This window comes from sulfur-oxidizing endosymbiont of Gigantopelta aegis, assembly GCF_016097415.1.
In the GTDB taxonomy this organism is placed as follows: domain Bacteria; phylum Pseudomonadota; class Gammaproteobacteria; order GRL18; family GRL18; genus GRL18.
Genome location: NZ_JAEHGE010000001.1, coordinates 889,201 through 946,871 on the forward strand (window position 1 = coordinate 889,201; position 57,671 = coordinate 946,871).

Here is a 57,671-nt window from a genome sequence, read left to right on the forward strand (position 1 = left end):
TGACCAGATCACAATCATGGCCAAATAAGCCATAGTAACCAGCAGTGAATGATTTGTTTTAGTGGATAGTTTCATCGTTTTGGAGCCAAAAAAAAGCCATAGAATAATAATCTATGGCTTTTTGAAAACGGGATATAAGTTATTCTTATATTGTTTCGTTTATCATGTTACTTTTTGTTAAAACAAGGTGTTATAAACAAGTAGAGTAAACAAGCGCACAGATTCATTGAGGTGCTATTAAAGATGCGAATAGCCGCGCTCATTCGTCGTAAAATATGTGCATGTAAAATATTCATGGCATTAGATTGCGTGAATAAGCTATTATTGTCAAGCAGAGTTTGATGAACAGATGCTGAAACTAAGCAACTTTGACATTTTATGAAAATTACCTATAGTTAAAGTGGCGTGTTATCAATGAAAAAAATAAAAATGATAAGGTATTACTGAAACGAGTGGCAAAGCAAATTGGTCGATTTAATCAGGTTAGGGAATTAGGCAAAGGGACGCAGGGTGTGGTTCATTTGGCAGTTGACCCTGTTCTGCAACGTAATGTGGCGATAAAATCTTTGCATTTCTCTGATATGAGAAAGGCTGAAGAAACCAAGGCCATGCTCCTCAAAGAAGCTCGAACTATCAGTAAAATGGTTCACCCCAATATTGTGTCAATTTATGAAGCGGGTGAAGATCAACAACAAAATCCCTATTTGGTTTTTGAATATGTCAGTGGCCAATTGCTCACGGATGTCATGAAAAAAAAGGGCATGATGACCATTAAAAATGCCCTAGCTTTACTCAAGCCAGTGATTGAAGCAATCAGCCATGCTGACCAATTAAACATTATCCATTGTGATCTTAAGCCTGCCAATATTTTAATTAATGATGATAATATACCCAAGGTAATGGACTTTGGTATTGCCCATGTTTTGTCCAAGCAGCAATCAAAAACCGATGGCTTTTTTGGTACACCGCGTTATATGCCACCCGAGTACATTCGTAAACAAACCATTTCTGCCAGCAATGATTCTTATGCTCTGGGTATTATTCTCTATGAAATGCTCACAGGCAAGTCTGCTTTTATAGGCAGTAATATCAAGCAAATTATCGTTAAAGTATTAAATGACTCTCTTCCTCCTCCTTCAAAATTTAATACTGATGTTGATGCACAATTTGAAAGTATTGTGTTCAAAGCTATCGATAAAAAATTAGCCAATCGTTATCACAGTACGACCGAATTTAATGCGGCTATTGATGAATATTTGGCAAAGCAAAATTCAACAGTCAACCAGTCCAGTAAAAAGCAGGATGCAACCATAGAATTTTTGTTGCGTCGTATGAAACGTAAAAAAGATTTTCCAGCCTTATCGGAATCATTGTTTAAGATCAATAAAATTGTTGAAGAAGATAATACCGGATTTGATGTATTAGCAGGGGCAATTGTCGAAGACTTTGCCTTGACCAATAAAATATTAAAAATTGTCAATTCTGCTTATTATCGTCGTAGCGGTGGTGAGGTAAAAACCATTTCTCATGCGGTAATGATGTTGGGCTTTGATGCTATTCGTTCAATTGCAGTCAGTTTAATTTTAATTGATCACCTGCATGATAAGTCACAGGCAAAGCAACTAAAAGACAGTGTCGTTTCATCTCTCTATAGTGGAGTGTTTGCTAAAAACTTGGCAGAAAAATCACAATTGGTCAATAAAGAACAGGTATTCTTGAGTGGGATTTTTCATAATTTGGGTAAGTTATTAACAATTTTTTATTTTAATGAAGAATCATTGGAAATAGAAAAACTCATTGCAGAAGAAAAATTAGATGAGGAAAATGCCTCGACCCAAGTACTGGGTGTTCCCTATAGTCGCTTGGGGATGGCAATAGCAAAAGAGTGGGAACTTCCTCATTACATCGTGAATACTATTAGCCCCTATAATACCAAAGTGAATAGTAAGCGTATGCAGTTAAACGATGAAGAAAAAATGCATGCGATTTGTAGTTTGTCTAATGAGTTGACCCATCTGATAGAAAATAGTGATGCTGCAGAAGACTGGCGTGAGAAAGCAGTTAAAATCTGGCGTCAATACACCCCACAATTACAACTAAAGGATAAGGATCTGGTTACTCTGGCTGATCAGGCTAAAGAAGATTTAATTGACTTAAACTCCATCTTGAACATCAGCATGTCAAAGTCCTCTATTATACAAGGCCTGGATAATGACAATGCAAGCGTAACAACTGCCGACAATGTAGAAAAAACCTTGGTGATTACGCCCACAAAAGGCTCAGAAAAACAGCATGAGCTAGAAAGTAAACCGCGTGCTATAGAAGAAATTCTAAAGGCTGGTATTGATAATATTGGCACGATGATAAAAGGTGACTATAGTTACAGTGGACCCCATTGTCAAGACAGCTTTCTCAAATATTAAGATATAATTCTGTTGGTTATTTATAGTATTAGTCTTATCCACATATCCACAGGTCTGCCAGTAGTCCAGAGACGCTTGCGATATATCTCAGGGCTACTGGCTTGGCCTGTGGATATGTGGACAAGGCGGTTGCCAGTAAAGTTGATTATCCTCTCATCATGCTGCCCGTTTTAAGTCTGGAACAACTTCTTTCATCACGCCATAGATCTCTGCAGGCGTTTTTCCACCGTGTGTACTGTGTGGTCGTTCATGGTTGTAAAACTCAAAATATTCCTTTAATGAGCTCTTTAGCTCATCAATACTTTGGTAATCCTTGAGGTAAATTTCCTCATATTTTACACTTCGCCAGAGTCGTTCAATCATAATGTTATCCATTGCTCTGCCTTTGCCGTCCATGCTGATTTTTATATCATTGGCCTTTAGAACACCTGTAAATGCTCTGCTAGTATATTGAGCACCTTGATCCGTATTGAAGATTTCTGGCTTTCCATATCGTCGCAGTGCTGTTTCCAGACTACTGATACAAAAGCTTTCTTCCATGCTGGTTGACACTTCCCAGGACAGCACAAAACGGCTACTCCAGTCCATAACAGCACTTAGGTAGACAAATCCATGTGGCATCCGTAAATACGTGATATCTGTGCACCAAACCTGGTTATTCCTATTAATATCAATTCCTTTGAGCAAATATGGATAGAGGTTATTTACTTTGCAAGGCTTGCTGGTATTGGGTTTTGGTGCCACTGAAACCAATCCCATGATCCGCATAAGCCGTTGAACTTTTTACGATTAATTTTATAACATTTCAATCTTAATGCATTACGAATTTGACGACTGCCATAGAATGGATGTTTTATGTACAACTCATCAATCAAATTCATTAATGTTAAATCTTTATTTTGCAGAGGCTTTTTAGGTTGATAGTAATAGCTTGAACGGTTCAGGCCGATAAGCTCACATTGTTTTTTGATGCTCAACTGAGGGTGCTCTTTTTCTATGCAACACCGCTTTTCTGCTCTACTCAGTTGAACATCTTCAACTTTTTTGACAGCCAGTCAGCCTCTACTTTTAGTTGACCTATTTGGCTGTACAGGTGTTCTTTTTCCTTTTCATGTTCAGCATCTTTATTCTCTAATTTTTTTGAAAAAGTATCGGCTGCACCATCAAGCATCTGCTTTTTCCAGCTATTGACCTGGGTGGTGTGCACTTCAAATTCTGACGCAATTTCTGCGACTGTTTTTTGACCTTTCAAAGCCTCAATGGCTACTTTTGCTTTAAATTTGTTGTTGAATGTTTTTCTTTTTGTGCTCATTTTTTGTTCCCCGTTAGGTTAGCTCTTATATCTTAACCTATTGTCCAGTTTTCGGGGTCCACTATAATTTGTTATCACGCAAACTCATTTTCAATCACCATCTTCAGCAGGTTTTCGATCATTTTATATCGGAAATAATCAGATCATTCAACCTGTAGGGATTGATGATCTAAAAGCTTTAAAGCCATTTCCTGATGCAGCCAATAAAACAGCTATTTTTATTGCTAAAAAATGCAAAGGTAACACAATAAAATATCCTATACCCTATGCTATATGGGAAGCGGCTAAAGGAAATAAAAAAAGCAATCCCTGCTCACCTCACAAAACAAGAAGCTCTTGATTCAGTTGACATTGATAAGTGTGAGGCAACCCCTGTTACGGGAGGTGATTCACCATGGGCTATTACACCGAAGGTGGTTTTAAAGCATTTAAAAGATCACTGGTGCAAGCACTTGGGTTAACGGCAGAAAAGGAGTAACCACAGAATTAAATGGTATTTATTTTGTAAAAATTATTGATACAAATAAAAATAATAATTTGGTGCAAATTAAAACCTGCCCTGACTTTGGAAGAAATGAAAAAGTAAAACCAGCAAGAAAGTTTTGGATAGAACCTGATTTTCTATATCCTTTAGTTAAGGGGGCTGGAGATATACAGGAATGTTATGTCTCAATCAAAAAAGATTTATATGTACTGGTGCCTAATAAGGGGATCACAAAACAGTTATTAGAAGATTGTGAAAATGACATGGAAGACAAACCAAAGTGTGAAGGATTTTTTAGCACCTATCAAGACCAGCTTATTTTAAGATCAACATATAGCAAACGAATGACAGAACACGCACCTTATTTCTGTATTTCAAATGTTGGCAGTTATACTTTCGCACCATTTAAAGTGGTATGGCCTGAACAGCCTGGCAATAAATCATTTAGAGCGGCAGTCATTACAAAAGGTAACGATCCTATCAGTGGTCAAAAAGTTTTTGTTCCCGACCACAAATTGTTTTTTGTTGATTTTTATGATTCAGAGCCAGCCTATTATCTTTGTGGTTTACTAAACAGCTCTACAGTACAAGCTTTTATTGATAGTCATAATATTTCAATTCAAGTGGGTAATGTGTTTAAACACATGAATTTACCAGAATTTGATGCAGATAATAAGAAACATAAAGAGTTATCAGCATTAAGTGAAGTAGCACATAATGAAGATAACAAAATCAAAAGACAAGCATTGTTAAAAACTATTTCTAAACTTGGAAATTCATTACTTTGAGCAAATATGGGTGTTTTTATACAAAAATATCAACACCTTTGTTTATCGGCTTGATACTGGTGAGGGGGTTTCTCACTTCATGAACAATACCTGAAGTAAACTCACCGATAGCAGCCAAACGTCTTTGTTCAGCCATTTTCACCGTTTTACCGAAACTATGAGTCACCAAGTGGGCAATATTACTCAGTAATTCTACATGCTCCTCGTTATAGGCATTGGCTTCTCGGGAAGCAAAAATCAACATACCCGGCACTTGAGTTTCCTGGGTCAGGTGCAAAAAAATGGCACTCTTCATGCCTTCTTTTGCCAGCAAATTAAGAAACACATAATGTTTATTGTTCTCAGCCAGTGTTTGCAAGTCGGATATTAGCAGTGGCTTATCACTATTAATGGCTTTTTCCAGCAGAGTGCCGGCAATGGCAAAGTGTGTGCGTGGCATTAGGTGTGGTTTACCATCAATATAAGCACCCTGCAATTCTAATAGGGTTGCATTGCCATTATGCAATAACACACTGGTCCAGTTTATGGGTAAGATAGAGGAAAATTCTTCAGCAATAAAGCCCAAAGTAGAATCGAGGTCATCTCCCTGTTGTACCCGATGAATGAGTTGAAAAATAGAATGTAAACGCTGCGAAAGATGATTGAAGCTTGTTGCAATTGAAGCAATTTCATTATCACTGCTAACAACGACTTGATGACCAAAATCGCCTTTGGAGACACGCTTGAAACCTTCTACAGCACGATTTAATGGAATAATAACTTTTATATAAAAACCAATTAAAGTAATTAAGGCGACGACAAAAGAAGCGGCTAACACAAACTTATTGACCGAATTAATCCACTCAACGCGTTTTTTTAAATCAGCCTGTAATTGTTTAACCACCACATCTTCGATATTTTTTATATTTCCCTGATTATCAACAATATATTGTGCTGCGGCCGCTAACTTAGGCGAGTCATTACGCTCCCCTAATGTTTTGATTAATTCCTGGTAATAAATATTCCAACTTTGCTGTAATTGATTGAGGACTTTACGTGTATTTTTATCCAGATTTAAATCAATCCCTTTATCCATATCCACTAATTCAGCAGTTAAATGCTCATCAGCAAAACAGGTAATTATATCGTTTTTATTATTCAGTTGCCCTTTGAGATCGTCATAGTACAAATTAATATCACGCTGATACGCACTACTGCTTTGAGGGGCATTTTTTAAATAGTTATAGCTCTGCATATCCATATAATTGGTAATGAGTTGTAAACGGTTAACCAAATGCAAAGCGGCGACTTCTTTTTCTCTGTCATCCATATTGTAGAGCGTAAAGGTGATAGCAAATGAAAATAGCGACAGTAAAACAACCAAAACAGCCGTAATTTGGAATTTAAGTGAATGAATCAGTTTATTCGACATATTTTAATCTTTATTCCTAGCTTCAATCGCATCATTAGACTGTCCTTAATATAAGGAACGGTTTTTTGGCCATAAAATTGCACTTCTTTGACCATTAGATTAAACAAAGGTGCACCAATCTTTCGGTTTCTACATATTGAAAACAGACTTTAGCTCAAGGATAATAAATTATCATTGAATAACATTGAGTGAAAAAACACTATCATGGCCTACTCTAAATTGTCACTAGACCAACACCCAACAATTGACTCTGACTTAGAAAGCCTTATCGATCAATTGCCGGTCATAATGCTCATGGTTGACAGCAAAGGACAGGTATTTTTTTCTAATAACGCTGCTCAAGATTTTTTTGGCAGCCAATTTTTCGCTGCATTAGCTATCACACAGTTATCTGCGCAAATGAATGCAGAGGATTTTCAGCAAGCGCTAAAGCAACTCAATGATAAGCCACAAGCAATTAATTTCAATACCCATTTTTTTCATCAACAAAAACACTATGCGGCAACAATGTCTATCAATCGTTATTTATCCAGTAATAATGTGCAAGATGGCTATCTCATTACACTGTTTAATATTAACCATGCGCATCAAGAGACATTACTCAAAAAGAATTTTAAAGAATTGAAACAGTTTGCCCGCTTGAGTGCTATGAGAGAAATATCAAGTTCACTCGCCGATAAGCTGAACCAGCCTTTAACTGCTATTTTGTCCTACACTCAGGCAATGCAACGCCTATATAAAGCAAAGGCTTCCCCCGATGAAATCAATCAGGCGATGGATCGAGTGGTGGTTAACGCTGAAAATGCTGGACAAATTATAAAAGAGGTTCGGGCTACATTAAATGTAAACACTTTAAATTATCAATCCAGTTGTATTAATACCTTAATCAAAGAAACTATTGACCTCACCGAGTTGGCCAATTCTACTTCAGCCATTCAATTAAGCACTCATTTTGCTAGTCAGCATTCATTGCTCTATTTTGATCAATTGCAAATGCGTCAGGTTATTTTCAGCTTACTCAATAATGCGATTGATGCCGTTATGGAACAGCCTGCACAGATTCCAAAAATTATGATACAAACACAATTACAAAAAACGAATAATGGCGCTCATTTTGAAATCATTATCGCTGATAATGGTGCGGGTTTAGCCAAAGAAGTGCAAGATAAACTCTTTGAACCTTTTATTAGCACCAAACTAGATGGCATTGGCATTGGCTTATCAATGTGCCATCATATCATAGGCCTGCACAAGGGCAGTATTCATATCAGCTCTGAGCCTAGCAATGAAAGCCCATCAACAGAACCATTGACCACGGTAAAAATTTGCCTGCCACTTAAGCCTGATCAGGCCATTAATTGTGAACAAGACTGGAGTAAGATTTGAAGCCAAGCACTAATGAAAATAATGAGCAAACTGTGTTTGTCGTTGATGATGAACCGGATGTGAGAGCAGCCTTACGACTATTAATTAAATCGGTGGGTTATCAGGTTGAATGTTTTGAATCAGCCGATAGTTTCTTTGCGCAATTTGAGACTGAGCGTAAAGGCTGTCTCATTCTTGATGTGCGTATGCCAGGTATGAGTGGTATGGAACTACAAGATAAATTATCTAGCTTAGATACCCTCTTACCAATTATCATGATTTCAGGCCATGGTGAAATTCCTATGGCGGTTAAAGCGGTACAAAATGGTGCTGTTGATTTTCTGCAAAAGCCTTTTAGTGATCAGCAATTATTGGATCGTATTTCACAGGCAATGAGTCTTAATACTGTACGACATGATGAATACAGTATTCGTAAGGATGCTCAGGATAAATATGTCTCACTGACTCCAAGGGAGAGAGAAATTTTTACCGAAGTGGTGTCTGGGAAACTAAATAAGGTCATTGCTTATGAGCTAAATATCAGCACTCGTACCGTTGAAATTCATCGGGCGAAGGCGATGGAAAAAATGGCCGCACGGAACTTGTCGGAGCTTATTAATTTAGCGAATTTGCTTAAAGAATAAGTAACTGAGTTACTATCAACAGCTTTAGTAGGGTGGGCATGGCTTTATCTGCCCACGCTGATTCGTTCCTATATTCACACTTTCAGCGTGGGCAGATAAAGCCATGCCCACCCTACAATTTCATTCTTTTTGAAGTTCTTTTAATGCTTGGTGGATTGATCAACCGTATGACCGTGCTCACTATAAATACTGCCAATATCAACTGCATCAAATTGATAGGTTTTACCGCAAAACTCACAGTCCACAGAAATATTGCCTTGCTCCTTTATAATCGCACTGGCTTCCTGATGACTGATAGAACGCAGCATATTGGTGACTTTTTCTCGTGAACAACTGCATTTAAAATACACACTTTCAGGATCAAATAAACGCACTTCTTCTTCATGATAAAGTCGATGTAAAATTTCTTGTGCGTCTAACTGCAGTAGCTCTTCATTTTTAATGGTACTGGCTAAATGGGTCACTCGTTCCCAACTATCATCGTCTTCATTTTGACCAGGTAATTGTTGCAAGAGCAAGCCACCAAGAGCGAGTTCATCAGCGGCAAGAAAAATACGTGTTTCTAATTGCTCCGAACGCTCCAGATAACCTTCTAAAAAGTCAGCAATGCTATTGCCTTCTAAGGCCACAATGCCTTGATAACGTTCCTGTGTTTTGGCTTGCTCAATAGTAATGATCAGATTGCCATCACCTAATAAAGATTTAATGTCGGTGTCTTCAGGCAAAGGCTCTTGATACTTGGCCACGCCCCGTACCCCAAAGTCATTACGACATTCGATCACCAATAGCGTTAATGCACCATCACCACTGGCCTGAATGGTCATTGAACCTTCAAACTTTAGAGTGGCGGATAATAACACGGAGGCAGCAACCACTTCGCCAAGATAGCGACGAATAGGCTCCGGATAATGATGATTCGTCTGCATTTGTTGCCAAACGTCACTTATTGAGGTGATTTCACCTCGGATATTGGCATTATCAAATAAAAACCGATAAATCTTATCTTTGTCATTCATGTGATATTAACAAGCCTTTTAATGTTTTAATTTGGCTTGTAGCAATTGATTAACTTGCCCGGGGTTTGCCTTGCCCTTGGAAGCTTTCATAACCTGTCCGACAAAGAAACCAATCAGTTTGTCTTTGCCTGATTGAAATTCAGCAACCTGACCTGGGTTATTGGCAATCACTTCATCAATAATGGCTTCAATGGCGCCCGTATCAGTGATTTGTTTTAAGCCTTTTTCTTCAATAATGCTATCCGCTGTACCGCCTTTTTCAGCGAGAACTAAAAACACGTCTTTGGCAATTTTACCAGAGATTGTATTATCTTTGATGCGTGATAATAAGCCCGTCAATTGTTCTGTGCTGACAGGACATTGTTTAAACTCGACTCCTACTTTATTGTTCAGAGCAGCTACATCACCAACAATCCAGTTTGCGACCATTTTTGCATCGTCGATGGTTTGCTGAACCTGTTCATAGTATTCGGCCATATCGCGATCCACGGTGAGTGCCTTGGCATCTTTTTCAGATAGACCTAGCTGCTCCATATAGCGTGCGCATTTAGCATCAGGAAGCTCTGGCAAGGTTTTACGTATGGCTTCGATGTCTTCCTTAGAAATGACAATGGGTAATAAGTCTGGATCAGGGAAGTAGCGATAGTCATTGGCTTCTTCTTTGCTACGCATGGAACGGGTTTCATTTTTATCCGCATCATAAAGACGCGTTTCTTGAGTAACCTTACCACCACTTTCCAAAATATCCATTTGCCTTTCAATTTCAACATTGATGGCTTTTTCGACAAAACGAAAGGAGTTAATATTCTTTAGTTCTGCCCGGGTACCAAACTCTTCCTGTCCCTTGGGACGAAGTGACACATTGGCATCACAACGAAATGAACCTTCCTGCATATTGCCATCAGAAATACCCAGATAGCGTACAATGGAATGAATTTTTCGCATATAGGCAACTGCTTCTTTGGCGCTACGCATATCAGGATCAGACACTATTTCCAATAGCGGTGTGCCAGCACGGTTTAAGTCAATACCGGTCTGATTTTGAAAATTCTCATGCAAGGATTTGCCGGCATCTTCTTCCATGTGCGCACGGGTGACACCTATACGCTTTTGACTACCGTCTTCCATATCGATGTCAATTTCACCTTCGCCCACAATAGGATAGTATAATTGACTGATTTGATAAGCCTTGGGTGAATCCGGATAAAAATAATTCTTGCGGTCAAACACTGAACGCTCATTAATTTTTGCCCCAATTGCCAGACCAAACATCACTGATTTATTCAAGGCTTCACCATTGAACACGGGTAAAACACCCGGCAGACCTAAATCAACAGTACAGGCCTGAGTATTTGGCTCAGCGCCATAGGCGGTTGAAGCACCAGAGAATATTTTTGATTGAGTGGCCAATTGCACATGGATTTCCAAACCAATAACGACTTCCCATTGCATAATATTTGTTAACCTCTTTTTTCGAAGTTTTTGCTTTAATAGTTTAAAAGTAGGTTATTAAAGCGTATTTTTTAAATAAACAGTGTTAAAGCGGGTGGTCACTTATTTTCTTTGCTTAAAAACTCGCTTAGGCTCAGACAGTTCAAGCAAAGAAAATAAGTGACCACCCGCTTTTCGTAAATAACAAGTGTTGAGGTAGCTTCATAGTTAAAAGAAACAATCCCTCTGTTTCCTTTCTTTAGAAAGGGGAAGATAAAAGTCTTACTTAAATGAGTCTGGCGATTGTAGATGCCAGTCGGTTGCTTGTTGAAACTGATGAGCAACATTCAGTAGTTTTGACTCTGCAAAATGCTTTCCGATCAATTGTAGGCCGACGGGCATTCCCTTCACAAAACCTGCTGGAATCGACATGCCGGGTAGACCGGCGAGGTTAACAGCAATGGTATAAATATCTGATAAATACATAGTAATATGATCATCCGTCAACTCGCCAATATTAAAGGCTGTTGATGGCGCTGCAGGCCCCATAATCACATCAACATCGGCAAATGCTTGCTGAAAATCATTGCTGATCAAGCGACGTGTTTTTTGTGCTTTAACATAGTAGGCATCATAAAAACCTTCTGATAGCGCATAAGTACCTACTAGAATTCGACGTTTTACTTCAGCGCCAAAGCCTTCACCTCGAGAACGAATATAAAGGTCGTTCAAATCCTTTGGATCGTCACAGCGATAACCAAAACGAACGCCATCCATACGCGATAGATTTGAAGAGCATTCTGATGGCGCAATAATATAATAGGTCGGTACAGCTAAGTTACTGGTAGGTAAACTGATCTCTTTAACCACAGCACCCATTTTTTCGTATTCTTTAATGGCCACCTCGATAACCTTGGCCACTTCATCATCCAAGCCTTCAGAAAAATACTCTTTGGGTAGACCGATCTTCAAGCCATCCATGCTATCCGTTAAATGACTGGTGTAGTCTGGAACAGCTTCATCTACACTGGTGGAATCTCTTGGATCCATACCCGCCATGACATTTAACATCAGCGCTGCATCTTCCGCAGTACGGGTCATTGGCCCTGCCTGATCCAAACTGGAGGCAAAAGCAATCATGCCATAGCGTGAAACACGACCATAAGTGGGTTTTAAGCCGGTTATGCCGCAAAAAGAAGCGGGCTGGCGAATAGAGCCACCGGTATCAGTACCGGTGGCCGCAGGCGCTAAACGAGCCGCCACTGCCGCTGCCGAACCACCGGATGAACCACCCGGCACTGCCGCCTGATTCCAGGGATTTTTTACCGCACCATACCAGGATGTCTCATTAGAAGAACCCATGGCAAATTCATCCATATTGGTCTTACCCAACATGACTGCGCCTGAGGCATTAAACTGACTGATCGTGGTGGCATCATAGGGAGAAATAAACGGATCTAGCATTTTAGAACCACAAGACGTCTTTACTCCCTTGGTGCAAAAAATATCTTTTTGCACCAGTGGAATACCGTTTAGGATGCCCACATTACCTGCTGCACGTTGTGCATCGGCATTTTTTGCCTGCTCCAATGCCCGCTCTGCTGTCACGGTAATAAAACTGTTCAACTGCGCATCTAGAGAATTAATGCGATCCAGATAGCTTTGCGTTAATTCAACGCTGGAGAATTCCCCAGCCGCCAATCCTGCACTCAGTTCAGCAATGGTTTTGTTATGCATCTTTCATTTCCACAATAGAGTTTTCCACAATCAGAGTTTTCCAAAATAGATTATTCTAGTCAGTCGTTTAAATAATTATTACTCAACTACCTTTATTCAATCATCTTTATTCAATCACTTTAGGTACCAAATACAAGCCATCAGTCGTTTCAGGTGCATGCGCCTGCAAATTTTCCCGATCATTCACTTCTGTCACCACATCAGCTCGGAAGCGTTGTATCGCATCAAGTGGATGCGCCATGGGTTTAACACCATCGGTATCTACAGAATCCAATTGCTCAACCATTTCCAAAATATTGGATAAATTGGTCGCATATTCAGCCATGTCCTGTTCGTCCACGCCGAGCCTTGCTAAAAAGGCAATTTTTTCAACATCACTTTTATCCAATGTGGACATCAGAAACCTCGCTAAGCAGTCTAGAATAAATCATTTGATCGTTTTAAGGGGCATAATTTACCACAAAATGGTAAAATTTAGCAGTCATTCTCAAAGGAAAATTGGACATTTTTTACCAATATTCCTAAAATGCTTAGATCAATGCCTGAAACCCGCCTTCATGGGGACCAATGATACTTCACTGACACTGAGTAACTTCGCTATACAGGCATGATTTTAAACAACTTAAAAATGAAGACTGGGGAGGAATGATCCTGAACTCAGCTTCGAAGTTACCACAAAAATATGGGAAACCCGCCAATTATGTTTGGATTCGGTCGTTTACGCGGTATTTTTTCTAATGATCTCTCAATTGATCTTGGAACAGCTAATACTCTGATTTATATCCCCGGACAGGGAATAGTACTTAATGAACCTTCCGTTGTTGCCATTCGCCAGGAACACGCCACCAATGAAAAAATGGTCGCTGCGGTCGGTGAAGAAGCAAAACTCATGCTCGGTCGAACGCCGGGCAATATGGAAGCCATTCGGCCACTCAAAGATGGCGTCATCGCCAACTTCACCGTGACGGAAAAAATGCTTCAGCACTTTATTCACAAAGTACATGAAAATCGTTTTCTCAAACCCAGCCCCAGAGTCTTAGTCTGTGTGCCCTGTGGTTCAACTCAGGTAGAACGTCGTGCCATTAAAGAATCAGCCCTCGGTGCGGGTGCACGTGAGGTATATCTGATTGAAGAACCCATGGCGGCTGCTATCGGTGCAGGCATGCCCGTCAGCGAAGCCAGTGGCTCAATGGTAGTGGATATCGGTGGTGGTACCACCGAAGTTGGCGTCCTATCGCTGAGTGGTATCGTTTATTCAGAATCCATCCGTATTGGTGGTGACCGCTTTGATGAGGCCATTATTAACTACGTGCGCCGTAACTACGGTAGTCTGATCGGTGAAGCCACTGCGGAACGCATTAAGCAGGAAATCGGTTCTGCTTACCCCGGCAATGAATTATTAGAAATCGAAGTGCGCGGTCGTAATCTGGCTGAAGGCGTACCTCGTAGCTTTACCCTCAATAGCAATGAAATTCTTGAAGCTATTCAAGAACCATTATCCGGTATTGTCGGTGCAGTAAAAATTGCCTTAGAGCAAACCCCACCTGAACTCGGCTCTGATATTGCTGAAAAAGGCATGGTACTCACCGGCGGTGGCGCACTTCTAAGAGATTTGGATAGACTGCTAAGCGAAGAAACCGGCCTCCCGGTGATGATCGCAGAAGATCCGCTCACCTGCGTTGCCCGTGGTGGTGGTCGTGCCTTAGAAATGATGGATGAAGTGACGACTGATTTATTCAGTGTGGAATAAATAATCTATTGTTTGTTCATAAATAGCGCCAGCATTCTTCAGCAATGGCGCTATTGAATTATTCTATGCCGGAGTCCTTCCCATAAAACAGTTATTTGACGAAGATTCTTCCTATATCGCACGTTTGATCTTTGTGATAGTGTTATCTGTCATCATGATGAGTGCCGATCACCGGACGAATATGCTTGATAATGTCAGGAGTCTGTTTGGCCTGCTGATCTATCCTTTGCAAACCATTGCCAGTATCCCGACTGATACTGGACTATGGCTGGAAGGTCAGATGGATACTCGACAGTCACTGATCGCCGAGAATGAAGAACGGCGCACAGAAAATTTATTGCTTAAAGCGCAATTACAGAAATTTACTTCTTTACAGGCGGAAAATATTCGTCTGCGCTCATTGCTTAAGTCTTCACGCAAATTAAGCGATCAAATGCTGATTGCCGAAACCGTCGCAGTAGATTTAGATCCCTATAAACGTCAAATCGTGATCAATAAAGGCTTATTTAACAATGTCTATTCCGGACAGCCCATTCTTGATGCCTATGGTATTATGGGGCAGGTCATTAATCCCGGTATTCCCACGAGTACAGCGATCTTGATCACCGATCCCTCACATGCCATTCCCGTGCAAATTAACCGTAATGGTCTCAGAACCGTACTCTATGGTACGGGCGCAGCCAACTATCTGGAAGTACAGAATTTGCCAAATAATGCCGATATTGAAATTGGTGACCTATTAATTACTTCAGGCTTGGGTGGCCGCTTTCCTGAAGGCTACCCCGTTGCCCGAGTGGTCAATATAAAGCGCGATCCGGGACAGCCCTTTGCCCAAATTATTGCCGAAGCATCTGCTCATCTGGAACAAAGCCGTGAAGTATTATTGGTTATGGCTCAGGAAAATGCCCCGCAATTGATCTCACAACAAGAGCCTCAACAGGTTCCTCAACAAAAAAGCAAACCAGAAAAAGCCCTAGAAGGACAAGCAAACCATGAGTAATAAACCCGCAGCTCATGGTGGCATTATTATCTTGGTCAGCTTTGGAGTGGCCTTTATATTAACCATGCTCCCTATTCCAGAAGCATGGGCTATTTATCGTCCTGAATGGGTGACGTTGGTACTGATTTATTGGTGCTTTGCCTTACCTCATCGAGCCGGTGTTTTTACTGGTTGGGCAGTGGGATTTTTACTGGACATCCATCTGGGTAGCCTATTGGGAATGCACGCATTGACACTGGCCATTGTGGCTTACTTGTCCTATAAGCTGCATATTCGTATTCGCCTCTATCCACTCATTCAACAAGCATTAATCGTACTATTATTAGTGACGCTATCACAAATGCTGGTATTGTGGATCAATGGCATAACCGGACATGCATCGGGTGACTGGTCATACTGGTTGCCCTCATTAACCAGTATGCTCGTCTGGCCCTGGGTATTTTATGTGATGCGCACAGTTCGCCGCCTCTATGGTGTTAACTGATGATGGGTGTTAATTAAGATGAGAGTCAACGAGTCTAATGGCTGAACGACAGCATTTAAAAGATCATTTTATCGAGCAACGGATCTTCCAAAATCGCAGTGTTGCGGCATTACTGTTCACCCTGATTTTATTTGGTACTCTAATTGTTCGCCTGTTTGTATTGCAAATCAATAATCATGAACACTTCTCCACGCTATCTCAAAACAACCGCGTTTCGGTGCAGGCAATTCCGCCCACCCGGGGGCTAATTTATGATCGTAATGGCATCATTCTGGCAGAAAATTTACCATCCTATACCTTACAAATTATTCCCGAGCAAACCTCAGATATCGAAAACTTACTGGAAGAGTTATCACTACTAATCAATATTCGTGACATTGATGTAAAAAAATTCAAAAAAGAAGTACGTCGCAAGCGTCGCTTTGAAGGAATTCCCTTACGCTTTCGTCTAAACGATGAAGAAGTAGCCATTATCTCGGTGAACCTACACCGCCTTCCTGGTGTAGAAATTAAAGCACAATTAAGCCGTTTTTATCCCTATGGCAGGGAAACTGCACATGTGGTGGGCTATGTAGGACGGATTAATGAGAGAGAACTGAAAAGATTACCCGTCACCAACTATAGTGGCACCAACCACACCGGCAAATTGGGCATTGAAAAATCCTACGAAGCACTGCTACATGGGCAGGTAGGCTACCAAAAGGTAGAAACCAATGTGCGTGGCCGGGTATTACGAGTTCTGGAACGCAGTAATCCCATGCCCGGTGATGATTTGTTTTTAAATTTAGACATTAATCTGCAAAAAGCGGCCATCGAAGCCTTTGCTGATAAGCGTGGGGCTTTGGTGGCAATTGATCCCAATAATGGGCATATCCTAACCATGATCAGCATGCCGGATTATGATGCTAATCTCTTTGTGAATGGCATCGACTCAAAAACCTATAATGCCCTGAATCGATCATGGGAACGACCTTTATTTAATCGTACTATCTTGGGTAGCTATCCCCCTGGTTCAACCACCAAACCTTTTTTTGCTCTGGCAGGCTTGGAACTCAATACTATTCAATTGGATCACCAAATTTTTTGTCCCGGCTATTATCAACTCAATGGCAAGGCGCATAAATACCGTGACTGGAAAAAGTGGGGACATGGTAAAACGAATATTAGTAAGTCCATCATCCAGTCCTGTGATGTTTTTTACTATGATCTCGCCTTTCAACTCGGCATTACAAAAATGCATGACTTCATGACCAACTTTGGTTTTGGTAAACGCTCAGGCATTGATATCCTCGGCGAACGAAGTGGCCTGATGCCTTCTAAAGCATGGAAGAAAAGAGTCCGTAAACAAGTCTGGTTTCCCGGTGAAACGGTCATTGCCGGTATTGGTCAGGGCTATGTTTTGGTCACCCCCTTACAATTAGCACTCGGTACGGCAACCTTGGCCAATGGCGGCAAACTTTTTCAGCCCCAATTGGTGAATGCCATTCAGCGTAAAGTCGATCTCCAACCACGCTACATTTCACCGCAAAAAATACATCAAGTCCCCATCAAACGCAAAGAAAACTGGACAGAAATCTACTCGGCAATGACCGAAGTCATTCATGGTGCTCGCGGGACTGCACGACGTCTCAATAAACCGGGTATGCGCTATAAAATCGCTGGCAAAACAGGTACGGCACAGGTATTTAGTGTTGCCCAGGATGCCACCTATAAAGAAGATGAACTGGAAGAACGGCTCAAGGATCATGCACTTTTTATGGCCTTTGCCCCCGTCGACAATCCCAAAATTGCCATTGCCGTCATAGTAGAAAATGGTGGTCATGGTGGCTCGGTCGCAGCACCCATTGCCGGTAAAGTCATTGAGTCTTACCTCAGTCAATTTAGCGATGAAGATCTGCACAAAGCGGTTGATTCATCATCCCCGGCGACAACACATTCTAAGAGCAGTTCTAAAGACACGCCAAAGAACAGTTCTAAAAATACTAAAACATTAAATAATAGCGCTCCATCGGCTATGCAGTCTCATCACGAGGGTCATGAACATGGCTAGTCGCGCCTCACAACAAGGCTTATTTTTTCGCTTACACATCGATCTTACTTTACTCATGAGTTTAATTGCCCTCATTGTTTTAGGACAAATTATCCTCTATAGCGCCAGCGGAGAAAGCATTGCCACTATGCAACGCCAGGGCATTCGTCTTGGCATCGCTTTTGTTGTTATGCTGGCAATCGCTCAGGTATCGCCTGATACCATGCGCCGTTGGTCGCCGATTTTGTTTATTATCGGTGCCATTATGCTTATTGCCGTATTATTAGTCGGAACCAAGGCGCTCGGGGCACAGCGCTGGCTAAATTTAGGCTTTTTTCGTTTTCAGCCCTCTGAAATGATGAAACTCGCCGTACCGATGATGCTGGCCTGGTACTTATCCAGCGGTCATATCCCGCCACGCAATCGCCACTTGCTTGTGGCACTGGTGTTATTATTATTGCCAGTATTACTCATTGCCAAGCAACCCGACTTAGGCACATCCTTATTGGTCAGTAGTGCCGGTTTATTCGTTATTTTTATGGCCGGAGTCTCCTGGCGTTTAATTGCCGGATTTATCTTTGTTGGCATCGCATTCACTGTACCAATGTGGCTATTTTTGATGCATGATTATCAACGCCAGCGGGTACTCACCATGCTCAATCCAGAATCTGATCCACTCGGTAGTGGCTATCACATTATTCAATCAAAAATAGCCATCGGCTCCGGGGGCAGCTTTGGTAAAGGCTGGCTCAATGGCACACAGTCTCATTTGGAATTCTTACCCGAGCGTCATACCGATTTTATTTTTTCAGTATTTGCAGAAGAATTTGGCTTTAGTGGGGTATTATTATTACTATCTCTTTATCTCTTTATTATTTTTCGCGGTGTTTATATCACCACTCAGGCACATGGCACCTTCGCACGTTTGCTCGGTGCCAGTATTGTACTAACATTTTTAATTTATGTGTTCGTTAATATTGGTATGGTCAGTGGCATCCTACCCGTCGTGGGCGTACCATTGCCCTTGGTCAGTTATGGTGGCACGTCCATTGTGACTCTAATGGCTGGATTTGGTATTTTGATGTCTATTCATACCCATAGGAAATTATTAGCGCACTAGCGTGTCCAATATCTAAGCATGTTGATTAAGTAGCATATTGTATTTAGAAGGGGTGGAATCCGACCCCACCTAATCAGATATCGAGTTCAGAAAACCGTAAAAACAGGAATTTTTATGTTAGCCCAACCCAGTACACGCTTTATCATGTTAAGCATTTTAGGCCTTTTTCTTATTGTCATTAATAGCGCCAATGCCGCTACTCTCAATAAAGATCCCGAAGTACAACAATTTATTAATGAAATGGTACAAACACACCAATTCAGCAAAAGTGAATTAGACAAGGTGTTTGCTCAAGTAAAAATCAAACAAAAAATTCTTGATGCCATTAGCCGTCCGGCTGAAAGAAGTAAGGCATGGCATGAATATAGAAAGATATTTCTAACCAAAAAGCGCATCAAGCAAGGTGTTAAATTTTGGCAGGATAATACTGACATTATCAATTATGCTGAAAAAGTTTATGGTGTTGCCCCGGAAATCATGGTCGCCATTATTGGTGTGGAAACCTATTATGGTCGGCTGCAAGGTAGTTATCGGGTAATGGATGCTTTGTCCACCCTGGCCTTTCGTTATCCTAAACGCAGCAAATTTTTCCGTGGTGAATTAAAGCACTTTCTCATCATGAACCGGGAACAAAAGTTTGACCCATTAAGCCGTAAAGGTTCTTATGCCGGTGCGATGGGTATGGGTCAGTTTATTCCCAGTAGTTTTCAAAGCTATGCCGTGGATTTTGATGGTGATGGCGAAAAAGATATCTGGAAAAATAATGCCGATGCCATTGGCAGTGTGGCAAATTATTTCAAACGTCATGGCTGGAAAAAAGGTCAGCCGGTGGCCGATCAATTGAACCCTATGAAGGACACCCTACTAACAGATAAAGATCGCTGTAAACGTAGCTGTAAGCCTAAACTAACGGTTGCAGCCTTCAAACAAAAGGGACTCACAGGCGACACCGCTGTTACAGATGAGACCAAAGCGATTCTTTTGCTTCTGAAACAAAAAAACAGCAAAGAATATTGGTTGGGCTATAATAACTTTTATGTAATTTCACGTTATAATCATAGCACTCTGTATTCCATGGCCGTTTATCAGCTCAGTCAGGCAATAAAACAGGCTAAATTAAAAGCTCAATAATGATCCCGACAGAAACAACTTTCAGGTTTTCAGCCAAGCATGCGACGAAGCTAATAGCAGTGATAATCATTGCCTGGGTTTTGGTTTCCTGTAGTAGTTCGACAAAAACCAGCAGTTCATCGTCGGGGCGCTATAGCATCAGTCAGGATGGCCCACCCTCTGAATACCTTGATGTTAGCCAAATACCTGATGCCGTCCCCAAACCCACGAAACGCAGCAAGTCTGGCAATCCAAAGTCTTATGTCGTCTTTGGCAAGCGTTATTATGTAATGGACTCCAGTAAGGGCTATAAAGCACGCGGGATTGCCTCATGGTATGGCAAGAAATTTCAAGGTCATCGCACTTCCAGTGGTGAGCCTTATGATATGCACGGCATGACTGCAGCACATAAAACGTTGCCCCTACCCACTTATGTCCGAGTAACCAACTTAAAAAATGGCCGACAAGTTGTCGTCAAGGTCAATGATCGCGGGCCGTTTCATGAAGGTCGTATCATCGACCTGTCACATACTGCTGCGATCAAATTAGGTGTAAAAGGCACTGGCACAGGCTTGGTTGAAGTAGAAGCCATTGATCCTAGTCAGTCTCTTCCTGCTCCACAGGCATCAACTACAGCTACCACTGTCCCCTTATTGCCAACACCGGCAAAACCAATTGGACTGTATCTGCAATTAGGGGCTTTTATTAGCGTTCAAAATGCCATGCGCTTAAAAAACAAAGTCAATGCTGCGCTTAATGCCCGCAATGAAACAACCTTGGCAAGCGTTTCCAATATCGAAAAAAATGGCCAACAATATTACCGCGTCCGTCTTGGTCCCCTGAGTGACACGGATCATGCTGATACATTGATGCAAACACTGACTGAAAATGGCTTTGTTCGACACAGTATTGTTGTGGAATAGTATTGGGGGGTTAAAACGTAGGATGTGGTGAGGCACGAACCGCATCAAATACCTGTTTAAAGTCATGTATGCGCTCGAATCAGCCATTTTTAGCACTCCATTTTGAACGATTTATCTGTTCATTTGCCTAATTTTCAGCAGTTTTATCAATTAGATTTTCTCATTAGCCATAATTTAAGTTAAAATTTAATATTAATACCATCAACTATAAACAACCCAACCATTTGAGCTAAACATTTATGAAACGGACTCTCAGTTATTTCTTTATTGCTATTTTTGCCCTTATCTTTACTCTGAATGCTCAGGCAGCACCCAAAATCATTCCCAAAGCCCCTACGATTGCAGCAAAATCTTATATTTTAATTGATTATAATAGCAGCAAAGTCATTGCTCAAAAGAATGCCGATATGCCGGTAGCACCTGCAAGTATCACCAAAGTCATGACGGCTTATGTCATTTTTGCTGAACTTGAAGAAGGCAATATTCAACTCAGCGATTTGGTCACTGTCAGTAAAAAAGCCTGGAAAACCCCTGGTTCCAGAATGTTCATCAAGGTCAATAGCAAAGTCTCTGTAGAAGATTTATTACAGGGCATGATCATTCAGTCCGGCAATGATGCCAGTGTCGCGCTCGCCGAGCACATTGCCGGTAGCGAAGATACCTTTGCCGCACTCATGAATCAACATGCTCAGGAATTGGGTATGAGCAATACTCACTTTCTCAATAGTACGGGCTTGCCCAATAAAAATCATAAAACCAGTGCTAAAGACCTGGCTATTTTAGCCAACTCTCTGATTAAGCGTTTCCCACAGTATTATAAGTGGTACTCCACTAAAGAATTCACCTATAACAATATAAAACAGTCTAATCGTAATAAATTATTATGGCGTGATAGCTCTGTCGATGGTATGAAAACGGGTTTTACCGATGATGCAGGTTATTGTCTATTGTCTTCAGCCAAGCGCAATAATATGCGTTTAATTTCCGTGGTTTTAGGCACTAATAGTGCCAATGCCCGCGCTCAGGAATCACAAAAATTATTAAATTTTGGCTTTCGTTTTTATGAATCCCATATCGTTTATCCCGCACAAAAAACACTTAAAAGTGTGCGTGTATTCAAGGGGCATACCAAGCAATTGCCGGTCGGTGTCGTTAAGGATCTGGCTGTCACCATTCCTCGTGGCCAATACAAAAACTTAAAACCATCCATTAATATCAACATGCCGCTAGTCGCTCCTATCGCTAAGGGGCAAAAATTGGGCAAGGTTGAGCTGAGATTGGATGGCAAAATATTAAGTATCTCCCCTTTGGTTGCCCTTAAAGCCATCAACGAAGGCAGTCTTTGGCAGCAAGCTAAAGACAGTGCTTTAATGATGCTGGAATAAGTTGAAAAAAGACACTCTGATGCATACACCTGACGCTGAACCGATTGCCTATATCAACGGGCAATTTATTGCCCTTAAAGATGCCCGGGTTTCGGTACTGGATCGAGGCTTTATTTTTGGTGATGGCATTTATGAAGTGATTCCGGTGTATGCACGTCAGCCGTTTCGTTTATCGCACCATTTGCAGCGCCTTGAGAATAATCTCAGGGAAATTCAAATAAAAAACCCTCTGAGTTCGTCACAATGGCAGGCCTTGATTGAGCAATTGATTGAAAAGAACAACTATCACAATCAATCCGTCTATTTACAAATTACCCGTGGTGTTGCTGCCCGTGATCACCGCTTTCCTAAGCAGAACAAGCCCACTGTCTTTTTAATGACTTCAGCGCTGGAAAAACAAGCTCCTGAGATTGCCCAGCAGGGGGTTGCAGCGATTACACTGCCCGATAATCGTTGGCTCAATTGCCATATAAAATCCATTTCCTTACTTCCCAATGTGCTTTTGCGCCAACAAGCACTTGATAATAATGCCCAAGAAGCCATCTTAATCAAAGGCGGTCATGCCACTGAAGGGGCGGCGAGTAATATTTTTATTGTCCAGGATAATTGCCTGATAACGCCCCCTAAAAGTCCTTTGCTCTTACCGGGTGTCACCCGTGATTTAGTCGTAGAATTGGCTCAAGCAAATGATATTTGCTGCCAAGAACAGGCGATTACAGAAGCCGAGTTATTCAATGCTAAGGAAGTCTGGCTCAGCAGTTCAACGAAAAAAATTTTACCTGTCACCAAACTGAATGATAAAATAGTGGGCAATGGCCTGCCCGGGTCTTATTGGCAGCAAATGATTACTATTTATCAAGGCTATATAGCAACACTGAATACCAACACTGAGAACAAGCAATGAGAGAAAGAAAAAATGACTGATGAAGCAGAGCAAAAAGCCCAGGAACGCGCTTCACAGAGTGTGGATGATGAGCAACTCATGCACTTCCCCTGTGACTTTGCGATCAAAGTCATGGGTGAAAACATCGATGATTATCCCGCTTATGTCCTCGCCACTTGCCAAAGACATGTGGACAATGTAACTCAGCAATGCCTTCACACCCGCCCCAGCCGCAATGGAAAATACATTGCCGTCACGGTCAAACTCATTGCCACCAGCCGTCAACAATTAGATGATCTCTATATTGAATTAAATGCTTATCCGCATACCAAAATGGCGCTCTAAGATTTGTCTGGGACTGATACACTACAGGTTAAATTATTAGGGCTTCAGGCCTACGAACCTGTCTGGCAAGCGATGCAGGCATTGACCGAGCAACGTACTGCCGAGACCGCAGATGAAATCTGGTTATTGGAACATGAGCCAGTATTTACCTTAGGGCGCAATGGTAAACAGGAGCACATTTTAACTGACACGGACATTCCCATTATCAATATTGATCGCGGCGGGCAGGTGACTTATCACGGTCCAGGGCAATTGATTGCTTATCTGATGATTGATCTGAAGCGCAAAGCCCTTGGGGTGCGCAAAATGGTCACTTTGATCGAACAAAGTATTATTGATACCTTGCAGGAATACCAGCTTCAAGCTCAAGCAAAATCTGATGCCCCCGGCGTTTATATCGGTGATGCAAAAATCGCGGCCTTAGGTTTACGGATCAAAAAAGGTTGTAGTTTTCATGGCCTCAGCCTAAATCTCAATATGGATTTGATACCTTTTCAACAAATTAACCCCTGTGGCTATAAAGGCCTTGAAGTCGTGCAACTTTCTGACTATATTGAAGATGTAGATAGTGTTCAGGTTCAACAACAACTTATTTTCCATTTAGCCAAAAATCTCGCTTATAAGGCTCACTTTATCAGTACCGATAAGCTCGATTTTTTAACCTAAAATAATCAATTGAATCGTAGCGAGAGCGACTTAGACGCTGAAGATTAAGGGTTTTACAGGTTATTTTGGCTTTATTCGTAGTCACCCTACGGGTGAAGTCAAAATGTTCTGGAAAATCCTTAAGATTCAGTGCATAAGGCGGTCACAGTAGGTTCAACTGATTTTTTTAGGTTTAACCCGTTCAAATATTTAGGAACAGGGTTTAGGAAAAGGATTTTTAAATGTCGAGCAAAACTATATTGCTCACAGTACAGGTTAAATTATGTCTGATAATACGATTATAAGAAAGGCCAATGAAAGCGATTTAGATGAGATTTTGGCACTCATTAATTCGCCGAAAGCCGATAATGGCACAGCCATGGAGCACCGTGATGCGAATACGGTTTATCTCTCTATTTTAGACGATTCTAATTATTTTCAGGTCGTTGCTAGTACTGAGGAGGGCATTGCTGGAATGATTAGCCTGGTGATCATTATGCAAATGACCCATGAGGGTTCGACAACCGCTTTTATGACGGATTTGATTATTGCAGAAAATATAGAAAATAAAAACACACTTGCCCAAGACTTAATGCAATATTGCAAAGACTTAGCGCAGGAATATGGCTGTTATAAATTAGTCTGCCATAGTGATTATCAAACCGAGCTACTCACATCATCTTGTCAGGCAATAGGGCTTGAAGCAAGCAGTCCGGCATTTGTTCTAGCTGAATAAGTGGCTTTAACTCAGGGTATATTTCTTCATACGATAAAGTAATGTATCACGACTTAAGCCTAATAGTCTTGCTGCTCGACTACGATTGCCCAAGGTTTTTTCCAGTGCTTGCTGTATCAGCTCGATCTCAACTTTTTCCAAAGACAAGCCCGTTTCCGGTAATGAAATGAGGCTCTTAGCAGTCTCTCTTTTAGGCGCTCTAATTTCTGCGGGTAGATTTTCTGCATCAATTGTCTGCCCCGCTAATAAAATGCTCATTCTTTCACAGAAATTACGCAATTCACGCACGTTGCCAGGCCATGAATAAGCCTTAAGACACTTAATCGCACTTTTGCTGTAAACAGCAGGCTTAACGCCGTATTGCTTCGCTAAAGCCTGATTAAAATGCTTCAGTAATAGGGGCAAATCACCGGTTCGCTCACGCAGTGCTGGAATTTCTAATGGCACGATGTGTAAACGGTAAAATAAATCTTCACGAAAGTTGCCCTTAGCTATTTCGGCCCGTAAATCACGATTAGTGGCGACAATCACTCGTACATCGACTGTCTCTGCACAGGTTGAGCCAACTTGTTGGCATTCGGAAGATTCTAAAAAACGCAGTAGTTTTGCCTGAACAGACAGTGACAACTCACCAATTTCATCTAAAAACAAAGTGCCTTTGTGGGCGGACTGTATATAACCTTGTTGATTAGCACAAGCACCCGTGAATGCACCTTTAAGGTGGCCAAAGAGCATGGACTCGGCAAGATTTTCAGGAATTGCGGCACAATTGACGGTCACTAATTTTTGCTTATTACGCTGACTACCATTGTGGATTAAACGGGCAAAGACTTCCTTGCCACTACCACTTTCACCCTGAATCAATACGGTTACATCAGATGCGGCAGTAATTTTTGCTGCCCATAGCACCGCATTTAACTCCGGTGATTCACCGATTAACTTTTGTTCGACTTGATCGTGTGCAAAATCTTCCACTACATTCCCCAATGCCATTATTTTTTCTCAGCCAATTTATCTTTACAATTAGTAGGATGTGGTGAGGAACGAACCGCATCAAAAAAGGCCATTTAAAGCCATTGATGCGGTTCGTTCCTCACCACATCCTACATCTGAAGTGTAAAGCAGGTTTGAGCTGTCCCTTTAATTCTGACCATAATATCAGAATGTGCCGATATTTAAAAATGATTCAGATCAAGCAAAAAAAATGCATTGAGCTTGTAGTTAATGCAATGAAAACTGTAAACTGAAACCATGAGCAAAACACCCACACATCAATTTATGCAATCGGCTATCAAACTGGCCAGTCAATCCATACAGCAACAGGGTGGCCCGTTTGGCGCGGTCATCGTTAAAGACAACAAAATTATCGGTCGAGGCAGCAATCAAGTGACCAGGCATCATGATCCCACAGCCCATGCTGAAGTTGAGGCCATCCGTGATGCTTGCCACACGTTACAATCCCACTCACTGCAAGGCTGTACGCTCTATGCCAGCAGTGAGCCATGCCCGATGTGCCTCTCGGCCATTTATTGGGCGCATCTTGATGGCGTTTATTATGCCAATGCCTATGCACAGGCCAGTAAAATTGGTTTTGATGATGCTTTTATTTTTCAAGAATTGAGCCTCCCCCATAGCGAAAAAAAACTCCCCATTGAGCAAATTCATGCCCCTGATTTATTAAACGAAGCACAGAATGTTTTTAAACAATGGGAAAATTCACCCGATAAAAAAGCCTATTAATGAACACCGATAATTCAAGTAATTGATAATTCTTGCTACTGCAACCAAAATCCAATCGACAGCCTTTGACTAACAGTGCTAAAATGTCGCTTTTGAACTCATATAATAAAGAAAATGGACATACTGAAAACATCTCACCTTTTTTTCATAGCCACTGCCATCTCCACAACAGGGCTATTGTTATCTTCGACCGCTATTGCGGATGTTTATCAGTCCAATGGCTGGCAATGTCAGCCATTGGCTGACGGCAAGTGGAATTGCGCGGTTGCGGATGGGCCATTGGCTCCCCAGCTAGACTCCATTAGCGGCAAACGCATCATCCCCCAGCCCGTAGCGGCTGTAGTGATCGCCAAGCCGTCTTTTCCCGAGCCTGATTTTTCTGATCCCAATGTTGGCCCTACAGGGGGTGGCACTGTTGTTCAACCACGTCTCAAGGCCATTTCGGGTGCAGCCTCCGGCCTTTGGTCGAGCTGTGCAGTCAAACCTTTAGCAGAATACGACCGTAAGAGCATGGCAGCTCAGGCTGATGAAAGTACCAATGTTGAAGCCGATGACGCACAATCACCTGATAGTGAGCAAATCAATTTCAGCGGCAATGTCGTTATTACCAAAAACATTCAAAAACTGACTTCTGACCAGGCAACCTACAATAAAACCTCTGGAATGTTTAATGCTGAAGGTAATGTCATTATTACCGAGCCCAATATGGTGCTAAGAGGTGATACTGCTCGCTATCAAACTGATGACCGCAAAGGCCGGGTGGATAATGCTATCTACGAATTACCCGCACGCCCTGCACAGGGTATAGCCGATAATATTCGCTTCAAACCTGGGGAAATTGACTTAGAAAACCCCACCTATTCCACTTGTCCTGTCGGTGATCAAGACTGGGTGATTAGTGCCGATGAAATGAAATTGTATACCGAAGAAGGCTATGGTGTGGCTAGGGGTGCAGTTATGCGCTTTAAGGGCTTTCCCATTGCTTATACACCCTATATCAGCTTTCCCCTTAATGACGATAGAAAAAGTGGTTTCTTAATGCCAACGGTTGGTAACTCAGACACCAATGGCGTGGAAATAGCCACACCCTATTACTTTAATATTGCCCCGGATCAAGATGCCACCATCACCCCACGCTTGCTCTCTGATCGTGGCCTGATGCTTGGCGGTGAATATCGCTACCTAAGCGATAATCAATCGGGCGAAGTCTATGCTGAATGGCTGAATGATCGCAGCTATGACGACAAACGTGATGCTGTCGATGTGGCTTTACGCGAAGGTCCCATCAATGCAACTGGCAAGGTCGTGCCTAAGGATATTTCCAAAAACCGTGGTGCATTTAGCTTACAACAACGGGCAAACTGGCAAAATGGCTGGTCTGGTAATGTGGATTACAACTACGTCAGCGATCGTTATTATCTCGATGACTTTGGTAATAACCTAAGAGATAAGAGTCAAACCCATCTCCTACGAGAAGGCTCACTCAACTATAATGGCAGTATTTTTGACTTTACTGCTCGCGCTCAGGGGTACCAGGAACTACAAGCCAATCGACATACCTATAGCCGCTTGCCGCAATTATTGCTCTCAGGTGACGATAGCTTCACGCCCTTTGGCATTGATTTAGACGCTGGCTTTACGTCTGAATTCGTCATGTTTGCGCAAAACTGGGAAGATACTGTTTATGACCAAAATGATGATATTGAACGCGTTGAAGGCAGTCGCTTACATATCAAGCCCAGCTTGAGTGTCCCGTTTAAAAATAGTTACGCTTACCTCACCCCCAAAGTCAGCCTGGACATGGTAACTTATAACCTAGACAACGAAGACCAGGATGTTAGGTACGGCGGTAGCGTGTCCAACCCTAATGGCACCATTTTAACCGATGATAGTCCATCACGCGTTGAACCTATCGTGAGTATTGATAGTGGTTTATTCTTTGACCGCAACCTGACTTTATTTGATACCTCATTGCAACAAACATTAGAGCCTCGATTATTTTATCTCTATGTGCCTGAAGATAATCAAAGTGACATTCCAATCTTCGATACCGGCTTATCCAGTTTCAGCTTTAATCAGCTCTTCCGTGAAAATCGCTTCACAGGTGCCGATCGCTTAGGTGATGCCAACCAAATGACTGCGGCATTGACCACACGCTTTATTGATGATGGTAGTGGCTCTGAACTGTTCACTGCTTCTATTGGCCAGATATATTATTTTAGTGATAGAGAAGTTACCCTAAATTATAATAGGCTAACAGGTGAGCCATCAACCACAGAAAAATATGCCAACCGCTTAAACAATTCCAGTTCCAGTATTGCAGCACAAGTGAGCAGCCGCTTTTCTCGCAATTGGTATACCTCTTATTCACTGCTTTATAATCCCTATGAAAGTGGTACAACCGATGAAGCACGCTATCGTCTGCAATATAAGTCAGATAAAAATCATTTAGCCAATATTGACTACTCCTATCGTGCCAAAGATTATGAGCAAATTGAACTGTCTACCTATTGGAAAATAGCCCCTCAGTGGCAAGCATTGGCCCATTGGTATTATTCGCTCTATGATTTTGATACGACCAGACTCAATTTCGCCACCGGACAAACACCAGCAGATGCCCGTAGCGGCTACCTACTAGACTCCAAACTCGGTATCGAATACGACAGTTGCTGTTATGCGCTACGCCTTGTTGTTGGTCGTGATCAGAAGAACTATTATGCCGATGCCAATAATTACGTCATGCTACAAGTGCAATTTAAAGGACTGGGTTCTTTGACCCAATCATTGGCTGGAAGAGGACATCGCTTAGAACAAGATATTCCCGGCTTTGAGCCCTGGAAAAACTAAGTATTTGAGAAAAACTAGGCTCTTAAAAACAAAGACCCAGCCCCCAGAGATTAGGACATTAGGATTTACAATGCTATTGAATGTAAAACAAGTAATTAACACCCTTTTTAAACGAGCACGCACTATAGGCATCAGCCTAAGCTTACTGACCTTGTCTCTAAGCACGCAGGCTGAAATCGTCTCGCTTGACAGTATTGTCGCAGTGGTTAATGAAGATGTGATTACTCAGGTAGAACTTAAAGACGAGTTTCGTAAAGTTGTTCGAACACTGAAAAAGAAACAGGCCAAATTACCCCCTGCCAATGTGTTAGGCAAACAGGTGTTGGAGCGCATGATTTTAGAGCGCATTCAACTCGATATGGCCAAGCGTACCGGCATTAAAGTCGATGACACCACCCTAAGCCGTGCAATTAATCGTATTGCCGCACAAAATGGCATGTCTTTGAGTGAATTTCGAGAAAACTTAGCCCTGCAAGGTGTCGATATTCGCCAGTTTCGTGATGACATCAAAACTCAAATTGTACTAAAACGTCTGCTACAACGTAATGTCATCAACAAAGTCACCGTATCCGATCAAGAAATTGAAAATTTTCTTTTTAACATTGATAAGCAAGGTGGCTTGGAACAGGCTTACCATATCCAACATATTTTAATTGCCACGCCTGAAGCGGCCTCCACTGAAGTCATCAAAAAGGCCAATGCCAAGGCCCTCGAAATCGTGAAAAAAATACGCGCCGGTAGTGATTTTTCCACTACTGCACTGGCTGTTTCTGATGGTCAAAATGCCCTTGAAGGCGGTGATTTAGGCTGGCGTAAGGCCGGTGAATTGCCCAGTCTTTTTTCTGATAGCGTTTTAAAAATGAAAGTCGGTGATATCTCCGAGCCTATTCGTAGCCCCAGTGGTTTCCATATTATCAAATTAGTGGAAGAAAAAGGTGGCAAAAAGCACTTGGTCACACAAACACATGCCCGCCATATTCTGATTAAAACCACCATTATCAATGATAATGAACGGGTGATGGAACGCTTAAATCAAATCCGTAATCGTATTATTAATGGCGAAGATTTTGCTACCATGGCCAAGGCATTTTCTGGCGATACCTCTTCCGCGACTCGCGGTGGTGATCTCGGCTGGACCAAGCCCGGTACAATGGTACCTGAGTTTGAAGCCACCATGGATAAATTACAGCCTGGCGACATCAGTGAAGTCATCCAAACTAATTTTGGTTATCACATCATCGAAGTACTGGGACGTCGTACCCACGATGATGCCGATGAAATGATAAAAGAAAGAGCAAGAAACGCACTGAAATCCCGCAAGGTGGCAGAGAAAAAAGATGCTTTCTATCGTCGTATTCGCGATGAAGCCTTCGTAGAAATACGTCTTGATAACACCTAATCAGCCCTGACTTAAGCGACAAACTTTCCATGGATAAACTCATTGTTACCCCCGGCGAACCCGCCGGGATTGGCCCCGAGCTCTGTATTGAATATGCCCAACAGCCCCATGATTTTCAGATGATTGTGGCTGTTGATCCAGATATGCTTCAAGCTCGGGCAACGCTATTAAACCTCCCCCTCAAATTAGTGCTTTTTGACCCGGAAATTCTTGCACCATCCGGCTCTGGGATGCTTTATTATTCCCCCGTTAAATTAGCCGAGTCAGCAATACCGGGTACTTTAAACAAGCACAATGCCCCTTATATTTTACAAACGCTGGATGTTGCCATACAAGGCTGTCTCAATAAAGACTTTGATGCACTGATCACCGGACCTATCCACAAGGGTATAATCAATGAGGCCGGAATCCCCTTTACGGGTCATACAGAATATCTGGCTGCACAAACCGACACACAAAAAGTCGTTATGATGCTGGCAACTGAAGAAATGAGAGTGGCTTTAGCAACCACTCACCTACCCCTTAAAGACGTCTCTGATGCCATTACTGCGGATAGTCTACGTCAGGTATTAACTATTTTGGATCACGATCTAAAAAGTAAATACGGACTGACTTCACCGCATATTTTAGTCTGCGGTTTGAACCCTCACGCTGGTGAAGATGGGCATCTGGGCAAGGAAGAACTGGATGTCATTATTCCTTTAGTTGAGCAACTAAAAAATGAAGGTTTGAATTTAACCGGCCCTTTACCGGCTGACACTCTTTTTGCTAAAAAGACCTTGCAAACTGCCGATGCCGTACTCGCCATGTATCATGATCAGGGCTTGCCGGTACTTAAATATCAAGGTTTTGGTCAGGCTGTGAATGTTACTCTGGGCTTGCCCATCATACGTACTTCGGTCGATCATGGTACTGCTCTGGATCTCGCAGGGACGGGGCAGGCTAGCATGGGCAGTTTAAGTTACGCCATACAAGTTGCCCGACAAATGATTAACTCATTTAATTAAAAAATCTTCATTCTGGTGTAAGGTTGGTGCAATGTTCTCTAGTGTATAGTTGATTTCATAGCAACACATAATTTTTATGTATTGCACAAATACACAAACTGGAGAGAACATCATGAACATCACAAGCAAGAAGTTACCCATTTTACTATTTGGCTCAATTCTAATGCTCAGCTTTAGCGGTAATTTGTTAGCAGGATCAAATGGCTTGCAGGATAAATTACAGCAATGTAAACAGCAGTTTTCAATCTCACATGATAAAAGTGTCTCTCAAGAAAAAGCACTTACTGCTAAGTTTAACCACTTAAAATTAATGAAGGAAATCCTCGTTGAATTAAATCAAAAAAATACTGGACGGACATTAAGCCCCCAGGAAATTCAAGAAAACCTAATGGTCAATTCACATTTAATGGAAATGATGGTAACAGAAGATTTAGCACGGAAGATGTATGATATGGAAGTGCAATACTAATCAATGCATTGTCTTTAATGCTGGATACGCCTAGGCTTATCCAGCCATCTAAATTACCTAACTACTTTAATGTGTATAACAACGCAACGCTGGCTTATATTGCTTAACCAATAAATCCTCTGCCCCTAACCAAGCGAAGACTATCAGCATTGCTCGTCGCGCAAAATCATCATCAAATGTTTTATCTTTTTCCATAATATTCTTCAATTGCTCAAAGCCTTGCTCATAATCCTGATTGACAATAAAAAATGCCGCACGCTGTTGCATGGCCATTAAATCATCATCCACATTATCCGTCTGAGCTAATAATGCATTTAAATCCGTAATTTCATTGGCAATCACAAAAAAATCTAACTCTTGTTTAAAACGAATGATATCATTATTTTTAAGAATGTTTTCTGGTAACGAAGCAAATAGCGCAAGTGCATCTTGAAAGCGTCGTTCGTATTTCAACAATTTGCCAATAGCCAAGGGCAAACGAGGATTATCAGGATCTTTTAAAATCGCCTGAGTGATCATGTCATAGGCTTTTTCCTGATTAGAGTTTGCATATTCTTGAATTGCCTGTGCGACAACTTGATCAGAATCCCTGACGACATACTGCTCAACCAAATCAATGAGATCTTGCTCTGATTGATAACCATGTCTAGACTCAACGATCGCTGCATTTCGATACAGTTTTAGGGTGGGTACACTGGCAATACCCAAATCACCGGTAATTTTTAACTCTTTATCGGCATCAACATTTATCAATAAGAGTTTCCCTTTATAATCGTATATCAATTTGTCTAAGAGAGGATATTGGCGCAAGCAAGGCCCCGCTTTTTTTGACCAAAAGTTAACCAGAACAGGCCCTCTATTGGAGTTTTCTATAACCAAGGACTGGAAAGTTTCCGCGTTAGCAGCATGGATATAAGGTGAATCAATACTATCGACCATAGGGCACTCTTTTATAGTGAAAATTGGGTATAAGAAGTATTTTCGCATAAATATCAAGGCTTGGATATTGCCCTGATTGGCTAGTGCCCTATAATGCACTGCATTCAAACAGCTCATTGAATTCTGAGTAATCTTCTGACAAGATGAGTGGTAATTTTTCTTATTCAACCATCTAACGATTTAATTCACTTGCCTATCTCGCAAGGGCTATCGAGGAGCGATATTTGTTTAATTTTGATAATAGCTATACCACACTGGCTGAAGATTTTTACCAAGCTATTATGCCTTCCAGTGCCGTAGCACCTCAACTTATCGCCTTCAACACCCGCCTTGCCAACGAACTGGGCATTGATTATGACGGAATTGATGAACAAAGCCTAGCCAACATTTTTTCTGGTAAGACCATTCTTCCCGGCTCAAAACCTATATCACAGGCCTATGCCGGACACCAATTTGGCAACTTTGTCCCCAGCCTGGGTGATGGCCGGGCAATTCTCCTTGGTGAAATAATAACCCCCAAAGGACTCAGGGTTGATGTGCAATTAAAAGGTGCAGGTAAAACCCCATTTTCACGCGGAGGCGATGGCCGCTCGGCACTAGGGCCAGTCATTCGAGAGTACATCGTAAGCGAGGCAATGCATGCCTTAAATATCCCCACCACCCGTGCGCTAGCGGCCGTAACCAGTGGCGAACAGGTTTATCGAGACAACTCTTATCAAAATAATTTAGTCCCCGGTGGCATTCTGACACGTATTGCATCTAGCCATATCCGAGTGGGGACATTCGAATATTTTGCCTCCCGACAAGAATATGCCAACGTGAAGCAATTGGCTGATTATGCTATTAAACGGCATTATCCAGAATTACTTGGTCAGGAAAACATTTACCTAGCATTTTTTCGAGCAGTGGCAAAAAGAAAACTCTCTCTGGTGGCAAAATGGATGAGTGTTGGTTTTATTCATGGTGTTATGAATACCGACAATAATAGCATTAGTGGCGAAACCTTAGATTTTGGCCCCTGTGCATTTATGGATCAATTTAGTGAACAAAAAGTCTTCAGTTCCATTGATCGTAATAGCCGCTACGCCTATTCCAACCAGGCTAATATCGCCCTTTGGAATATCTCATCCTTGGCTAATTGCCTTGTGCCTATCATGGGTATTGAACCTGACGATGTGAGCGCGTTGTTTGATCAAGAATTTGAAATATTATCTGACTATTCTAAAACCGTCTGGGCTCAAGCAATGGGCAATAAGCTAGGCATTTTTTCAGCAACACAGGAAGATTTAGGCCTTATTAACAATTGGCTTCATTATCTGGAAAATGAAAATTTGGATTTTACCAATAGTTTTCATGATCTCGCTGCCGTTTTGCATCAAAATTCAGCTCAAACCGACGATAAAATAAATACGAAACTTAAAACAAGCAAGGAATTTGAACAGTTCCTTTCAGCCTGGAAAAATCGCCTTCAGCAACAATCACAAGATATCGAAGCCAGTGAAAGCCTCATGCAACAGCATAATCCCCTTTTTATACCCAGAAATCACCAAGTAGAAAAAGCCATTGTGCAAGCAATGGAAGGTAATTATAAACACTTCCATCGACTCAATCATGTGCTTGGCACGCCCTTTACTGAACAAGAAGCGCATCAAGACTTAAAAGCCCCTCCGAAAGAAGATGAAATCGTGCAACAAACTTTCTGTGGCACTTAATACGTTCCGGTTTTATACCGGTTCAATATTACAATATTTTTTCCATTTTATAATCATCCATGATAAAGCCATTGCCAATGTCCTGAATTATAGAGCCCACATTAGCAAAGCCCAGGTGTTGGTAGGCAATAATTGCTTCAGCATTATATTTGTTGACGGTAAGAGAGATTTTTTTCAGGTTTTTTTTAAGCGCTAATTGTTCAAGAAAATTGAATGTTTGTTTACCAAAGCCCTTATGGCGATGCTCAGCAAGAATATAAAACTTACTTAAAAATAATTCTTCACCTTCTATAATTTTTATACCTAAATAACCAATAGAGGATGGATTTTCGTATAATAAATAATAGTCATAGCCCATCTTGATTTGTTGAGCAATGCTCTCTTTTGATTGATACTTATCCAACATATATTCAACTTGATCTTTACCAATGATTGGAGTGAAATATTCATGCCAAATTATCAATGCCAATTGGACAACTTCGGCTATTTGTTTATCATTTGTTATTTTTATTATAAGCATAGGCTTTAACTTAATTTAACTGCTTTATCTTCCTAGACTGAGCTTCATACTCAATGAAAACAATTATAATGTGTTTTATAGGGAAAAGCTTATAATACGTATCTATAGCGATTAAACAATACGAGATTTCAATGCAAAAAAAGAAAGTCAACGTTGAGAAAAATTTTCTTTTTTCAAAAAAGAATAAGGTTTCTGTTTGGGCATCAACGCATCCATACGCCGATATTCCTGACGCCTATTTTGAAGAAAAATTCAGTAAAAAAAATACTCGTGCGAGCAATGCCTGGTCTAATAATTTTAAAATACAGTATTTTTATCCTACGAACATGGAAACCAATGGCGCACACGAAGGCACGATTAACATCAAGCAAGCAGTGGGTGAATGTTCGTTTTCATCTTCGTTTATTGAAGTGTTGATGAGTAAAGCAAAAAAGAAAAAACTCAAGGAAATCACCTGGATTATTTTATTATTCGAATATGAATACAGTGCAAAAATTTCTGGCATCGAAAGTGATGAATATGTCACCTTAGTCGGTGCATTTGATTATGACGATGATGCAGAAAGACTCTATCCCATTGACGACCAAGACGACACTGACGACACTGACGACACTGACAGTGAATAAAATACCTTATCGAAATAAAAAGAAAATATGAATGGACTTTAAATTTAGAAAAAATATTGACGGTCAGCCCACGGCAAAATTTTCCATGGAGCACGAAGCCATTGGTCGCTGGCTAAGCGACGAAATAAGTAACAATAAATCTAAGCTCGTGGAAATATTAACGCTGATAGAGCAATTTGAACAAGGCCGTATTGCATTTAAAGAAATCATTGGTACTGAATTTCAATTAAGCATGAGCCACACCGGAGTAGAAATTAAAGCCTCTTAGATTCAACTCATAAGTGCAACACTATTTGGTTGTATTTGTGATATTTGCTGGTTTATCGCTGGCTCATGAAATTCCCGGGGTGGCCGAGCGTAGCGATGGCCACCCCGGGAATTTCATGAGCCAGCGACGCGCCTGACGGCGCTACTAAAAAAATCATAAGTACAGCAATGATTTGCTCGAAAAAATGGCCAATTGCTTGTAAAATCGGCCATTTTCTCCTGCAAGAGTAAAGTGACTTATGAGAACTTACAAGCAATTGACACAAGAACAAAGATACTACATTTCGACTGAGATTAAAAATGGCATTTCCCAGTCTAAAATTGCTCAGGCGATTGAGGTGAGTAAATCTACTATATGCCGTGAAATTAAACGCAACGCTGGTTTACGTGGCTATCGATTTAAGCAAGCTCAAGAAAAAGCCGTTAAGCGTCGCTACAATGCTTCTAAAGCAATTAAAATGACGGATGACATGATTGCCCTTATTGATGAAAAGCTTTCACAGCACCAGTGGAGTCCTGAACAGATATCAGGTTGGTTACTGAATGACAAAATGCTACTTCTTAGCCATGAACGTATTTATCAACACATATGGGATGATAAGAAGCAAGGTGGTGATTTACATCAGTATTTAAGGCGTCAGGGAAAGAAATACCAAAAGCGTGGTAGTAACGGTAAAAGCAGTCGAGGACAAATAATTAATCGAATTTCCATTGATGACCGACCTAAGATTGTTGATGATAAACGTCGTGTTGGTGACTGGGAAATTGATACAGTGATCGGTAAAGGACACAGTGGTGCTCTGGTCACGATTGTAGAAAGAAAAACGCTTTACACATTAGTATGGTAAACAGGCTGATTGGGTGACACAAGCAACAATACAATTGCTTAAACCCTTTAAAGACAGGCTTCATAGTATTACCGCAGACAATGGCAAAGAGTTTGCTTATCATGAGCAGGTAAGCAAAGCTCTTGATACAGCATTTTATTTTGCCCACCCTTATTCTTCATGGGAGCGAGGGTTAAATGAAAATACTAATGGACTGATTAGACAATATTTTCCTAAAGATACAGACTTTAAAGAAGTGACTGATAAAGAGGTTTACAACATGATGGAAAAACTTAATAATAGACCTAGAAAGGCACTCGGCTTTCAAACACCATTCCAGGCAATGAAAAAATCATTTGCAAGAACTGGAATTTCCTGCGTTGCACTTCAGAGTTGAATCCGCGCCTTAAATTTAGAGACTGATCATATGGATAATTTAATCAGCAATGAGTTTAGTGACAACGATGATGAGCACTCAGAAGACGCAGAAGTTTATGATAAAGAATCGTACGCTGAGTGTGGTTTGCATGATTTTAAAATAGTATTACTATCATGGCAGGCATATATTAACTAATACACAGTAGTTCTACACAGTAGTTCTAGACACCCATCGATTGAGATTTATTTCTATCAAACGATGGGTGTCATCAAGAGAGCTATTCTATTTTATTTCCCCTACAATTAAAACTATCCCTTCCCACTCACGTAGAATAACGTAGGATGCTGCTAAGGCACGAAGCGCATCAGCAATGCTTAATTAAATATCATAATGAATAAAAACACCATTTTTAAATAGGCTATCTTTTTATATGGAATTTTTCCATGTTGGTTGGCTAATATGGGATTAAGTGGAAAGTTTTCCATGTTAAGAGGGCATATATCAGCTTTAGTGGAAAATATTATTATGTTTATTGAATTATGCCTTTATTTTCCATGTTTAGGGGGGTAATATCAGTTTAAGTGGAAAATTTAGGCAGTTATTAAAAATTTATCATGGAAAATTTTCCGTTAAAAAAGATCGTTAGGCATAATAAAATAAATCAATGAAACAAATTGCATTTACAATTGGATTGCTTATTTGCAGCAATATCTTTATGACATTTGCTTGGTATGCACATCTTAAAGAATTGAATAATAAACCTTGGATTGTGGCGGCATTAATCAGCTGGGGAATCGCATTATTTGAATATATGTTTCAGGTGCCAGCAAACAGAATTGGCTACACAGTACTTACGATTGGACAATTAAAAATAATTCAGGAAGTAATAACATTGAGTGTGTTCGTTCCATTTTCACTTTATTATATGAAAGAGCCATTGAAAATGGATTACCTGTGGGCGGGCCTTTGTCTTGTTGGTGCAGTATATTTTATGTTTCGCAGCAAATTTGTTTGATGTACAGCAAAGTCTATTAATATCAAATAGGGGAATTTAATTTTGGAATACAAAGTATTCTTCACTATATTTGCAACTGTATTTATTGCAGAACTTGGTGATAAAACTCAACTGGCTACAATGTTATTTGCGTCAGACAAAGAAGTAAGTAAACTTATGGTGTTTTTTGGAGCATCACTAGCGCTTGTAGTAGCGTCAGGTATGGGTGTTCTTGCTGGAGGCGTTATATCTCAATATGTAAGCGAAAAACATCTTAATTATATTGCCGGTATTGGTTTCTTAAGTATCGGAATATGGACATTAATTAAAGCCTAATAAGTAACTCAAGTGGAATAAAAAAATGCCTAACGAATAAGGTTAGATTGTGAGAGCGGAGCGAACCACAATCTGAACCGTTTGTTGGACGAACCCGATTTTAGTGTTATGAAAATAGCTTTTTAAGAATTGATAGCTTTGATGTTAAAACACCAACCAAAATAATTTCGAATTGAATTTTGGTTGGTAAAAAGGCATTTAGGAATAAAAATCAGAAAATTAGGGTGTTTTTTCTCAATTTTAGACAGACTAACCCCTTGGTCATTTAAGACCTTTTTTTCAGTACCGATGAGGTGAATATTCAGAATATCATTTCATCACTCCAATGGGTGGCTTTTTATCAGGAAAGAAATTAACCGGGATTTGAGTTTTAACAATCTCCATTTTATGCCCGCAACAAGCACAAACCATTTGAGCTCTTTTCTTTATTTTAGCGATCCATGCTTTAGGGTTGATTTTAAAAAGAAGCTGAATGAGTTGAATTAATTTTTTACTATTGTGATGCAGAAAACCGTAATCTCTGGCACGCCTGAATCCCCTTGGTAGGATATGCTGAAAAACTTGCCATAAGAACTTGATGGCCGAGATTGTTTTTGTTTGATATTTTTTCGTTTTACTATCTTGATATCGAAAAGTGACCTGTCCATTGTGACAGGTCAAAATATCCTTTTCCTGTATGACACCACGATAAAGATAGCGTCCTAAATAAACCAACGCCTTATTACCCTGGCCTACATGGCGGCAATCAACGACCCATTTATCAGGATAATGTGAAGCAATTATTGCCACCCACCAAATAAAAAGCAATATCAAAGCTAAATTGTAAAAAAATTTCTTCTCGAAATGTAAATTTACAGTAGTTCTAGACACCCATCGATTGAGATTTATTTCTATCAAACAATGGGTGTCATCAAGAGAGCTATTCTATTCTATTTTATTTCCCCTATAATTAAAACTATCCCTTCCCACTCACGTAGAATAACGTAGGATGCTGCTAAGGCACGAAGCGCATCAGCAATGCTTAATTAAATATCATAATGAATAAAAACACCATTTTTAAATAGGCTATCTTTTTATATGGAATTTTTCCATGTTGGTTGGCTAATATCGGATTAAGTGGAAAGTTTTCCATATTAGGCGGCTAATATCGGTTTAAGTGGAAAATATTAAAAATTGACTTTCAGCTTAGGTCGGAATTTTTCCATGTTAGGGCATCTAATATCTGTTTTAGTGGAAAATTTTCCATGTTAAGGGGGCATATATCGGCTTTAGTGGAAAATATTATTATGTTTATTGAATTATGCCTTTATTTTCCATGTTTAGGGGGGTAATATCAGTTTAAGTGGAAAATTTAGGCAGTTATTAAAAATTTATCATGGAAAATTTTCCGTTAAAAAAGATCGTTAGGTTACATGAGGGTTACATGAAGTTGTTTCGGATCATGTTCGGCGTAGTTCTAATCGGTACATCGCTGTTAGTATTAGCTTTGTCTTTTCTATTCGCCGTGTCTCAGATACAGAAGACGGACTTTTTTCAACTTGGACATCTTCAAGAAGCAGTCAAGCATGTGCGAGACCGTGAAAAAGCGACTGGTGATATTCCTACTTCAAAAGAGTTTATAGAATGGACGAGCAAAATGGATGCTGTTGAATCATATCGCTTTGAGGGATATGGCGAGAGGATTTTGTTACTTTCTATTCTTGGCAGCCGTCATTGAGATTCGTAATAGTGAACTCTGAAATACAGCAGGAAATAGCTTAAATCGATTGATTGAAGAGGGGTAAAAGGCGACATAAATGCCGCCCATTACCGTTGACGGCCATCGGCTCCTCAGCCTGTGCCGTGAAGATATTGTAACAGGATCATTACCGTTGTGAAAATACCTTGGGTGAATGGAACGGCTCTATCGTTCCAGAGGGCAAAGCCCTTTCTCTTCATCTGTTTAAAGTTAACATGAGAAACTAAAATGATAGGAAATACAAAATGACAAAAATCACTTGAAACAGCCAAAAAATATTTAGAAAACTGTCCGGAAAAGTGCACATCATGAAGCGCTTACTGAGCAGCTAAAAAACTGTTTGAAGACAGTCGCAAGACTTATGGAACCCGTCGTCTTAAAAGAAAACTGGCTGAAAAAGGCGTTCATATAAGCCGCCGGAGAATTGGTCGATTAATGAAAAAAGCCGGTTTGTTTTGTAAAACGAAGAGACGCTTTAAAGCGACGACTAATTCCAAGCATAATAAGCGTATATCTCCAAATTTACTGGAAAGAGAGTTTACTGTCTCTCAACCTGATCGCTACTATGTGGGTGATATTACCTATATTGCCACCAAGGAAGGCTGGTTATATTTAGCGGTTGTCATTGACTTATTCTCTAGGCAAATTGTTGGCTGGTCGATGGATGAGCGAATGAAAGCCAAGCTAGTCAATGATGCTTTACTGATGGCCATATGGAAGCGTAAACCAATGGATGGATTGCTTTGGCATACTGACCGAGGTAGCCAATATGCCTCTGATAGTCATAGAAAAATATTGTCGGATCATAACATAATTCAGTCTATGAGCCGCAAAGGAAATTGCTGGGACAATGCTGTATCAGAGAGCTTCTTTCATAGTTTGAAAACTGAATTGACGCACCATTGTCGATTCAAAACCAGAGTAGAAGCAAAGCAGGCAATATTTGAATATATTGAGGTATTTTATAATCGGGAGCGACTTCATTCGGCTAATCATCACTCTCCGAGAATTTTTTATTCAATTATGCTATTCGCAATAGGAGTGGCCGGCGTTCTCTTCGGAAAACGGATGCTGGTAACAAAGAGCATTCAGTAGAGCATTAGTATTGAAACCTAACAATCACATTAAGTCGGATTGCAATTCCGCTACGCTCCATTGCAACCGCTTATGTGTGGCGTTAGCTTATAAAAAAATGAAATCTCCTATATATAGTCTTGAAAAACACATAAAGGATAGTGTTTACAAAATTGCACCAGAAAACGAAATTGAACTTGATTCGTGGTGTAAAGAAAATAATTTTAAAATAGAACTAGTCGAGAAAAATGGGTTTAATTTTAATGTCAGCATAAAAAATAAAAAGGTTAAATTACCAGTTGCAGCGTTAGAATATTTATGGGCTGCAACACATACATACCTTGTGCTCTATGATGAATACTCAACTGCTCAAAAAAAAGGGGCTAAGCTTTATGATACTGGCGGAAGTAGTTCTAGACACCCATCGATTGAGATTTATTTCTATCAAACGATGGGTGTCATCAAGAGAGCTATTCTATTTTATTTCCCCTATAATTCTTCCCACTCACGTAGAATAACGTAGGATGCTGCTAAGGCACGAAGCGCATCAGCAATGTTGAATTAAATATCATAATGAATAAAAACACCATTTTTAAATAGGCTATCTTTTTATATGGAAATTTTCCATGTTGGTTGGCTAATATGGGATTAAGTGGAAAATTTTCCATGTTAGGCGGCTAATATCGGTTTAAGTGGAAAATATTAAAAATTGACTTTCAGCTTAGGTCGGAATTTTTCCATGTTAGGGCATCTAATATCTGTTTTAGTGGAAAGTTTTCCATGTTAAGAGGGCATATATCGGCTTTAGTGGAAAATATTATTATGTTTATTGAATTATGCCTTTATTTTCCATGTTTAGGGGGGTAATATCAGTTTAAGTGGAAAATTTAGGCAGTTATTAAAAATTTATCATGGAAAATTTTCCGTTAAAAAAGATCGTTAGGATAAAATATTGAAGCGTGTCATGTTAGTAATAGAACTACTAATGCTGTGCGGCCCAGCAGTCGTAATGCTTTCAGTTGGGCTGTTGTACTCGCCCGTCTTTTTATTTGGTTCTGTCTCCATAGAAGGAGACTGGTACATTGGAGCGCTAATAATTTTTTGTGGTACATGGGGCTTCATTTCATTGGGAAATCTTGCATTACATATTCTTAGCAAAAGAAATTGGCTGGGTCACCCTGTTCAATGGTTTGGCATACTATTAGGTATTGCTGCCTCCGGCATTGGGCTATCTACTATGACAAATACTAATTTTATGCTGTGGGTGTTTGTTGCGCCTATTATTGCCGCCCTTCATCTTTTGTATTTGTCGAAAAAATGTACTCAAATATCCTAACAAGTAAATTAACGCAGACCCGAAAAGTTACGCACCTTTTGTGGCGCTTCGCTATAATGCCACAAAAGGCACGAAACTTTTCAGTCTGGTTATTAAAGCGTTAGAGTTACAAAAACGACATGGAAGAATTTTTAAACAAGAAGAATGCCAGACTTATAATTGGTATTTTTGTAGCCGCCCCTTTTACAGCTACCGCATTATTATTTGGCTTATATGGAATAATGTTTGGTATAGCTGGCATAACTAGTAAACATCCATTTGCATCTTTATTTGGTTTGTTAACTGCTTTAGGGTTAATTGGTGTAGCAGGTGCGTGGCGGCGACTACTTAAACCCACGAATAAATACAACAGTAAAGAACAAAATAAAATAAGAACCATGCTATTTTGTGTGGTAACCCACGTTCACAATAAGCTTCAGTTAGCTCAAACTATGATCTTCAATTCGTAATTTGGAGATACAAATGAGCAACTATTCAAAAGATGCTTCGATGAAGCAACACATAGAGGCCTGCCAAGCCAGTAACTTAAGCCAGGCAGTTTATTGTCAACAACATAAGATACCCTCTCATATTTTTAGCTATTATCGAAAGAAGTTGGGTTATGTTAGCTCATCAAAACAGGTCAACACCAACAATCAACTCATTCCCATTAATTTACTGGCCAATTCCCCACAAGCAATGCAATTAAAGTAAGCCATACCAATGGTTTCAGTTTGGAAATCAATTCTGATACGAACCTGAATCAGCTCAAGTCCATTCTGGATTTGCTCAGGACTGTTTCATGATAACGGGCATCACAGTCAATCAGGTTTAACAACCCACTCTTTCGTTAACACTGAGAGAATTACAGTGGTTACTGGATGGTTTATCTTGCACACAACACCATGCTCACCCTGAAATTCATGGTCTGGAAAACAACTAAAAAAGTCCCTTTAGATGCGCATTAAACAGAATAAATACAAGCATTTAACGCTCATTTTTAGTATAATATAACGCATGAGTTCAACAGGCAAAATACTACCAGAAGAGATACCAACGCTCAAAAACAGGGTGCTTGAACTCCAGTCAAAAGTGGACTGGTATGAGGAACAATTTCGTCTGTTGCAACACAAACGGTTTGGTACTTCCAGTGAAAAAGAAGCCCACCCCGACTTCTTTAATGAGGCAGAAACGTTCGCCGAAGAAGCACCGGAAGTCCGTGAAACCATTACTTATGAGCGTAAAAAGCCCGGTCGTAAGCCTTTACCTAAAGACCTACCTCGTAAAGTTGTTCGTCATGAGTTATCTGAAGCAGAACAAGTCTGTGACTGCGGTCATCACTTGCATGAAATTGGTGAAGAGACCTCAGAGCAACTGGAAATTGTTCCTGCTCAGGTATATGTTGTAGAACATGTTCAGGTTAAATATGCCTGTCGTGCTTGTGAGGAAGGCGTTAAAACTGCTCCTAAGCCTGCACAGCCCATTCCTAGAAGTTTTGCATCACCCAGCCTGCTGGCCTATATCATTGTTTCTAAATTCCTAGACAGCTTGCCTCTCTATCGACAGGAAGCGATATTTAAACGCTATAAGATAACACTTTCCAGAGCCAGTATGTCCAACTGGGTGCTTAAATCAGCTGAATTACTCAAACCCTTTTATAATCGGTTGTTGTATTATCTCATTAGGCAGAAAATCATCCAGGCCGATGAAACAACGATGCGAGTGATCCATGATGGACGTGAGAATTGCCCTAAATCTTATATGTGGCTCTATCAAAGTGGCGGCTATCATTCCAAGTGTCCCATTGTTTTGTATGAGTATCAGCCTACTCGTGCAGGCCAACATGCCAAAACCTTTTTAACGGGGTTTTCAGGTTACCTGCAAACGGATGGCTTTCCCGGTTATCATATATTCGAAAATGAGAACAGTGAAGTCACTTTATTAGGCTGCATGGCACATGCTCGTCGCAAGTTCCATGATGCCTTAAAAGCATTACCCAAGAACAGTCAGAAAAAGCCTGGCATGGTACAAATGGCGATCAGTAAAATTGCTAAATTGTATGCGATTGAAAAACAAATCAAACCGCTCAATGCTGAACAACGTTACCTGATCCGTCAGGAAAAAAAAAGCAAACCACTACTGGATGACTTTAAAAAGTGGTGTGATGATAAAGTGACTAAAACAACAAAAGACAGTAAGTTGGGTGTCGCTATTCGTTATGTGATCAATCAATGGAAGTATCTGACTGTCTATCTTGAAGAGGGCAACCTCCAGATTGATAATAATATGGCAGAGCGGCGGATCAAACCCTTTGTGATTGGGCGCAAAAACTGGGTCATGAACCAAAATCCTCGTGGTGCTGAGGCCAGTGCTATTTTATATTCAATCGTGCAAACAGCGAAAGCAAACAACCTAGAGCCCTTTGCCTTTTTAACACACATTCTGACTGAGTTACCTAAGCTGGGCAGGCATTATGATGATGAGGCTTTAGAGCAATTGTTGCCATGGAATTTGACTGAAAAAATTCAGCCTTTAAATAAAGTGGAATGATACGTCAACGTGGGAAGTTTTGACGTATACGATATATCCAAAGACAAAAGTGGTAGAACATGTGCCAATAATGCATCAAGATTAGGAGATAAAAAGCCTAAAAAAACAAACAAAAGTAGTAGTACACTATCAATAATCATTGTTTTTGTATTCTCTACTTTTCTTGTTTTATCTATACTTGCAACTAAAATGCCTGCTTTGGTTCTAGCTGTTTATTTTATTGTTAGTTTACTCACATTTATTATGTATTCTGTTGATAAATCAGCAGCTCGAAATGGCGACTGGAGAACTCCAGAGAGTACATTGCATTTTTTATCACTTGCTGGTGGTTGGCCTGGAGCATTAATTGCTCAACAAAAATTACGTCACAAATCTAAAAAACAACCTTTTAGGGTAGTTTTCTGGGGACAGTGATCTTAAATTTAACTGGATTTATTTGGCTTTTGACACCTAATGGCAATGCTTTTTTACAATCAATACTGATTAATATTATACAAATGGGCTAACCAGAATTTGCAATGGATCACAGGGACTCAGCGATTTTCAAAAACCGAGTGGGGTTGATAGACATTCTTTTTAACAAAGTTCTATCTTGTCCCTGTGCCCATTGAAATAGGCGTTATGTTTTTAAAAACACTGAATGAATACATGAAGTCGATTAAAGTAATATTCTTAATTACGTGTCTATTTGTTATATTAGGCGCTTCATATTTAGTTTTTCAAAATTACAGATGTGCTCAATATTTAAAGGGTGTATCCGATTTCGATTTACAAAGTAAAAATGGCATTACTTTTCTAAAAAGCACCAATAAGCCTTACACAGGCAAAGCTTATTCTACAGTTTGCGGTGGTGAGTGTGGGTTTATGTCATGCTCGCTACTTCATTGGAAAACTGAATACAGGGAAGGTAAATTACATGGGAAATTTGATGTTCCACTATCAGGGCTTGGAGATAAGCATTGGTTTAGTCCCGGAGACGAAACTAAGACGCATGTTTATGAAAATGGCTCAGAAATCAAATAAAAGTAAGCAATTATTGCCACCCACCAAATAAAAAGCAATATCAAAGCTAAATTGTAAAAAAATTTCTTCTCGAAATGTGAATTTACAAAAATTGAATGTTTTTCAGTGGAGTGGGCAGGGAATGGGTAGTAAAAGTAGCTGCTAGATGGGGTTGCTCTGCATGACGAACAAGGGGAGGCCTGCACTGTTCTGCTAAGGTGTGTGCTTTGGTAGGCTGTTACGTTTAAGTCGTGATAGGGGCGGCAGAATTAATTTTAAATAATTTCCTACACAAATTAATACCGCGCACCCAATGCCTTTTTTGTTTCTGGCATAAGGATTTTAATTGTTCTTCCGGGCCAACAAAGGAATGAAAGCCCTTTGAAAAACCATCGACTGTTTCTAGCCAAGTGTCTTCATCGAGTTGTAATTTTTGTAATATAGCGGGAGCGCCCGATTTGATATAGCCACGTTTATCATCTCTCTTCATTCGCCCCGTCCATTCTGCAAGTTCCAGATAGTCGTTAAGGTCAAAGGCAATACCCTTTGTCTTTAAGTGAGCTACAGATAAAGGGGGCGAGCTTAATAGTAGCTGTGTTTTGTTGCGTTATTTTTTGGCTAATGCTTTTTGTCTTTTTAATTGAGTCGATACGCTGTTTTACTGAAGTATATTCAGAGTCTTCTAGCGTTTGACTGATATCCGCTCTGATAGGATTTAAATCAACATAGACCATGCAGCTAAGAATGGCTTGCTCATCAAGCAGTGCCTGACTTTTAAAACGTCCTTCCCAGAAACGGCCAGTACATTTATCTTCAGCATTGGCTCTGCGAGCAATGTGTTCATTGAGGCAACGCATGAACCAACTGATATCCATTAACCGCTCTCTGAAGACGGCAATGGTTTCCCGAGCCTTGTCTTGTTCAGCCTCAGAATGGCATTCACCATTAAGGTAGCGTTCTACCAATACTGGAATTGAACAAAGTTGTTGCCAGTGTTGTATCACGGTTTCATCTGACCAACTTTGGGCAAGTGAGGCGTTGATTTTCAATACTGTGTGCAGGTGATTGGACATAATAGCGTAGGCGCAGACGTCAATGGCAAAGGTTTTTGATAGTAAGGCCAGTCGCTCAACAAACCATTGTTTGCGATGGCTGTAATCTTTATTGGTGGCGCTATCGACACCACATAAGAATGTCCTGCGGACACAGCGGGAGATGCAGTGGTAAAAGGAGTATCTGAAAGACTGATTTGTTGACTTCTTTGGGGTGGGCATTTGATTAACTCCATTTAATCGGTATGACAGTTAGAATGAAGAGTATAGAATATAAACGTACAATATTCAAGTGATACTATCCCATGAGCATTTGTTTCAGCTTATTATTTGTATTACACTGGGTTTAGATTATGGAGGCCAAGACTGGCTATGGGGTTTAGATTATGGCTAGCCAAGACTGGCTATGGGCTAAAGTTAGCACAAACATTTAGAATGTGTGGCTTTGATTGGGGAGAATATGAGAAGGCAACATCATCCAATCAACAATACTGGATAGTAGCTTTAGTTCGTGAGCTTGAAGCTAAAGGGGAGTTAGAGCGTGATTCCAAAACAAAACATTGGCAATTAAAATAAAACTACCAATATGAGGCAAATATGAATACAGCAAAAGAAGAAGTAAAATTACTTCTTGATCAGTTACCGGATGAATGCACACTGGAAGATGTACAATACCATCTGTATGTAGTTGAAAAAATACATAGGGGTATTGAACGTGCAAAAACTGAAGGAACCCTAAGTCAGGATGATGTCGAAAGGAAATTCAGTAAATGGATTACACAATAGAATGGTCTCCAGAAGCAATAGAGGATCTTGATTCAATAGCAGAGTATATAGCAAGAGATTCTGAGTTTTATGCACAAGCAGTTGTTTCAAAAATACTTTCAGTTTCCAGAAAAATTCCCCATCAAGCTCTAATTGGTAGAATTGTTCCAGAAATTAATAATGAAATGATAAGAGGAAACATTTTTAGCCACCCATCTAATAAATCCTGATAAAGATGGCGATGTTCTAGAGTGCAATAAGTCTTATTGCCACACTCTGGGCAAACAAATCCATCAGGGAATTTCCATTTAAATATATTTGTCGGCACTGTTTGTCAGTGCCATAATCATTAAAAAGCTCAAATAAACTATAACCTTCTTGAAACTGAATTTTATTTTTTGACATCATTCTACTCCACACATAATCTATACTTTAATTATAGTATAATTATCGAAATATGGCGGAGCTTTGTGGGTAATCAAGTATCCATTTGACTGAGAAAGAGACATATTTTACCTGTATGACTAATTTTAGTTCCAAAATTCACCCAAGTACGTTATAAGAATGACATGAAAATCCCTAAACGAATCCAACCCTTAGTTGAAGACGGACTGATCGATGAAGTCATCAGTCCCTTAATGAGTGGCAAAGAAGTAATGTGGTTATACTTAACCGGACACACAACTTAAAATAACTAAAAGATAAAAAGTGTGACCTAAAATGAATGATCAAACAAAAAAAAACCGAATAAAAGCTATACATCAGAATTTAAAGAATCAGCTGTCAAATTAGCTAATGAGACGGATCAACCTGTTTGATAACTGATCAGGCTAAAGATTACCCGGTAACGATTCTGTGCCGTTTTATGGATGTTTCCCGTAGTTGCTATTATGATTGGGTTAGCTCTCCTAAAACGGATAGAGAGAAAGAAAATGAAGCGCTTACTGAGCAGCTAAAAAACTGTTTGAAGACAGTCGCAAGACTTATGGAACCCGTCGTCTTAAAAGAAAACTGGCTGAAAAAGGCGTTCATATAAGCCGCCGGAGAATTGGTCGATTAATGAAAAAGCCGGTTTGTTTTGTAAAACGAAGAGACGCTTTAAAGCGACGACTAATTCCAAGCATAATAAGCGTATATCTCCAAATTTACTGGAAAGAGAGTTTACTGTCTCTCAACCTGATCGCTACTATGTGGGTGATATTACCTATATTGCCACCAAGGAAGGCTGGTTATATTTAGCGGTTGTCATTGACTTATTCTCTAGGCAAATTGTTGGCTGGTCGATGGATGAGCGAATGAAAGCCAAGCTAGTCAATGATGCTTTACTGATGGCCATATGGAAGCGTAAACCAATGGATGGATTGCGGCATACTGACCGAGGTAGCCAATATGCCTCTGATATGGATTTGATCATAACATAATTCAGTTTGAGCCGCAAAGGGCATACTGACTGAATTGACGAGGATTAGGCAAAGCCCTTCACCAGTCGATTATGAAATTCATCTGTTTAAAGTTAACAGGGCAAAGCCCTTTCTTCATCTGTTTAAAGTTAACATGGAAAAGTGTTGACACATCAAAGCTGTAGTCATATATTGTACGCAGTGGCTCTGAAATCCTCTGCGCCAAGGTTTATAAAGAAATTAATAAGCGCAGCTTTAAACAAGCAGTGCAATATAGAGAAGGTCGCAAGGGGCGTAATAGCCGCCGTAATCGAGCCATGGAAAAAGGCTCAAAATTTGGCCGGGTGCAACAAGAGAAAGCCTGGCAAAATACCGAGGTCGAAGCACTCTATAGCCTTTCTGATGCCGGTGTTCGAGTACCTAAGCCCTACGGTTGCTTTGATGGCGTCTTGCTGATGGAGCTAATCACTGACGACGAAGGCCAGGTCGCACCGCGTCTGAACGATGTCTCAATGTCTGCAGAACAAGCCTTAGAAGATCATGCTACTATCATGCAATACGTGACGCGGATGCTGTGTATTGGTTTGATTCATGGCGATCTGTCAGAATTTAATGTCTTGGTTGATGAGTATGGTCCGGTCATTATTGACTTGCCACAGGTAGTGGATGCATCAGCTAATAATCAGGCAAAATGGATGTTAGAGCGGGATGTTAACAATATTAGCACCTACTACGCACAATACGCACCAGAATTGCTTAATAGACAATACGCCAAGGAAATTTGGGCATTATACGAAGCGGGGGAATTACACCCGGAAGCCGAGTTAACGGGTTATTTTAAGGAAAGCACACAAACGGCCGATGTGGACACCGTATTGAAGAAATAAAAGCCGCCTTTGCCGAAGAAGAGCAACGCCAGCTTAGAATGCAAGCTCCTGAATGATTGCAAATAAAGACTGCAATTCAGGAACGCAAACTTGCGTTAAAGCTTAAAGAGCAACCACTTTATTCGCACAAGGGCCTTTTGACCTTCGCCAACTTCAAATTCCACTGCTTGACCTTCATTCAGTGTTGCATAGGCGCCACCACTTTGAATTTCTGAATGATGAACAAAAAGATCCTTACTGCCATCTTCAGGAGTAATGAAACCAAAACCTTTATCCGCGTTGAACCACTTAACTGTACCTGTACTCATTATTTTACTCGTATTATTGGTGAATGATATTGCTTTTATATTCGAATTCACCCATTTAAACATAAAGTGATAGGTTTAGACAAATATACATAACAACTAGACAAGTGCCATTATAGCAGAATTATGAGAATAATTAATGTAGGATTTACATAATATTTATAAGAAAATACGGATTTCTTTTGTTAATGGTATAATATCTTAAGTTTTCAGAGTGATTTCTGCGGGTAAAACCACTTTTTATGGCTCTTTACATTATTGCGTACTTATAATAAGAACTGTGGGTGGGCATGGCTTTGCCTACCCACGCTGACTCAAGGAAAAATCTTATATTCACACTTCAGCATGGGCACAAAAACGTGCCCACCCTACGCCGCATTTCTTCTGAGGCTTTTTACTGGGTGCAAATATCGCATAATTCGTATATTGAATAGCAGTCACAAGTACATGATAGTGTGAAAAACCCTATTTATTGATTACATCAGAGACAAGAGGTTCTACCAGTTCACGGACTTCTTTGCTCAGCCTTAACAATGGCTGGTCATTTTTTGTTCTATTGCCAACCTCATTGCGGATATAGCTTGTAATGAAATGCTGATATCTTCGTAATCTTTTCCTGCCTCTTGCCAGAGTGATTGCCATTTCTTTAATGATGATAATAATGATGGCTCTGTGACAAAGACATTGATAGATTTTATCAGCGCTGTGCCTAAAATACGCCAAAACATCATTTTCTTTAAATAAAACTAATAGACAGTCTATTTCCTTCTGCCAAAAAGAAGATCCTAAGTTAATAATAGAAACTAGAATATCAGCAATATTGGACGGATAATTCCCTGCATTCCTATCGCCATGAATAAAGGCCTGCTTAAGTGCATTATGAGCTTTTTCTCTATCCAACAAGATAAAGTATAACTCTGGCATAACAAATCGACTATCCTAAGATGTACGATAACTTTATCGTACAACACAAATGCCGTACGTCAATAAAAACTATTGATCAATTATTTCACTACCAATTACATAGAGACTGGATTGTTGATGGTATAATCTGACAAAAATAACCGATGAGAATAAAGAATTTTATATGGCTAAGCTATCGAAGCATAAGGCGCGGAAACGATTTGGACAGAATTTTTTACACGATCCGAATATTATTGAGCGCATTATTGCCGCTATTGCTGCCACAAAGGAGCAACATTTAGTTGAAATTGGCCCAGGCAAGGGGGCTATTACTGAGCATTTGGTTAATCATGCCGGTAAGTTAGATGTGATTGAGCTGGATCGTGATTTGATCCCTATTCTGGAAGAGCGGTTTTCTGCTTATGAGAATTTTAGCATTCATAGCAATGATGCATTGAAGTTTGATTTTGGCTCTTTACTAAACGCTGAAGGCTCTTTATCATCAGCTAATGGCTCTAAACTCAGATTAGTCGGGAACTTGCCCTATAATATTTCTACGCCTCTGATTTTTCATTTATTGGAAAATGTGGCAATTATCGATGACATGCACTTTATGTTGCAAAAAGAAGTGGTTGAGCGTTTAACGGCAGCACCGGGCAGTAAGACTTATGGGCGTTTGAGTATATTGGTACAATACTTATGTCATGCAGAACAGCTTTTTATCGTGCCTCCGGGGGCATTTAATCCTGCGCCCAAGGTCGATTCGGCAATTGTGCAGCTGACCCCAAGAAAAGAAATGTCCGGCACGCAACTTATCAATGCCAGTACCGATAACCTGTCAGACATCGCTCGGGCTGCTTTCTCTCAACGACGTAAAACATTACGTAATAATTTGAAGAAAATACTCACGGCTGAACAAATTGAGCAATGTGATATTGATCCGAGTAGACGCGCAGAAACTCTCAGCATCAGCGAGTTTGTGAGTTTGACTAATCTATATGTGCAAACTGTTGAGTCTTGAGCTTATGCAGGCGAAATTTAGCTAATTCGATATCACGTTCAGCACGTATCTTGCTTAACTGTCCAGGCTCAAGCTGGCCATATTTAGTATTAAGTAAAGACAATTGATGGCTATTTTTATTCGGGTGATTGCTAACGACAAAATTACTGATAATCACGCCCGAGACCACGAGTACCGTCAATAAGAGTAAAAGATCGGGTTTTTTCCTCATGTCACGTACCTTTTATGAAAAACAATATGAAAAATAATATATAAGATCAAAATAAACAATAATAAACAATAATAAACAAGCAATTATAGAAACCACCTTAGAAATTAAGTTAACTTTCTATGCTATCTTATTTTAGGACAATATAATTTTTTAAAATTTCCACTTTTTTGGAACAAAATCATGTTTTTTTGTCATATTGAGCAACATGCCTCATTAGTTTCATTGCTCGCCCGCTACCAGATACAAATTAACCGTGTAAAAGACCAGCAAAGTATTCCTGGCACCTGGTTTGGTGAGCCCGAAGCGGGGATCATAAAAAATCAGCTCTATGTGCGTTCTGATACCCCTATTCACTCCGCATTACACGAATCCTGCCACTATATCTGTATGGATGCTCAAAGACGGGAAAATTTAGATACCAATGCTGCCGGTGGCTACGATGAAGAAAATGCAGTCTGTTATTTGCAAATATTGCTGGCCGATTATTTACCCGCAATGAATCAGGAACAAATGATGCTCGACATGGATGAGTGGGGCTACACTTTTCGCTTAGGCTCGGCAAAGCGCTGGTTTCATGAGGATGCCGAAGAAGTACAAGAATGGTTGCTCAAGCATGAGCTCATTTATGCAGATAAAACACCCACCTGGAAATTGCGTCAATAAACTTGATTTTCAGGCGTTTAATATCTAGGCTCATAGTATCTATTGAACTCTTTATTCTGGAGTAGTTATGCGCTTTGATTCGATTCACAATTATTATGAAACACTGGTTGTCAGAGAATTAATCCAAACATTTGTTGATGACATTAAAAATATTGATGAAGATTATTTACAGGACATCGCCTGTATTGCTCTCAATATGTTACCGGCTCGTTATGTGCGCCATGATGTGGATATGGCCTTTTTTCTCAGTACGGATGATCGCACAGAAATGGATCACGCCGTTAAATCTGCGGTCTTAAAAGCTAAAGATCATGTGGACAATCAAGAAGATGAAGAAGCCAGACCCACGACTTTTCAGCAAACATAAAGCATTAGTTCTAACCTCTAATGCACACTAAGAGACATCGTTCAAACCTTGTTACACTTCAAATGTAGGATGTGGTGAGGAACGAACCGCATCAATGGTTTTAAACAAACATTTTTGATGCGGTTCGTTCCTCACCACATCTTACAAATGTAAAGATAAATTAGCTTATTTGATCTGTCCCCACTAAGACACATAAAGCTGACGTTTTTAGTGAGCACGAAGCCGATTCAGTGTATAATATTTGTCCAATTTATTTTCGTAAAACCAGGGAAAAATATGCCTCAGCAACATGCGACTAAATATAATATTTCGGTAGATGTCAAAGTTCAGTACATAGAAGAGCAGTCTTCACCTACTGATAATCGATATGTTTTTTCATATACTATTAATATGTTAAACAAGGGCACAGAGTCGGCACAGCTTATCTCTCGACACTGGATCATTACCGATGCAGAAGGCAAAACTCAAGAAGTCAAAGGACCTGGTGTGGTGGGCGAACACCCCAACCTGAAACCTGGCGAAGATTTCACCTATACCAGTGGTACAATCATTCATACCCCCGTAGGCAGTATGCAAGGGAGCTACCAAATGAAAGCGAGTGATGGACAGATGTTTGATGCTGAAGTTCACCCCTTTACCCTGACCCGCCCCAAATTTTTACATTAATGAATTTTCATCACATTTAACGTCACATAAAGCAGCGCTATGGGCGATTTGAGTATTATTTTTGTCATATTAGGCTTATACTTTCAAAATGCATAGAAAACCAAGAGAGAAATAAAGTGGCTAACGAGATAAAAAAAACCGGGCAGTTTATCTTCAGTTTTTTTTGCAATGCTGGTTACTTTGCTGTCTTTTGCTTTATTATCACTAAAAATCCTCTTTATCAGCATTATCTGGATGTTTAGTCGTTTTTTCAGTCATTTAAGCTATAAGCTTTCTACGCTTGGCTATAAATGGAATTAAGTAAAAGTAATACTTCATCACTATTAGCAATTCTATAGAGCAAAGTCCGGTGTTCTTTTTAGCATACTCTCTGAATCATCACTATGAACATACTTGATCGCTACATCATAAAAACCGTTATCTACTCAACACTTTTATTTCTCCTCATTATTTTATCGTTATACGGCTTTATTGTCCTTGCCGACAGCTTTAAATACGTCGGTAAAGGTGATTTTGAATTAGGCGATGCCTTTTATTACACTTTATTGACGATGCCCCGCCGTCTCTATCAACTATTTCCTTTTTCTGTATTATTAGGTGCAATGATGGGATTGGGAGCGCTAAACAGCAGCAATGAACTGGTTGCGATTCGCACTGCCGGTGTTTCTATAGGCAAAATTATCCTATCGGTCATGAAAGCCGCTTTTTTTTTTTGGCCATTTTTACTTTTATGATTGGTGAGTATGTACTTCCCATTACAGAAAAAATGGCCAACAACCATTGGTCGACCAAGACCAGCGGTACAACCAGTACCGTATCAAACAATGCCATCTGGGTACGTGATAAAGATACTTTTACCAAGATTCATTCCATTACCTCTGATAAGACCCTGGGACATGTGAGTATTTTTACGTTTGCCCAAGACAAAACTCTAAAAGTGAATTGATCTGGAATTGGTCGATGTCATTATCTCTAATTTAGAATATCTTTCCGCCTATGGTCTCTATCGCTATGCCAGCTATCTCGATGATAATAGCCTCAAGAGCAATCAATACTGGCTGACATTCTGGAATAAAATTGTCCTTCTCTGGTCTGATGGCGGGGCAAAAAATCTAGCCGGACAGCTAGCAATCGAGGGCAACAAGATGATTGCTTATATACCAGCTAAAAAGATCACCTTATATTTCCAGTTTTATCGAGAACCCGGGCAATTTGTCGTGCGTGACCGCAAATCCCGAACTTACAATTTTAAGCGTATTCACTAAGCCTCTATTAAAAAAACCGCTATCAAAAAACAGCTTAAAAGCCTGATTTTTTGACTGTTCTACTGACCGTACTATAGTGCACACCGAAATGTTGGGATTATGACTATAGATAAATGCCTGATGCTTGGCTATAGTTAAATGGAACGGATAATAAATAAGGTTTTTTATGTTGCGCCAAATTGCACTGTTGATTTTAACAATTTCCCTGCCCACTTCCCTCTATGCCACCAGTGTCAGCATCAGTGTCGGTGGTAGTCGCGGCCCAATTAATGTTGCAGTCAATGATGTGGTTACTTTTGATGCCGATGTTATTTGTAATGACGATCTGGTCTATGTCGATGGAACAGCCGCTCCCAAAGATACTCATAATGATTCTGAAGTCGCCTGGCGGATTAAAAACCAGTCACTCAGCACGATTCGCCTGACTAGTTTTGGCGTTAGCTGGGAATGCCTTAATGATCCTTCTAGTCAGTGTGATACCTGGTTATTTGATTATTTAAAGTTTGATGCCCCAGTGATCAATGCCAACAAGATTTATGATGTGCTCATTAGCCCTGTCGATAATGCTAATTCATTTCCAATCACTGATTTTGATAACTGAAGTCAAATTTACCGTCACTTGGAAAGACAGTAATGCAATCACTTATATCCATGTATTTACTGTGACCTGGCCATAATCATGTTGACTTCAGTCTGCTTTGAGAGGCTATTATGGCTATTTTTTTATCAGCTTAGTCATGGCACAAAATGTTGCCGCAGACTATACCGTTGATTATGGTGATGGCACTATAGAAACATTTTCCAGCGCACCATGGACGGCAGGGAAGCCCAAGCCTCAATTGCCTCGCATAGTTATAGCAATTTAGCGCATTTATCAACTTACCTCATGGCGAAATTGGATTGTGCATGATGGCTTGGCCGATCTCTATACTGATAACCTGAGTATCATTGTTGGCAATGTTGTTCAACAATGGGATTATGGTGATAACACGCCACTGACACTTCAACTGTCGATTTATGTACCACTGTTTTAACTCCTAGCAGCCATAGCTACACTCAAGGCAGGTACTTATACTGCCACTTATAAAGCCGTGGATTATAACAATAATATTATCAGCGATAGTGTTGAAGTGATTGTCACCGCCATTGCCGATCACTATGCCATCAGTCATAGCCTCACTCGTGACTGTCACGGCTCATGACATTAATCATGCCGCACTAGATATTAGCTCCAATGCCAGCATCACCATCACTACTACGCCCGCTGTTGATAGTATTATTAGCTCACCACTGAGTATTTTGGCAGGTACCTCCTCAGCGACTTTTTACCTGGCACAAAGCACGGTCTCCAGTATTGATATTAATGTCACTGATGGTAATTCAACTGAATTAACCGGTGCTGCC

At 40.3% G+C, this 57,671-nt stretch carries 61 protein-coding genes and 8 pseudogenes (1 of these 69 running past the window's edge); 52 read left to right on the forward strand and 17 right to left on the reverse strand.

The features are described from left to right. Positions 1-75 carry the beginning of a DMT family transporter gene (locus JEU79_RS04570; RefSeq protein ID WP_198263149.1) on the reverse strand. It extends 849 nt beyond the left edge of the window, so 75 of the gene's 924 nt are visible here — the first part of the coding sequence; its start codon is at positions 73-75; its stop codon lies beyond the left edge, outside the window. 377 nt (positions 76-452) lie between these two features. On the opposite strand from JEU79_RS04570, the gene JEU79_RS04575 reads away from it, so the two are divergent. Beyond that, positions 453-2,423: a serine/threonine protein kinase gene (locus JEU79_RS04575; RefSeq protein ID WP_198263150.1), complete on the forward strand. Its 1,971-nt coding sequence runs from the start codon at positions 453-455 to the stop codon at positions 2,421-2,423. A gap of 156 nt (positions 2,424-2,579) precedes the next feature. Here the strand turns inward: JEU79_RS04575 and JEU79_RS04580 are convergent. After that, a pseudogene (locus JEU79_RS04580) lies at positions 2,580-3,735 on the reverse strand (IS3 family transposase). A 537-nt stretch (positions 3,736-4,272) separates the two neighbouring features. Between JEU79_RS04580 and JEU79_RS04585 the strand changes: the two are divergent. Beyond that, complete coding sequence (locus JEU79_RS04585; RefSeq protein WP_214660491.1) at positions 4,273-5,007, forward strand: hypothetical protein; 735 nt, start codon at positions 4,273-4,275, stop codon at positions 5,005-5,007. 16 nt (positions 5,008-5,023) lie between these two features. On the opposite strand, the gene JEU79_RS04590 is transcribed toward JEU79_RS04585, so the two are convergent. Further along, positions 5,024-6,418 carry a HAMP domain-containing protein gene (locus JEU79_RS04590; RefSeq protein WP_198263152.1) on the reverse strand — a complete coding sequence of 465 codons (1,395 nt, stop codon included), beginning with the start codon at positions 6,416-6,418 and terminating at the stop codon, positions 5,024-5,026. 204 nt (positions 6,419-6,622) lie between these two features. Here JEU79_RS04590 and JEU79_RS04595 point away from each other — a divergent pair, with 204 nt between their 5' ends. Both JEU79_RS04595 and JEU79_RS04600 read left to right on the forward strand, forming a co-directional pair. Then, complete coding sequence (locus JEU79_RS04595; RefSeq protein WP_198263153.1) at positions 6,623-7,804, forward strand: sensor histidine kinase; 1,182 nt, start codon at positions 6,623-6,625, stop codon at positions 7,802-7,804. Continuing rightward, positions 7,801-8,427 carry a response regulator transcription factor gene (locus JEU79_RS04600; RefSeq protein WP_198263154.1) on the forward strand — a complete coding sequence of 209 codons (627 nt, stop codon included), beginning with the start codon at positions 7,801-7,803 and terminating at the stop codon, positions 8,425-8,427. Before JEU79_RS04595 ends, JEU79_RS04600 begins: the two co-directional genes overlap by 4 nt. 140 nt (positions 8,428-8,567) lie before the next feature. Here JEU79_RS04600 and hslO read toward each other — a convergent pair whose 3' ends face one another. From hslO to gatC, 4 genes are all read right to left on the reverse strand, one after another. Then, a complete protein-coding gene (gene hslO / locus JEU79_RS04605; protein ID WP_198263155.1) occupies positions 8,568-9,443 on the reverse strand; it encodes an Hsp33 family molecular chaperone HslO in 876 nt (291 codons plus the stop codon). 18 nt (positions 9,444-9,461) lie between these two features. Next, the gene (gene gatB / locus JEU79_RS04610) at positions 9,462-10,895 is read right to left on the reverse strand and encodes an Asp-tRNA(Asn)/Glu-tRNA(Gln) amidotransferase subunit GatB (RefSeq protein ID WP_198263156.1); all 1,434 of its coding nucleotides are present in this window, start codon (positions 10,893-10,895) and stop codon (positions 9,462-9,464) included. Positions 10,896-11,156: 261 nt separating this feature from the next. Then, entirely contained in the window at positions 11,157-12,611 is a 1,455-nt protein-coding gene (gene gatA, locus JEU79_RS04615; RefSeq protein WP_198263157.1) for an Asp-tRNA(Asn)/Glu-tRNA(Gln) amidotransferase subunit GatA, read from the reverse strand. Between the two features lie 106 nt (positions 12,612-12,717). Then, entirely contained in the window at positions 12,718-13,008 is a 291-nt protein-coding gene (gatC, locus tag JEU79_RS04620; RefSeq protein WP_198263158.1) for an Asp-tRNA(Asn)/Glu-tRNA(Gln) amidotransferase subunit GatC, read from the reverse strand. Between the two features lie 303 nt (positions 13,009-13,311). Here gatC and JEU79_RS04625 point away from each other — a divergent pair, with 303 nt between their 5' ends. From JEU79_RS04625 to JEU79_RS04680, 12 genes are all read left to right on the forward strand, one after another. After that, the gene (locus JEU79_RS04625) at positions 13,312-14,361 is read left to right on the forward strand and encodes a rod shape-determining protein (protein ID WP_198263159.1); all 1,050 of its coding nucleotides are present in this window, start codon (positions 13,312-13,314) and stop codon (positions 14,359-14,361) included. Between the two features lie 115 nt (positions 14,362-14,476). Then, positions 14,477-15,361, forward strand: a complete 885-nt coding sequence (gene mreC / locus JEU79_RS04630; RefSeq protein WP_281401044.1) for a rod shape-determining protein MreC — start codon at positions 14,477-14,479, stop codon at positions 15,359-15,361. Then, positions 15,354-15,845 (forward strand): rod shape-determining protein MreD, encoded by a 492-nt coding sequence (mreD, locus tag JEU79_RS04635; RefSeq protein ID WP_198263161.1) that lies wholly within the window; start codon positions 15,354-15,356, stop codon positions 15,843-15,845. Before mreC ends, mreD begins: the two co-directional genes overlap by 8 nt. A gap of 37 nt (positions 15,846-15,882) precedes the next feature. Next, positions 15,883-17,895, forward strand: coding sequence for a penicillin-binding protein 2 (gene mrdA, locus JEU79_RS04640; protein ID WP_198263162.1), 2,013 nt, complete (start codon positions 15,883-15,885; stop codon positions 17,893-17,895). Then, positions 17,888-18,994, forward strand: a complete 1,107-nt coding sequence (gene rodA, locus JEU79_RS04645) for a rod shape-determining protein RodA (RefSeq protein ID WP_425511137.1) — start codon at positions 17,888-17,890, stop codon at positions 18,992-18,994. The genes mrdA and rodA overlap by 8 nt, the downstream gene beginning before the upstream one ends. Positions 18,995-19,108: 114 nt before the next feature. Next, the gene (mltB, locus tag JEU79_RS04650) at positions 19,109-20,125 is read left to right on the forward strand and encodes a lytic murein transglycosylase B (protein WP_198263164.1); all 1,017 of its coding nucleotides are present in this window, start codon (positions 19,109-19,111) and stop codon (positions 20,123-20,125) included. Further along, positions 20,125-21,027, forward strand: coding sequence for a septal ring lytic transglycosylase RlpA family protein (locus JEU79_RS04655; RefSeq protein ID WP_198263165.1), 903 nt, complete (start codon positions 20,125-20,127; stop codon positions 21,025-21,027). Before mltB ends, JEU79_RS04655 begins: the two co-directional genes overlap by 1 nt. 239 nt (positions 21,028-21,266) lie before the next feature. Beyond that, positions 21,267-22,412 (forward strand): D-alanyl-D-alanine carboxypeptidase family protein, encoded by a 1,146-nt coding sequence (locus tag JEU79_RS04660; protein ID WP_198263166.1) that lies wholly within the window; start codon positions 21,267-21,269, stop codon positions 22,410-22,412. Between the two features lie 19 nt (positions 22,413-22,431). After that, positions 22,432-23,316 carry a D-amino acid aminotransferase gene (locus tag JEU79_RS04665; RefSeq protein ID WP_198263167.1) on the forward strand — a complete coding sequence of 295 codons (885 nt, stop codon included), beginning with the start codon at positions 22,432-22,434 and terminating at the stop codon, positions 23,314-23,316. Between the two features lie 12 nt (positions 23,317-23,328). Continuing rightward, positions 23,329-23,640: a YbeD family protein gene (locus JEU79_RS04670; protein ID WP_198263168.1), complete on the forward strand. Its 312-nt coding sequence runs from the start codon at positions 23,329-23,331 to the stop codon at positions 23,638-23,640. Positions 23,641-23,643: 3 nt separating this feature from the next. Beyond that, positions 23,644-24,306, forward strand: coding sequence for a lipoyl(octanoyl) transferase LipB (gene lipB / locus JEU79_RS04675; RefSeq protein WP_198263169.1), 663 nt, complete (start codon positions 23,644-23,646; stop codon positions 24,304-24,306). Positions 24,307-24,568: 262 nt separating this feature from the next. Beyond that, the gene (locus tag JEU79_RS04680; protein WP_198263170.1) at positions 24,569-25,021 is read left to right on the forward strand and encodes a GNAT family N-acetyltransferase; all 453 of its coding nucleotides are present in this window, start codon (positions 24,569-24,571) and stop codon (positions 25,019-25,021) included. A 6-nt stretch (positions 25,022-25,027) separates the two neighbouring features. Here the strand turns inward: JEU79_RS04680 and JEU79_RS04685 are convergent, their stop codons facing one another. Next, positions 25,028-26,014: a sigma-54 interaction domain-containing protein gene (locus JEU79_RS04685; protein WP_198263171.1), complete on the reverse strand. Its 987-nt coding sequence runs from the start codon at positions 26,012-26,014 to the stop codon at positions 25,028-25,030. 258 nt (positions 26,015-26,272) lie between these two features. Between JEU79_RS04685 and JEU79_RS04690 the strand changes: the two genes are divergently transcribed. The 5 genes from JEU79_RS04690 to JEU79_RS04710 all read left to right on the forward strand — a co-directional run bounded on the left by JEU79_RS04690 (position 26,273) and on the right by JEU79_RS04710 (position 32,483). Next, positions 26,273-26,761: a nucleoside deaminase gene (locus JEU79_RS04690; RefSeq protein WP_246540001.1), complete on the forward strand. Its 489-nt coding sequence runs from the start codon at positions 26,273-26,275 to the stop codon at positions 26,759-26,761. 177 nt (positions 26,762-26,938) lie between these two features. Continuing rightward, a complete protein-coding gene (locus JEU79_RS04695; protein ID WP_214660492.1) occupies positions 26,939-29,608 on the forward strand; it encodes an LPS-assembly protein LptD in 2,670 nt (889 codons plus the stop codon). Positions 29,609-29,678: 70 nt separating this feature from the next. Beyond that, positions 29,679-31,007 (forward strand): peptidylprolyl isomerase, encoded by a 1,329-nt coding sequence (locus tag JEU79_RS04700; protein WP_198263173.1) that lies wholly within the window; start codon positions 29,679-29,681, stop codon positions 31,005-31,007. Between the two features lie 29 nt (positions 31,008-31,036). Beyond that, positions 31,037-32,014 (forward strand): 4-hydroxythreonine-4-phosphate dehydrogenase PdxA, encoded by a 978-nt coding sequence (gene pdxA, locus JEU79_RS04705; RefSeq protein ID WP_198263174.1) that lies wholly within the window; start codon positions 31,037-31,039, stop codon positions 32,012-32,014. Between the two features lie 112 nt (positions 32,015-32,126). Then, entirely contained in the window at positions 32,127-32,483 is a 357-nt protein-coding gene (locus JEU79_RS04710; RefSeq protein WP_198263175.1) for a hypothetical protein, read from the forward strand. Between the two features lie 66 nt (positions 32,484-32,549). Here the strand turns inward: JEU79_RS04710 and JEU79_RS04715 are convergent, their stop codons facing one another. Further along, entirely contained in the window at positions 32,550-33,539 is a 990-nt protein-coding gene (locus tag JEU79_RS04715; protein ID WP_343074937.1) for a tetratricopeptide repeat protein, read from the reverse strand. Positions 33,540-33,646: 107 nt separating this feature from the next. On the opposite strand from JEU79_RS04715, the gene JEU79_RS04720 reads away from it, so the two are divergent. Next, positions 33,647-35,134 carry a protein adenylyltransferase SelO gene (locus JEU79_RS04720; RefSeq protein ID WP_198263177.1) on the forward strand — a complete coding sequence of 496 codons (1,488 nt, stop codon included), beginning with the start codon at positions 33,647-33,649 and terminating at the stop codon, positions 35,132-35,134. A gap of 28 nt (positions 35,135-35,162) precedes the next feature. Here the strand turns inward: JEU79_RS04720 and JEU79_RS04725 are convergent, their stop codons facing one another. Continuing rightward, on the reverse strand, positions 35,163-35,603 hold the full coding sequence (locus tag JEU79_RS04725; protein ID WP_246540003.1) for a GNAT family N-acetyltransferase: 441 nt from the start codon (positions 35,601-35,603) through the stop codon (positions 35,163-35,165). A 182-nt stretch (positions 35,604-35,785) separates the two neighbouring features. Here JEU79_RS04725 and JEU79_RS04730 point away from each other — a divergent pair, with 182 nt between their 5' ends. The 6 genes and pseudogenes from JEU79_RS04730 (at position 35,786) to JEU79_RS04755 (ending at position 39,083) form a co-directional block, all read left to right on the forward strand. Next, positions 35,786-36,280 (forward strand): immunity 22 family protein, encoded by a 495-nt coding sequence (locus JEU79_RS04730; protein WP_198263179.1) that lies wholly within the window; start codon positions 35,786-35,788, stop codon positions 36,278-36,280. Between the two features lie 31 nt (positions 36,281-36,311). Continuing rightward, positions 36,312-36,548: a YacL family protein gene (locus tag JEU79_RS04735; protein WP_198263180.1), complete on the forward strand. Its 237-nt coding sequence runs from the start codon at positions 36,312-36,314 to the stop codon at positions 36,546-36,548. A 238-nt stretch (positions 36,549-36,786) separates the two neighbouring features. Then, positions 36,787-37,771: pseudogene (locus JEU79_RS04740) on the forward strand (IS30 family transposase). After that, a complete protein-coding gene (locus JEU79_RS28320; RefSeq protein WP_425511163.1) occupies positions 37,772-37,948 on the forward strand; it encodes a YacL family protein in 177 nt (58 codons plus the stop codon). 469 nt (positions 37,949-38,417) lie between these two features. Continuing rightward, positions 38,418-38,768, forward strand: a complete 351-nt coding sequence (locus JEU79_RS04750; protein ID WP_198263182.1) for a DMT family protein — start codon at positions 38,418-38,420, stop codon at positions 38,766-38,768. A gap of 42 nt (positions 38,769-38,810) precedes the next feature. Next, positions 38,811-39,083, forward strand: a complete 273-nt coding sequence (locus JEU79_RS04755; protein ID WP_198263183.1) for a TMEM165/GDT1 family protein — start codon at positions 38,811-38,813, stop codon at positions 39,081-39,083. Positions 39,084-39,392: 309 nt separating this feature from the next. Here JEU79_RS04755 and JEU79_RS04760 read toward each other — a convergent pair. Next, positions 39,393-39,872 (reverse strand): annotated as a pseudogene (locus JEU79_RS04760) (IS91 family transposase); the annotation flags it as partial. A 634-nt stretch (positions 39,873-40,506) separates the two neighbouring features. On the opposite strand from JEU79_RS04760, the gene JEU79_RS04765 reads away from it, so the two are divergent. The 9 genes and pseudogenes from JEU79_RS04765 (at position 40,507) to JEU79_RS04805 (ending at position 46,783) form a co-directional block, all read left to right on the forward strand. After that, positions 40,507-40,800 carry a hypothetical protein gene (locus JEU79_RS04765; protein ID WP_198263185.1) on the forward strand — a complete coding sequence of 98 codons (294 nt, stop codon included), beginning with the start codon at positions 40,507-40,509 and terminating at the stop codon, positions 40,798-40,800. A gap of 354 nt (positions 40,801-41,154) precedes the next feature. Next, positions 41,155-41,916, forward strand: a pseudogene (locus tag JEU79_RS04770) (IS3 family transposase); the annotation flags it as partial. A gap of 76 nt (positions 41,917-41,992) precedes the next feature. Next, positions 41,993-42,418 (forward strand): hypothetical protein, encoded by a 426-nt coding sequence (locus JEU79_RS04775; protein ID WP_198263186.1) that lies wholly within the window; start codon positions 41,993-41,995, stop codon positions 42,416-42,418. A 429-nt stretch (positions 42,419-42,847) separates the two neighbouring features. Beyond that, positions 42,848-43,231: a hypothetical protein gene (locus tag JEU79_RS04780; protein WP_198263187.1), complete on the forward strand. Its 384-nt coding sequence runs from the start codon at positions 42,848-42,850 to the stop codon at positions 43,229-43,231. Between the two features lie 119 nt (positions 43,232-43,350). Beyond that, on the forward strand, positions 43,351-43,680 hold the full coding sequence (locus JEU79_RS04785; protein WP_198263188.1) for a hypothetical protein: 330 nt from the start codon (positions 43,351-43,353) through the stop codon (positions 43,678-43,680). Between the two features lie 13 nt (positions 43,681-43,693). Further along, the gene (gene tnpA, locus JEU79_RS04790) at positions 43,694-43,924 is read left to right on the forward strand and encodes an IS66 family insertion sequence element accessory protein TnpA (protein ID WP_198263189.1); all 231 of its coding nucleotides are present in this window, start codon (positions 43,694-43,696) and stop codon (positions 43,922-43,924) included. Between the two features lie 303 nt (positions 43,925-44,227). Further along, a complete protein-coding gene (gene tnpC, locus JEU79_RS04795) occupies positions 44,228-45,760 on the forward strand; it encodes an IS66 family transposase (RefSeq protein ID WP_198263190.1) in 1,533 nt (510 codons plus the stop codon). Positions 45,761-45,769: 9 nt separating this feature from the next. Then, positions 45,770-46,174: a DUF1294 domain-containing protein gene (locus JEU79_RS26005; RefSeq protein ID WP_246540005.1), complete on the forward strand. Its 405-nt coding sequence runs from the start codon at positions 45,770-45,772 to the stop codon at positions 46,172-46,174. 207 nt (positions 46,175-46,381) lie between these two features. Beyond that, positions 46,382-46,783: a hypothetical protein gene (locus tag JEU79_RS04805; protein WP_198263191.1), complete on the forward strand. Its 402-nt coding sequence runs from the start codon at positions 46,382-46,384 to the stop codon at positions 46,781-46,783. 223 nt (positions 46,784-47,006) lie between these two features. Here the strand turns inward: JEU79_RS04805 and JEU79_RS26010 are convergent, their stop codons facing one another. After that, positions 47,007-47,252 (reverse strand): hypothetical protein, encoded by a 246-nt coding sequence (locus tag JEU79_RS26010; RefSeq protein ID WP_246540006.1) that lies wholly within the window; start codon positions 47,250-47,252, stop codon positions 47,007-47,009. Positions 47,253-47,292: 40 nt separating this feature from the next. Continuing rightward, positions 47,293-48,036: a hypothetical protein gene (locus JEU79_RS26015; RefSeq protein ID WP_246540010.1), complete on the reverse strand. Its 744-nt coding sequence runs from the start codon at positions 48,034-48,036 to the stop codon at positions 47,293-47,295. A gap of 150 nt (positions 48,037-48,186) precedes the next feature. Here JEU79_RS26015 and JEU79_RS04815 point away from each other — a divergent pair, with 150 nt between their 5' ends. The 3 genes from JEU79_RS04815 to JEU79_RS04825 are packed head-to-tail and all read left to right on the forward strand — an operon-like array spanning position 48,187 to position 48,809. Beyond that, entirely contained in the window at positions 48,187-48,390 is a 204-nt protein-coding gene (locus JEU79_RS04815; RefSeq protein ID WP_198263192.1) for a hypothetical protein, read from the forward strand. Between the two features lie 21 nt (positions 48,391-48,411). After that, on the forward strand, positions 48,412-48,600 hold the full coding sequence (locus JEU79_RS04820) for a hypothetical protein (RefSeq protein WP_198263193.1): 189 nt from the start codon (positions 48,412-48,414) through the stop codon (positions 48,598-48,600). Then, complete coding sequence (locus JEU79_RS04825) at positions 48,585-48,809, forward strand: type II toxin-antitoxin system RelE/ParE family toxin (protein WP_198263194.1); 225 nt, start codon at positions 48,585-48,587, stop codon at positions 48,807-48,809. The genes JEU79_RS04820 and JEU79_RS04825 overlap by 16 nt, the downstream gene beginning before the upstream one ends. A gap of 8 nt (positions 48,810-48,817) precedes the next feature. Here the strand turns inward: JEU79_RS04825 and JEU79_RS26020 are convergent. After that, positions 48,818-48,984: pseudogene (locus JEU79_RS26020) on the reverse strand (transposase); the annotation flags it as partial. Between the two features lie 448 nt (positions 48,985-49,432). Here JEU79_RS26020 and JEU79_RS28325 point away from each other — a divergent pair. Both JEU79_RS28325 and JEU79_RS04845 read left to right on the forward strand, forming a co-directional pair. Then, positions 49,433-49,979, forward strand: a pseudogene (locus JEU79_RS28325) (IS3 family transposase); the annotation flags it as partial. 188 nt (positions 49,980-50,167) lie between these two features. Further along, positions 50,168-50,922 (forward strand): annotated as a pseudogene (locus tag JEU79_RS04845) (PA4780 family RIO1-like protein kinase); the annotation flags it as partial. A gap of 46 nt (positions 50,923-50,968) precedes the next feature. Here JEU79_RS04845 and JEU79_RS04850 read toward each other — a convergent pair. Next, positions 50,969-51,174, reverse strand: a pseudogene (locus JEU79_RS04850) (cold-shock protein). A 462-nt stretch (positions 51,175-51,636) separates the two neighbouring features. Then, positions 51,637-52,095 (reverse strand): hypothetical protein, encoded by a 459-nt coding sequence (locus JEU79_RS04855; protein ID WP_198263198.1) that lies wholly within the window; start codon positions 52,093-52,095, stop codon positions 51,637-51,639. 163 nt (positions 52,096-52,258) lie between these two features. Between JEU79_RS04855 and rsmA the strand changes: the two genes are divergently transcribed. Then, entirely contained in the window at positions 52,259-53,095 is an 837-nt protein-coding gene (rsmA, locus tag JEU79_RS04860) for a 16S rRNA (adenine(1518)-N(6)/adenine(1519)-N(6))-dimethyltransferase RsmA (RefSeq protein ID WP_198263199.1), read from the forward strand. Here the strand turns inward: rsmA and JEU79_RS04865 are convergent. Beyond that, positions 53,064-53,306 (reverse strand): hypothetical protein, encoded by a 243-nt coding sequence (locus JEU79_RS04865; protein WP_198263200.1) that lies wholly within the window; start codon positions 53,304-53,306, stop codon positions 53,064-53,066. The genes rsmA and JEU79_RS04865 overlap by 32 nt on opposite strands. Before the next feature lie 180 nt (positions 53,307-53,486). Here JEU79_RS04865 and JEU79_RS04870 point away from each other — a divergent pair, with 180 nt between their 5' ends. From JEU79_RS04870 to JEU79_RS27345, 9 genes are all read left to right on the forward strand, one after another. Then, a complete protein-coding gene (locus tag JEU79_RS04870; RefSeq protein WP_198263201.1) occupies positions 53,487-53,969 on the forward strand; it encodes a hypothetical protein in 483 nt (160 codons plus the stop codon). Positions 53,970-54,036: 67 nt separating this feature from the next. Continuing rightward, positions 54,037-54,336 (forward strand): late competence development ComFB family protein, encoded by a 300-nt coding sequence (locus tag JEU79_RS04875; RefSeq protein ID WP_198263202.1) that lies wholly within the window; start codon positions 54,037-54,039, stop codon positions 54,334-54,336. Between the two features lie 276 nt (positions 54,337-54,612). Next, entirely contained in the window at positions 54,613-55,002 is a 390-nt protein-coding gene (gene apaG, locus JEU79_RS04880) for a Co2+/Mg2+ efflux protein ApaG (RefSeq protein WP_198263203.1), read from the forward strand. A gap of 383 nt (positions 55,003-55,385) precedes the next feature. Beyond that, positions 55,386-55,736: an LptF/LptG family permease gene (locus tag JEU79_RS27330; RefSeq protein ID WP_198263204.1), complete on the forward strand. Its 351-nt coding sequence runs from the start codon at positions 55,386-55,388 to the stop codon at positions 55,734-55,736. Next, complete coding sequence (locus JEU79_RS27335; RefSeq protein WP_198263205.1) at positions 55,733-55,948, forward strand: LptF/LptG family permease; 216 nt, start codon at positions 55,733-55,735, stop codon at positions 55,946-55,948. Before JEU79_RS27330 ends, JEU79_RS27335 begins: the two co-directional genes overlap by 4 nt. A 7-nt stretch (positions 55,949-55,955) precedes the next feature. After that, positions 55,956-56,267: a hypothetical protein gene (locus tag JEU79_RS04895; protein WP_198263206.1), complete on the forward strand. Its 312-nt coding sequence runs from the start codon at positions 55,956-55,958 to the stop codon at positions 56,265-56,267. A gap of 166 nt (positions 56,268-56,433) precedes the next feature. After that, positions 56,434-56,868 carry a hypothetical protein gene (locus JEU79_RS04900; protein ID WP_198263207.1) on the forward strand — a complete coding sequence of 145 codons (435 nt, stop codon included), beginning with the start codon at positions 56,434-56,436 and terminating at the stop codon, positions 56,866-56,868. A 136-nt stretch (positions 56,869-57,004) separates the two neighbouring features. Beyond that, positions 57,005-57,133 carry a hypothetical protein gene (locus JEU79_RS27340; RefSeq protein WP_281400833.1) on the forward strand — a complete coding sequence of 43 codons (129 nt, stop codon included), beginning with the start codon at positions 57,005-57,007 and terminating at the stop codon, positions 57,131-57,133. Between the two features lie 36 nt (positions 57,134-57,169). Then, positions 57,170-57,301, forward strand: coding sequence for a hypothetical protein (locus JEU79_RS27345; protein ID WP_281400834.1), 132 nt, complete (start codon positions 57,170-57,172; stop codon positions 57,299-57,301). Positions 57,302-57,671 lie beyond the last annotated feature (370 nt).

Excerpts from the sequence above, each read along its gene's own strand:
- JEU79_RS04590 (WP_198263152.1), bottom strand. The coding sequence starts at position 6,418 with ATGTCGAATAAACTGATTCATTCACTTAAATTCCAAATTACGGCTGTT.
- JEU79_RS04595 (WP_198263153.1), top strand. The coding sequence starts at position 6,623 with ATGGCCTACTCTAAATTGTCACTAGACCAACACCCAACAATTGACTCT.
- hslO (WP_198263155.1), bottom strand. The coding sequence starts at position 9,443 with ATGAATGACAAAGATAAGATTTATCGGTTTTTATTTGATAATGCCAAT.
- gatB (WP_198263156.1), bottom strand. The coding sequence starts at position 10,895 with ATGCAATGGGAAGTCGTTATTGGTTTGGAAATCCATGTGCAATTGGCC.
- gatA (WP_198263157.1), bottom strand. The coding sequence starts at position 12,611 with ATGCATAACAAAACCATTGCTGAACTGAGTGCAGGATTGGCGGCTGGG.
- gatC (WP_198263158.1), bottom strand. The coding sequence starts at position 13,008 with ATGTCCACATTGGATAAAAGTGATGTTGAAAAAATTGCCTTTTTAGCA.
- JEU79_RS04625 (WP_198263159.1), top strand. The coding sequence starts at position 13,312 with ATGTTTGGATTCGGTCGTTTACGCGGTATTTTTTCTAATGATCTCTCA.
- mreD (WP_198263161.1), top strand. The coding sequence starts at position 15,354 with ATGAGTAATAAACCCGCAGCTCATGGTGGCATTATTATCTTGGTCAGC.
- mrdA (WP_198263162.1), top strand. The coding sequence starts at position 15,883 with ATGGCTGAACGACAGCATTTAAAAGATCATTTTATCGAGCAACGGATC.
- rodA (WP_425511137.1), top strand. The coding sequence starts at position 17,888 with ATGGCTAGTCGCGCCTCACAACAAGGCTTATTTTTTCGCTTACACATC.
- mltB (WP_198263164.1), top strand. The coding sequence starts at position 19,109 with ATGTTAGCCCAACCCAGTACACGCTTTATCATGTTAAGCATTTTAGGC.
- JEU79_RS04655 (WP_198263165.1), top strand. The coding sequence starts at position 20,125 with ATGATCCCGACAGAAACAACTTTCAGGTTTTCAGCCAAGCATGCGACG.
- JEU79_RS04660 (WP_198263166.1), top strand. The coding sequence starts at position 21,267 with ATGAAACGGACTCTCAGTTATTTCTTTATTGCTATTTTTGCCCTTATC.
- JEU79_RS04665 (WP_198263167.1), top strand. The coding sequence starts at position 22,432 with ATGCATACACCTGACGCTGAACCGATTGCCTATATCAACGGGCAATTT.
- JEU79_RS04670 (WP_198263168.1), top strand. The coding sequence starts at position 23,329 with ATGACTGATGAAGCAGAGCAAAAAGCCCAGGAACGCGCTTCACAGAGT.
- JEU79_RS04680 (WP_198263170.1), top strand. The coding sequence starts at position 24,569 with ATGTCTGATAATACGATTATAAGAAAGGCCAATGAAAGCGATTTAGAT.
- JEU79_RS04685 (WP_198263171.1), bottom strand. The coding sequence starts at position 26,014 with ATGGCATTGGGGAATGTAGTGGAAGATTTTGCACACGATCAAGTCGAA.
- JEU79_RS04690 (WP_246540001.1), top strand. The coding sequence starts at position 26,273 with ATGAGCAAAACACCCACACATCAATTTATGCAATCGGCTATCAAACTG.
- JEU79_RS04700 (WP_198263173.1), top strand. The coding sequence starts at position 29,679 with ATGCTATTGAATGTAAAACAAGTAATTAACACCCTTTTTAAACGAGCA.
- pdxA (WP_198263174.1), top strand. The coding sequence starts at position 31,037 with ATGGATAAACTCATTGTTACCCCCGGCGAACCCGCCGGGATTGGCCCC.
- JEU79_RS04710 (WP_198263175.1), top strand. The coding sequence starts at position 32,127 with ATGAACATCACAAGCAAGAAGTTACCCATTTTACTATTTGGCTCAATT.
- JEU79_RS04715 (WP_343074937.1), bottom strand. The coding sequence starts at position 33,539 with ATGAGCTGTTTGAATGCAGTGCATTATAGGGCACTAGCCAATCAGGGC.
- JEU79_RS04730 (WP_198263179.1), top strand. The coding sequence starts at position 35,786 with ATGCAAAAAAAGAAAGTCAACGTTGAGAAAAATTTTCTTTTTTCAAAA.
- JEU79_RS04735 (WP_198263180.1), top strand. The coding sequence starts at position 36,312 with ATGGACTTTAAATTTAGAAAAAATATTGACGGTCAGCCCACGGCAAAA.
- JEU79_RS04750 (WP_198263182.1), top strand. The coding sequence starts at position 38,418 with ATGAAACAAATTGCATTTACAATTGGATTGCTTATTTGCAGCAATATC.
- JEU79_RS04765 (WP_198263185.1), top strand. The coding sequence starts at position 40,507 with ATGAAGTTGTTTCGGATCATGTTCGGCGTAGTTCTAATCGGTACATCG.
- JEU79_RS04785 (WP_198263188.1), top strand. The coding sequence starts at position 43,351 with ATGGAAGAATTTTTAAACAAGAAGAATGCCAGACTTATAATTGGTATT.
- tnpA (WP_198263189.1), top strand. The coding sequence starts at position 43,694 with ATGAGCAACTATTCAAAAGATGCTTCGATGAAGCAACACATAGAGGCC.
- tnpC (WP_198263190.1), top strand. The coding sequence starts at position 44,228 with ATGAGTTCAACAGGCAAAATACTACCAGAAGAGATACCAACGCTCAAA.
- JEU79_RS04805 (WP_198263191.1), top strand. The coding sequence starts at position 46,382 with ATGTTTTTAAAAACACTGAATGAATACATGAAGTCGATTAAAGTAATA.
- JEU79_RS26010 (WP_246540006.1), bottom strand. The coding sequence starts at position 47,252 with ATGAAGAGAGATGATAAACGTGGCTATATCAAATCGGGCGCTCCCGCT.
- JEU79_RS26015 (WP_246540010.1), bottom strand. The coding sequence starts at position 48,036 with ATGCCCACCCCAAAGAAGTCAACAAATCAGTCTTTCAGATACTCCTTT.
- JEU79_RS04815 (WP_198263192.1), top strand. The coding sequence starts at position 48,187 with ATGGGGTTTAGATTATGGCTAGCCAAGACTGGCTATGGGCTAAAGTTA.
- JEU79_RS04820 (WP_198263193.1), top strand. The coding sequence starts at position 48,412 with ATGAATACAGCAAAAGAAGAAGTAAAATTACTTCTTGATCAGTTACCG.
- JEU79_RS04825 (WP_198263194.1), top strand. The coding sequence starts at position 48,585 with ATGGATTACACAATAGAATGGTCTCCAGAAGCAATAGAGGATCTTGAT.
- JEU79_RS04855 (WP_198263198.1), bottom strand. The coding sequence starts at position 52,095 with ATGCCAGAGTTATACTTTATCTTGTTGGATAGAGAAAAAGCTCATAAT.
- rsmA (WP_198263199.1), top strand. The coding sequence starts at position 52,259 with ATGGCTAAGCTATCGAAGCATAAGGCGCGGAAACGATTTGGACAGAAT.
- JEU79_RS04865 (WP_198263200.1), bottom strand. The coding sequence starts at position 53,306 with ATGAGGAAAAAACCCGATCTTTTACTCTTATTGACGGTACTCGTGGTC.
- JEU79_RS04870 (WP_198263201.1), top strand. The coding sequence starts at position 53,487 with ATGTTTTTTTGTCATATTGAGCAACATGCCTCATTAGTTTCATTGCTC.
- JEU79_RS04875 (WP_198263202.1), top strand. The coding sequence starts at position 54,037 with ATGCGCTTTGATTCGATTCACAATTATTATGAAACACTGGTTGTCAGA.
- apaG (WP_198263203.1), top strand. The coding sequence starts at position 54,613 with ATGCCTCAGCAACATGCGACTAAATATAATATTTCGGTAGATGTCAAA.
- JEU79_RS27330 (WP_198263204.1), top strand. The coding sequence starts at position 55,386 with ATGAACATACTTGATCGCTACATCATAAAAACCGTTATCTACTCAACA.
- JEU79_RS27335 (WP_198263205.1), top strand. The coding sequence starts at position 55,733 with ATGATTGGTGAGTATGTACTTCCCATTACAGAAAAAATGGCCAACAAC.
- JEU79_RS04900 (WP_198263207.1), top strand. The coding sequence starts at position 56,434 with ATGTTGCGCCAAATTGCACTGTTGATTTTAACAATTTCCCTGCCCACT.
- JEU79_RS27340 (WP_281400833.1), top strand. The coding sequence starts at position 57,005 with ATGGCACAAAATGTTGCCGCAGACTATACCGTTGATTATGGTGATGGC.